The organism is Streptomyces sp. NPDC056835 (assembly GCF_042789485.1).
Lineage (GTDB): Bacteria > Actinomycetota > Actinomycetes > Streptomycetales > Streptomycetaceae > Streptomyces.
The window spans coordinates 113,215-168,552 of sequence record NZ_JBHUBB010000007.1 but is presented as its reverse complement, the minus strand read 5'-3'; the positions used below and the strand labels follow the sequence as shown (position 1 = coordinate 168,552).

Below are 55,338 nucleotides of genomic sequence, written 5' to 3'. Positions count from 1 at the left end.
CTGCTGCTGGGGCAGCAGCAGCGCGAAGCCCCACTGGTCCGCCCACTTCGTCCAGCCGGTCTCCGAGTCGTACGCCGCCGCCGACTGCGTGCAGCCGTGCATCGCCACGACGAGGGGCCGGCCGGCGGGCAGGCCGTCCGGGACATAGCGGAACATCCGCAGATTGCCGGGGTTCGTACCGAATCCGGTCACTTCGGTGAGCGTCGCGGCGCGCGCCTCGGGGACGAACCCGGGGCCGCCCGCGCCGAGCAGGGCGACCAGCAGGGCGAGCAGCATTCCCGCCGTGGTCAGCCGTCGCGCCGGGCTTCGTTTCGCCTTACCTCGTAGGGCGATTCGCTTCGTCCAGGTGCTGTCCCGCATCGCGGCTCCCCTCGTATCCGTCTCCCTTGACGGTGTACGGACACTAGGGGCGCGCTCCGGCCGCGCAGCACGGCCCGGACCGCCATCAATCCCGTGGAGACGTGGGCTCCGGCCACATGGACAACGTCTGAGCGGACCCCGCCGTCGCCCGTCCCGCCCCCGGCTCCGAACGCCCCGCCCCGAGCTCCGGACGCTCCCTGATCCCGAATTCGCGCCGCAGAGCCGAACGAGCCGCGAGATAGCCGGACATGCCGTGGACACTGGGCCCCGGCGGAGTCGACGCCGAGCAGAGATAGACCCCCGGCAGCGGGGTCCGGTAGGGGTCGAGCCTCGGAGTCGGGCGCAGCAGCGACTGCTTGAGGGTCATCGCCCCGCCGCCGATGTCCCCGCCCACGTAGTTCGGGTTGTACGCCTCGTACGCGGCGGCCGGGATCCCGCGCTGGGCGACGATGGTGTCGGTGAACCCCGGCGCGTACCGCTCGATGCGCGCGCGCACCATCTCCAGTGGATCGGTGTCGTCGCCGTTCGGTACATGCGCGTACGCCCATACCGGCCGCTTGCCGGGCCTGGCGCGTCCCGGGTCGGTGGCCGCCGGGTCGACCAGCAGGACGAAGGGTTCGGACGTGGCGACGCCCCTGGCCGTCAGGGTCTCCTGGCGGAACATCTCCGCCTGGGTGCCCGCGAGATGGACCGTTCCGGCCCTGCCGACCTCCGGGTTGGCCCACGGGATCGGTTCCGACACCAGGAAGTCGGCCTTCGCCGCCCCCGGCCCGTAGCGGAACGCGTCGAGGCGGCGCCGGTAGCGCGCGGGCAGCCGGTCGCCGGCGATCGCGGTGAACCCCTTGGGGCTGGTGTCCAGGAACACCGCCTTCACATCGCCGAGTTCCCGCAGATCTCCGATGGGGCGGCCGGTGTGGAACGTACCGCCGTGCGCGGTGATGTCGGCGGCCAGCGCCTCGGCGATACGGGCGCTCCCGCCGCGCGGCAGCGGCCAGCCGGTGCCGTGCGCGAGATGGCCGAGCAGCAGGGCGACCCCGGCCGAGGCGAGGGTGGGCAGTCTGCCGATGGAGTGCGCGGCGACACCCGCGAGCAGGGACTTCGCCCGCTCACCGGCGAACCGCCCCGCCGCGAGCCGGGTTCCGTGCGCCAGTGCCCTGCTGGGGAGGAGCAGCGGGGCCAGCGGATCACGCGGCAGCCCGCGCCCGCCGGAGAGGATGAGATCGACGATGCCCTCGCTGTGGTCGAGCAGCGGCGCCATGAGCCGGCGCCAGCGCCGTCCGTCGGGGCCCAGGTGCTCGCAGGTGGCGTCGAGATCGCGGTAGGCGAGCCCGGCGTCACCGGCGTCGAGGGGGTGCGCGTAGCTGATCTCGGGGTGGAGGAGTTCGACCCCGCGCGCGCCGAGGTCGAACTCGCGGAAGAAGCGCGAGGCCGCGGCCATCGGATGCACGGCGGAGCAGATGTCGTGGACGACGTCGCCGTCGAAAAGGGGCTCGGTACGCAGCCCTCCGCCGATGGTGTCCCTGGCCTCGTAGAGCTCGACGGTGAGACCGGCCCTCGCGAGCGTGACGGCGGCGGCCAGCCCGTTGGGCCCGGTCCCGACGACGGCGGCGTCCGCGGTCATACGGCGACCTCCAGGTCTCCTGTCACGCCGCGACCTCCTGGTGCCTGGCGAGCCGCTGATACAGATCGTCCGTCGTCGTCAGTTCCGTATGCGTGCCGGTCGCCCGGACACCGCCCCGGTCGAGCACGATGATCTGGTCCGCCTGCGTGATGGTCGAGATCCGGTGGGCGATCGCGATCACCGCACACGTTCCGGAGATGGCGGTGATGGTGTCACGCAGCGCGTCCTCCGCCTCGCTGTCCAGGTTGGCGGTGGCCTCGTCGAGCAGCACGATGTGCGGTCGTTGCAGCAGCGTACGCGCGATCGCCAGGCGCTGCTTCTGTCCGCCGGACAATCCGGCGCCGCGCTCGCCGAGTTCGGTCTCCAGGCCCTCGGGCAGAGCCCTGACCACCTCGCCCAGATGGGCCATGCGCAGCGCGTCCGCGATGTCCGTCTCGCTCGCGCCGGGCGTGGCGTAGGTGAGGTTTTCCCGGATGGTGCCCCGCATCAGGCTGTGGTCCTGCTCGACATAGCCGATCCGGCCGCGTATCTGCTCCAGCGGCATGGTCGCCGTATCCGTACCGCCCATCCTGACCGTGCCGGAGTCGGGCCCGTAGAAGCGTTCGATCAGCTGGAAGACGGTGGTCTTGCCCGCGCCCGAGGGGCCGACGATCGCGGTGAGGCCCTTGTCCGGGACGGTGAAGGACACCTTGTCGAGGACGGGCTCCTCGCTGCCGGGGTACGTGAACGAGACGCGGTCGAAGGCGATCGCGTGGCCCCGGGTGGCGACCGGAGCGGCGTCCGGGTCCCGTTCCTCCTGCTCGATGCCGGCCAGTTCGCCGATCCGGTCCAGGGCCGCGCGGCCCTGCTGGAACTGGGCGATCGACATGAACAGCATCACCAGCGGCGACACCAGATAGAAGAGATACATGATGAACGAGGTCAGGTCCGCGGGCGGCATCGCGCCGGTCGCCACCCGGGCCATCCCCCAGGCGATGACGGCCGTCAGGGCGACCTGCGTACCGACGTTCATGGCGGGTGTGAGCATCGCGGACAGCGCCGAGACCCGGACCCCGGAGCGGCGCGCCTGCCGCGCGAAGCCGGTGATGCGCTCGGTCTCGCGGTCCTCGGCGCGCGACGCCTTGACGGTGCTCATCGCGCCGAGCACCCGCATCAGCGCGGAGCCGAAGTCGCTGGTGTCCTCGCGGTTGATGACCGCCACCTTCCGCACCCGCCGGGCCAGCAGCAGCGACACGACGCTGGCGAGCCCGAGGCACAGCAGGGTCACGGCGAGGAGCAGCGGATCGATCCAGACCATCAGGGCGATGCCGCCCAGGACCATGAATCCGCTGGTGACGATCTGCGCGAGGGCCTGCGCCAGGCAGATGCGCGCCAGCGAGGTGTCGGTGACCATACGGGTGAAGACGTCGCCCTGTTCCCAGCGCGCGAACGCGGCGGTACGGGAGCGCAGCAGCCGCGCGGTCAGCACATGGCGGATGTCGAAGACGATGTTCTCGCCCGCCCGTCCGATCGCGTAGGCGTGGGCGGCGGCGAGTGCCGCGTCCGTCACGAACAGCGCCGCCGCCAGCAGGATCGGTACGGTCAGTGAGCGGTCGCCGCCCACGGCCTTGATCATCTCGCCGATGGCCAGCGGCTGCGCCAGCGTGGCGGCGGATCCCAGGAGTCCCAGGAGGGTGCCCGCCAGCAGGAGCACGCGGTGCCCGCGGGCTATCCCCCAGACGTTCACGCCGCGGCCTTGACGTAGACCGAGACGAACATCGGCGACTGCTCGCTGTAGGGCACCTCGTCCCAGCTCGCGAACCGCTGCTCGGGCTCAAGACCGGCGTCGCGCGCGTACGCGTCGACCTCGTCCGGGGTGGTGAGGCGGGATGCCTCGGAGCCGACGCGGGTGGTCCCGTCCGATTCGTACCAGATGTGGGAGCAGAGCCAGAGCGAGCCCTCGGGCAGCAGTGTGGAGTGGGTCTGGAGTCCGGTGCCCGGTTCTGGATATGGCGTGAAATAGGTGTCGCGGCCGCGCCCGTCGTGGAGCGCGAGAATGGCGGGCTTGTTGTGGGTCTCGATGACGAGCCGGCCGCCGGGCCGCAGCAGCTCCGCCGCCCGCTGTACGGCCAGTCGCTGGTCCTCGGGGGTGAGCAGCATGGAGAGCGTTCCGCAGACGCAGTACACGAGGCCGTACCGCTCGTCGGAGGTGTACGTACGGATGTCTCCGTGGACCGGCTCGACCTCGGCGGCGCCGGGCTCGGCGCGCAGGGTGGCCAGCATCTCCTCGGAGGAGTCCACCCCGGTCACCCGGCCGACATGCCCGGACAGCGGTACGGCGATACGGCCGGTGCCGACGCCGAACTCCAGGGTGCCGGTGGAGTGATCGGGGTGGAGGGTGGCTATCTTCTTGGCGACCCCGGCCGCGGCGCCGTCCTTCGGGAACAGCCGGTCGTACCAGCCGTCGAACTGGCGGCCGTACCCGATGTCAGCTATCGCGTTCACTGGTGACTCCTCTTCCTGTTCCTGTGCAGTTCCAGGCCGGCGGCGAGGACGAGAGCCGTGCCGATCCCGACGGCGAACGGATAGTTGATGACGTCGCCGATCGCCAGGAACACCAGCACGGCGATGGCGGCGAGGGCGCAGAGAATGACCGGGGTCTTGTTCATCAGGAACTCCTCAGGTACTGCTGGTGCCGCCCCTCGTGGGGGAGGGGCGGCAGTCGATGGCGGCCGGGCCCTGTCAGGCCCTACCTCTTGAGAACGCCGATCGCGATGGCCGCGGCGATCGCGGCGCCGATCGCAACGATGACGTACGCACCAACACTCATGCCTTGACCGCTTTCTTGACGTGTGATTTCACTGGCGTGTCCGTGTGGGGGTCCAACGGGGTGTACGGCGACACGAACACGACCTCGGGGTCGTGGCTCGCGTCGTAGCCGGTGGCACGGGCCAGCGCGAACTGGAATCCCGTGATCAGCCGGGCGTCCTCCTGCTCCTGGATCGTGGCCCGCAGATACTCGGTGAGCGTCCGGTAGGCGGAGGTCCGCACGATGACGGGGAACCCCTTGTCGATCACATGCAGGATCTCACTGCAGATGTCGAAGATCGCCTTTTCCGGCCGCCGCGTGGGGAACCAGACGATCTGCCGCATCTTGCGGCCGGCGATGACGTCGACGCCCTTCCAGGCGGAGGTCTCCCCGTCCGTGCCGCGCGTGCGGTAGAGGAAGTGGTAGTCGTGCATGGCCGGAGTCGGCGCGAAGAACCGCCAGTTGGGCAGCAACGAGAAGGTGTCCTTCAGCTGGAGCCGGTTGAACAGCTGGTTCGGGTGCTGGGTCGCGACCGTACTGACCAGCATCACGGCCCCGGCGATGCGCCAGCCGGCGCCGGGCCCGGTGAACAGGCTCTTGCCGATCTCCCGCGGTGATGTGCTCACGTGGCCGCCCCCTCGTGCTCGTCCGTGGTCGCGTCGCTCCGCGGTCCGGCGTCGCAGAACGCGACGATGCGCTCGGTCACCTGGTGGGCGAAGCGGCTCTGCGTCAGCACCGTGTCGTGGTCGGCGCCCTCGATCACCACGACCTCCGTCCGCCGGCCGTCGCCGCGGTGCGCCTCGGCCAGCTCGTTGTGCATCAGCAGCTGGTCGGGGTCCCGGTCGACGGTCTGCTGCGCGGAGACCACCAGCGCGTGCGTGTCCAGCGGCTCAAGCTCGCCCTCGAAGGCACGGAAGTCCGCCTCCACCGCCGCCCATTCGCGGCGCCCGGCGTTCCACATCCGTACGTCCGTGTATTGCGCGAACGCCTTCTTGCGGTACGCCTCGGGCAGCGCGTCCACCCAGATGGGACGGGACATCAGGATGCCGGTGCCGGCGCGCAGGAACCACACCATCTGGGTGAGGGATTCACTCAGCCGCTTCGCGGTGTCGCTCTGCTGCTTGGAGCGGTTCAGCTCGTCGGGGTGGGAGGAGTCGAGATAGACGATGCCGTGCACCCGGTCCCCGAGCTGGAGGGCGGCGCGGCGGGCGAGTTCACCGCCGAGCGAGTGGCCGACGAGTATGACCCGGCGCTCCGGCGAGACGGTCCCCACGAGGTCGGCCAGGTCATCGACGGACTCGGCGAGGGTGTAGGGCGCGCCGGACTCGCGGCGGCTGCCGGCGTATCCGGCACGGGCGTACGTCACGACGCCGTAGCCGGTCTCCTTGGCCAGCTTCTCCGTCACCCAGGAGAAGTGCTCGGAGGTGGCGACCATCCCGGCGGCGAACACCATCACGGGCTTGTCGGCGTCGCCCTGCGACATGACCTCGTACTGGAGCTCGTTACCGCTGCGGGTGGTGAGGGTCCGGGTGGTGTGCCAGCCCTCCAGCGTACGGAGGCGACGCTGTACGGCGACCACACCGCCCACCGCGGCGGCGCAGGCCAGCAGGCTCGCGGCCGTCAGCGGTGCGCGGTTGTCCCGGCCCTCGACGGCGGGGTGGCCGCGGTGGGTCGCGGTGTACGCCACCATCGGGTGCATGGCCACGAAGGAGGACACGAACCGCCCCAGGCCCATGAGGAACCCGTTGGTGACATGGAACGCGGCGGCGCTGGTGATCACCGGGCGGGCCGGCCGGCCACCGGCGAGATAGACGAGGGGGAACAGGCACTCCAGCGCCAGCACGCTGTGCGTGAGATAGCGCGAGAGCCGCGGATTGTCCTGTGTCCACCGGAACATCGGCTCGTGGCCGTAGGTCCTGGTCCGCATGATCCCGCCGAGCGCGGACGCGTCCCGCCAGGGCTCGCCGAGCAGCTTCACCCAGCCGGACACCGCGTACGACAGGCTGGACTGGAGCGCGACGTACCAGATCAGGGCGTCCTTGGCCTCCGGCGACCGCACCAGCCGGGCCGCGCCGGTGGCGGTCTGCACGAGGATGGCCACCTGGTCGGACCCGTCGGTGCCATAGCGGTGGCGCGGGTAGAGGAGCGCGGAGGTCGTACCGAGGAAGAGGCTTCCGGCGCCGCGCCAGCGCGAGGAGCCGGGAAGCAGCATGCCCGCGCTGACGGCGGCGCGGGCTACATGGAGGGCGGTCGTCGTCCGGCGTCCGCTGACGGCGTGCAGCGCCTTGCGTACGAGGGGCGTCGAGGCGGCCTGGACATCCTTGACGATGTCCCAGTCGTTGAGCCCGCCCTTGTGCAATTCCTTGCGCTGGGAGAGGTATTCGATCGACGAGGTCAGTGTGGTGACCGCGGCCAGCCGTTCCGACAGGGCCACCGCCCCGTCCCGGGACACCGGCACAGGACCGAAGACTGCCGAAGCGATCCTTCGTGCGAATCTCACAGGGTTCCTTTCAAAACCGCCCTGGGGACGGCTCCCGTAGAGTGGATGGGGTTCTGCCGGGCCAGAACGCATCTCTGGCCCGGCAGAATTGCATTCAGGTAGTGCCCGCGACTAGAGCTGCGTGGCCGGGGCCGAACCGCCGCCGCGACCGAGCTCAAAGGCGCCGATGACGGCGGAAGAGACCGCCACGCCGCCCAGGAACGCACCCGGGGTGGCAAGCACCGGGGTGGCGTCGGGGAATACCTTTCCCTCCGCCGGAATGTCCATCTCGTTCACTGCCTCGATGATGTTGTTCATGCTTTTCCTCCTACCAACAGTTCGATTTGGTGAATGAATGAGCGTTTCGGAACGTTTTCGGAGCGTTTTCGCGCGGGTGGTGTGAAACCACCGGCGAGATTGTTCAGCCGACAGCCTTGCCGAGGGCGTACGCGCCACCGACGAGGGTCGCGCCGCCGACGAACGCGCCGACGACCTTGGCGCCACCGATGGCGGCGAGGGCGGCGGCCGGGGTCGCCAGAACCGGGCCCTGCTCCGAGTTGGACTCGCCCTGGTCGATGGCGCCGAGGTCCAACTTCTCGTTGAAGTACGAGACGATCTCCACCATGAGGTGCTCCGCTTTCTGCTATGTGTTGGATGCACACGTTCCATGTGCCGACGCACGCACTGGATGCACGTGCGGAATACACACACTGAAATCCGGCCACAAATAAGGCCGATACCGGTCATTCTGTGGTTCTCGGTGCGTTATACGCGGGTAAACCTCCGCGACTGCGGCGGCGATCCCCCGTGCGGTGCGGTTGGATGAAAGCACCCGCGCCAACAAGGCCAGTATGACGTAGGTCACAGTGCCATTCGGAATGGGATCGTCCGTCTTCTGACATGTGTCACAAGTCGATATGACGTCCGTCATCAGAGGCCATGACAGTTCTCATCGGGGTGGGCGTCATTCATCGGGGACGATTTCGCCCATGGATGCCAATGGAGCAGAAAATGTGATCGAGGTCACAGACCTTTGGCGGCGATACGGGCCCGATGACAAGCGTGGCTTCGCCGCCGTTCGGGGCGTCAACTTCGCTGTTCCGAAGGGCGAAATCTTCGCGCTCCTCGGGACAAATGGAGCAGGAAAGACCTCTACGGTCGAACTGCTCGAAGGTCTCGCCCGCCCCACCGGTGGCAGTATTCGGCTGTTCGGCGCGCACGACCCCTTTTCCGACCGGAAGCACACCCGGCCGCGCACGGGCGTCATGCTCCAGCACGGCGGTTTCGCCACCGACCTCACCGTCGACGAGACGGTCCGAATGTGGGCGTCCGTCACCACCGACCCGCGCCCCGTCGCGGAGGCCACCGAGATGGTGGGGCTCGGGCACCGCGGCGACGTCACCGTCAAGAGCCTGTCGGGCGGCGAGAAGCGACGGCTCGATCTCGCCATGGCCACACTCGGCCGGCCCGATCTCCTCTTCCTGGACGAACCGACGACCGGAATGGACCCCGAGGGCCGTCACGACACCTGGCGGATCATCGAACAGCTCAACGACGACGGCGCCACCATCGTCCTGACCACGCACTACCTGGAAGAGGCCGAAGGACTCGCCGACCATCTGGCCATCATGCACCAGGGCGAGATCGCGGCATCCGGAACGGTGCCCGAGATCGTCGCGGCCCACCCCTCCACCCTCGCCTTCCGCCTCCCGCCGGGCCTCGGCACCGACGACCTCCCCTCCGCGGACGACCTGCGGGCCACCATCGCCGCCGGCAAGGACGGCCGGATGGAGCTGTCCACCGACGATCTCCAGCACACCACGACCGAAGTCCTGTTCTGGGCCCGCTACAAGGGCATCGACCTGAAGGAACTCGACGCCAGCTCCGCCTCCTTGGAGGAAGCGTTCCTGCGCGTCGCCCGTACCGCCACGAGGGGCACCGAATGAGTACCGCCGTCGCACACCTCACCGCGCTCAGCCGGGTCGAGCTGAGCCTCTTCGCCCGGAGCAAGACCAACCTGTTCAACGTGCTGGTCATCCCCGTACTGATCACCATGGGCACCACCACCTTCATGGACCAGTACGACCTGGCGGGCGCCGGTCTCGCCATGGGCCAGGTGATGATCTCCACCTCCGCGGGCATCGTCCTGGTCATGGCCCTGTACGCGCCCCTCACCGGCGTCTACGTGCTGCGCCGCGAGGACCATCTCCTCAAGCGGCTGCGCACCGGCGAGGTCAACGACACCGTCATCCTGGCCAGCCCGGCCGTCCCCATGATCGTCGTCGCCGTCCTCCAGTTCGCCCTGATCGCCGCGGCCGTCACGGTCATCGCCGGTCTCGGCGCGCCCGCCGCCCCGCATCTGGCGCTCCTCGGCATCGTGCTCGGCGCCCTCATGACCACCGCCGTGGCCGCGCTCACCACCGCCGTGGCCCGCACCGCGGAGAGCGCCCAGGGAGTCAGCACCATGGGCTTCCTCTTCCTCCTGCTGACCTCAGGAACCCTTATCCCCATGGGTGTTCTGCCGGACATTTTCGGAGACGTCCTCGGGTACTTCCCGCTCACCCCAGCCATCAGCCTGGTCCAGTCGGGCTGGACCGGAGAGGATGCGGGCCTGGGCTCCACACTCATCAAGGTCGTCACGATCGTCGCCTGGACCGCCCTGGCGACCTGGGGTGTACGGCGGTGGTTCCGTTGGGAGCCCAGAGACTGACCGCATGACCAACGGGGAAGAGGAAGCGAAATGGGGACCTCGCCGCACCAGACCAATGTGCACAAGGCCACGGTCTACACACGTTGGATGCTCTGTTCCATGCCCTGGCTCCTGCTCGCTTCCCTCCTCTGGCCGTTACTGGCCCAACTCCAGCGCGGCGGCGCGTCGACCTCGGCCGTCGGCCTGGCCGCGGCGCTGACGACCGTCCAGGGGATCGGCGCGACCACGGCCGTGGCCTACGGCATCGGACGACAGATCCTCCCGGTACCGCTGCTGCTGGGAATCGGAGTACTCACAGCGCTCCAACTCGCCCTGATGCCCTACCTGTACGACTCGGGATGGCTGACCGGAACGCAGTCGATCGCCACGCTGTCGGTCGTCCTGGCGCTGCCGCTCGCCTTCGCCCTGTCGCCCACGACCAATCTGCGGCTCTACGCGAGCACCGCGCTCGCCGAGACCGCCGCCGCCACGACCGTGAGTCTCTATCTCGACCCCCGGATGACCCTGCCCGTCCTCACCGTCACCGCGACGGGATGGGCGGTCATCGGCCTTCTCATGCACTCCTCCGTGTGGTTCCTGGCCGTCATGTGGCAGCTGGACGCGGCCCGGGAATCACAGGCCAGGCTGGTCGTGGCGGAGGAACGGCTCCGGTTCGCCCGCGATCTGCACGATGTGATCGGGCGGAACCTGTCCGTCATCGCGCTCAAGGGCGAACTGGCCGCCCGGCTCACCCAGCACCCCAAGGCGCAGGCGGAGATGGTCGAGGTGCAGCGCCTCGCGCGCGAACTGCACAAGGAGATCAGGGACGTCGTACGGAACTACCGCACCACCGACCTGGAAGCCGAACTCGACGGCGCCCGCGCGGTCCTGGAAGCGGCCGGCACGACCTGCGTCATCCACCACGCCCCGCCGGCGGGCGGCTTCGGGGAGAAGACCCAGATCGCGCTGGGATGGGTCGTCAGGGAGGCCGTCACCAACGTACTGCGGCACGCCCAGGCCACCCACTGCACCATCACCGTGGATCGCCGCGACGGCAAGGGAACCCAACTCCAGGTGACCAACGACGGTGCCACGTCCGACGACGATGCCGCGTCCGGCGACGGTCCATGCCAGGGGACCGGTCTGGACGGGCTGAGGCAGCGGCTCGCGCCACTCGGCGGCGACCTCTGCCACGGCTACGGGCCGAAGAACACCTATCGACTCACTGTGCGTATACCGAACGGGGAATCGTAATGATCCGGGTCCTCCTCGCCGATGACGAACACCTCATCCGCGGCGCGCTGGCCGCGCTGCTGACCTTCGAGCGCGACCTGGAGGTCGTCGCCGAAGCCTCGACCGGCCCCGAGGCCGTGGCCATGGCCCGCCACCACAAACCCGATGTCGCCGTTCTCGACCTCCAGATGCCGGGCAAGGACGGCATCACCGTCGCGGAAGATCTCAGCCGCAGCCTGCCCGGCTGTCAGACGCTTATCGTCACCAGCCACGGCCTGCCCGGTCATCTCAAGCGCGCGCTGGCCTCCGGAGTCCAGGGCTTCGTCTCGAAGACGGTGTCCGCGCAGGAACTCGCCTCGATCATCCGCAGCGTGCACGGCGGCAGCCGCTACATCGACTCCACCCTGGCCGCGGACGCCATCAGCGCCGGTGACTCGCCGCTGACCTCGCGGGAGGCCGATCTGCTCACGCTGGCCGCGGACGGCGCGCCGATAGAGGACATAGCGGAGCGGGCGGCGCTGGCACAGGGCACCGTACGCAACTACCTGTCGGCGGTGACCACCAAGCTGGGGGTGGAGAACCGGCACGCGGCGGCGTATCTGGCGCAGCGGCGGGGCTGGATCTGAGCGAGCGGTACGGGCCTTGCTGGACTTTGCCGGGTCCCACTTGGCCTTACTGGGCCTTGCTGAGCCTCGCTGGGCCTCGCTGACGGATCTACCCGCCTCCGTACGTCGGTTCGTACGGCGTACGGAGGCGGTCGCACATACGGGAGGCGGTCGCGCGCCGCTCGGGCACACGACCGCCGGGGAGTACCGGGCCGGGGCGCCTCAACTGGCGCCCATGACCACCCCGATCGTCGTCGTGGCGACCATCGCCGTCAGCGCGGTCTGCGCCGCGTCGATGATGCTCCGTACGGCGGGCGACGCCCACTGGCCCTGGGCGATCGCCGCCGTCCGCGACTCCACCGCGCGCGCGTCGCCGTCCGGGAACGCCAGCTTGTGCAGCTTCGCGCCGTGGAGCAGGGCCACCAGCCCAGCCGTACGGTCGTCGGGGGCCTCGCCCCGCAGCACCACCTCGTCAAGCCGCTCCCGTACCGACGCCTCGGCCGACCCGTCCGCCTCCGGATAGCGGCGCACGGGGAAGAGCCCAAGCACCTTCTTGGTCTCCTTGCGGACCAGGCCCTTCGCCACCAGACCGTCCGTCGCGCCGGACACCGCCGGCTTCTTCAGGTGATGCAGCCAGTCCTTGACCTTGCCCGGCTTGTCGTAACCGACGATGTCGGCGAGCGCGGCGTCGAGGCTGGGCACACCGAGCGGCGCGGGGTCACGGACGGAGACCACCTTCTCGGTCACCTCGATCCGCCCTGCCAGCGCGAGATCCACGAGGGACGCCGCCGCGATCGCCCAGGCGACCTTCTCCGGCTCCTTCTCGTAGCCCCATTTGTCGTCCAGCGAAAGCAGCAAGAGCTCTTCGCCCAGCGTCGTTTCCATATCTGTTGCCTCTCCGGGTGCCGTGGGGGGGTAAACACCATCAGCGTACGGTCCGGATCGCTCGTCGCTCCACCCCGGCCTGATCCGACAGCGATACACCGACCGTCGGGGTGTTGGACGCCTTCACGAGATAGTGCGGGCGCCGCTTCACCTCGTAATAGATGCGCCCGATGTATTCGCCGACGATCCCGATCATCGATATCTGCGCCCCGGCCAGTGCGGTGATGACCACCAGCAGCGTCGCGAATCCCGGGGTGTCGACGCCACGCGTCAGAACTCCGCCCACGATCCACACGGCGTACATGGCCGCGATCACCATCAGGGTGACACCGAGATGCACGGCGGCGCGCAGGGGCTTGTTGTTGAAGGAAAGCAGGCCGTCCAGACCGTAGTTGACGAGTTTGCCGAAGCTCCATTTACTGGTGCCTTCCTCGCGTACGGCGTTCTCGTAATTGAACGTCGTGCTGGGAAAGCCCACCCAAGCGAAGAGGCCCTTGGAGAATCGGTTGTACTCGGTAAGGGCCGTGACGGAGTCCGCCGCCCGGCGCGAGAGCAGCCGGAAATCCCCCACGCCGTCCACGATCTCCACGTCCATGAAGCGGTTGATGAGCCAGTAGTAGGCCCGCGCGGTGAGGGTCCTGCTGAACCGGTCCCCTTTCCGGGTGCGCCGGGCGATGACTTGGTCGTAGCCGTCGCGGTGCAGTTCCACCATGCGCGGAATGAGTTCCGGCGGATGCTGGAGGTCCGCGTCCATGATGACGATCGCGTCACCGGCGGCGTGTTCCAGACCGGCGAGCATCGCGGCTTCCTTGCCGAAGTTACGGCTGAAGGAGATATAGCGGACGCGCGGGTCCGTGTCGGCGAGTCGGCTGAGATGGAGCAGTGTTTTGTCGCTGCTGCCGTCGTCCACGAAGACGAATTCGAACGACGTGTCGAGGTCGGAGCCGTGGTCGAGCGCGGAGGTCTCTTCGGTGACGCGCTCGTGGAAACGGTCGATCACCGCTTCCTCGTTGAAGCATGGAACGACGATGGAAATCAGCATGGTTCCCCCTGATGGGTCTTTCGCCGCGAGGACCGTGTGTGCCGGGCCCGGTAGGCGATGAGGACGAGAAGGATGAGGAGAGAGGCACCTCCCACCCATGCGCCGATGCGCAGGCCCGGGGGCCGGAAGTCGCAGCGGACGGTGGTCGGGGCGGAGGAGCCTGCGAGCGGTACGGCGACGAGGCCGAGGTACGAGTCCGCGGGCCGCGGGGCGGAGTCGCCCGCGGCACATCGCCAGCCGGCGATACGCGGGACGGCGAGCACGGCGAACCCCTCCGCGTGCGCGGGGAGTTCGGCCGTCACGGTGTGGCCGGAGACGTGGACCTCAGTGGCTCCGGTGGTCTTGAGACGGTGCGTGGTCTCGCTCAGGCGGCCGGTGTCCAGGCAGCCGAGAGCGCCGTCCGGGACGGCGCCGCCCTTGTCGGGGCGGAGTTCGATCGTGACGCGCCCGGAGGGCGGGACGGTGCCGAGCGGCTGCATCGCGGCGATCTTGGTGACGCGGCGGTTGTCGGGGTGGGAGTCGGGTCGGGTGCCGGGTTGGGGGTCGGGTTGGGGGTCGGGCTGGAGATCGGCCAGGGGGTCGGCCTGGAACCGGCTCACGGTGGTGCGCGGCCCCCTGTCGGGAGCCGCGTCCGTCAGGCGCGCGGTGCCCGAGTAGTGCGGCGCCCACAGCTGCGCCTCACTGCCGGCCGGACAGGTCGCGCTGATGCGGGCGGCGGCACCGGGGCGCGTCGCGACGGGCCGGATCCGCGGCACCGTATAGACCCGGGCGCCGAGCAGCTTCTCCTGGTTGCGGAAGGCCGAGGCCCCGAACTCCGGTACGGGACCGGCGGGCCGGACGGTGACCAGCGGCGGCACCTCCCGCCGCGTGACCACCGGTGCGCCGCCCTCCCGCGGATTCCACTTCTGGTGCGGGTCGGGAGGAGAACTCACCCGGGCTCCCACGGAGAAGAGGACGTCCGTGACCGGGTTGTCCAGGCTCTGCACCGACCGTCCCCGCGAGGTCCAGCCGCCGCCGAGCGCCGTGAGCGTACGGCTGAGGACATCGGAGGTCAGGCTGCTGTAGTACTGGGCGCCCTGGCCGCCGACGAGCAACGGGTCGTTCGCGACGGTCTGTTCACGGCCCGGCTCGGTGCGGTGGCGCGGCCAGTCGTCCGCCCGCGCGATGGCATCGCTCTGGTCGCGCTGCCGCGCGCCCCAGGGCGCGTAGTCGTCCGCGTGCGCCAGCCTCAGCTTGTCGGCGAGGGCCGTGGTCGCTGCCGACTGGCCCAGTTGAACGGTGATCAGCAAGGCCGCGCAGAAGGCGACGACCGCCCGTGGACGGGACCGTCCGGCGGCCATGAGAGCGAGCACGACGGCCCCCGAGGCGGCGCCCACCAGCGCGATCGGGACCGACCACCGATTGACCAGGCCGCTGACACTCGCCCCGGCCACGACGAGCGCCAGCACTCCGCTCGCGGCCAGTAGCGGACGCGGGCCGGGAACCCCGTGGGCGAACGAGCACCACGCGGCGATCACCAGCAGCCCGCACAGGACGAACGCCTGCCGGTAGGCGCTCCCGTTGGGGGTGCTGAACGCGTTCCAGACCAGATGCGTGGGGCCCCACTGGAGCGACAGCGCCACCGCGACCACGAGCAGCGTCAGCACCAGGCGCACCCGTCGCGGCACCGCCGTGTTGAACGGCAGGGTGAGTGCGAGCAGCAGCGCCGCGGTGTTCACGTACAGGGACGGGCTCCCGAAGCTGTACGTGGCGGGCAGCAGCCGGGCGAGGACGTCGGTCCACGGGACCGCCGAGAACACGGTGTTCCGGCCCGGGTACGCGTGCAGCGTCCCGAAGTAGACGACGACGACCACCGGCGCGGCGAGCCCCATTCCCAGCGCGCTGGTCAGGGCGGCCCGCCGCAGCGCGACAAGACGCTCCCGGACGGAGTACGAGTCGGCCGACAACAGCCGGGCGAGGAGCAGGAGTCCGGCTCCGAGCGTGGCCATGTACGCGGTGTAGAAGTTGGCGGTCCAGACGACCGCGACCACCAGCACACCGAGCACGTGGCGACGGCCGGCCGTCGCCCACTCACCCACCAGGCAGAGCAGCGGGAAGGCGATCAGGCCGTCCAGCCACATCGTGTTGTACACGGCGTCCGCCAGGGCCCACCCGCACAGGGCGTACGAGCCGCCCAGCGCCCCCGCGACCCACCAGCGCCCGGGACGCAGCCGGAGCAGCAGCCAGGCCATCGCGGCACCGGCCGCGGCCAGTTTCGCGACGGTGATCACATAGACCGCGAGATCGATCTCGTCCCGTGGGAAGAGCGCGACCAGCGGGGCGAAGGGGCTGGTGAGGTACGTACCGAGGTCGGGCAGCAGGCTGGAGCCGAAGCCGGAGCGCCAGTTGACGAACAGATCGCCGTCGGCCCTGCCGTGCAGCAGGTCCCACAGATAGGCGTGGTACGGGACGTACTGGTTGCCCAGATCGTTCACGGCACGGGTCCGTGGCCCGAACGGAAAGACACGCGCGAGCGCGTCACCGGCGCACAGCGCCGTGGCGGTGATCAGGGCGGCGAGACACGCGGCGCGGCCGATAGGTTTCACACTGAGATCTGTCCCCGGAACCCGCCGCGTTGCGGTGATGTAGAGCACATTTAGGGCGCGTGGAGGGCACATTCGGACGTCAACACCGCGCCCGCGCGGCCACGCGTCCGGGAGTCCGCGGCCGATCCGCTGTCGGAATTCCCTGACGAGGGGTCATAATGGGACGCGTAGCCCTTCGCGCATCCCCCGTCGCGAAGGGCTACGCCTATTCGCCGCGGCCGGATTCACCTGCGCCGCAGCGGAATTGACCGCCCGTGACTCGCACGGGCAGGGGACTCCCCTCGTGGCCCCCTGCCCATGTTTTTTCGAGTTAACAGCGACGTAAAGTGGTTGTGCAAGCCAGTTCCGACCCTGGGGCGTCCTCATCGGGGCCGGTTACGGTACGAGCCCGTTGACCGAAATCGGGGGCCAGGATGGACAACGATGTCAACGCCGTCGGCGCCGAAGTCGGCGACGGCGACGGCGAGGAGCGCGCGCCGGAACTGCGGACGCTGCGTCAGAAGGTCGAGTACATGATGGAGAAGACCTTCCCAGGGCAGACGATCTCGGGGCGGGTCTTCGCGGACCTGGTCAAGGAGCGCGGCGGCTCCCTTTCCCACAGCTACTTCTCCAACATCCTCGCCGGGAAGGTCACCCAGCCGTCGGAGGAGATCCTGCGGGCCCTCGGGCTGGGTTTCGGTGTGGACTGGCGCTTCTTCAAGGAGAAGTCCCAGGTCATCGACGACGTCGTGGCCGGACTCCGGTTCCTCGCGAAGAGCCGTACGGGCGAGATCAGCGGAATCGCGGCGCGCGCTCCGGACTGCGACGGACTACCCCCGGAACTGCTGCAAGTCGCGTTGTCGCTGCTGGAGGACACCAATGGGGGACGGAGGGGGAATGGCAGGGGCACGGGTGACGGGAGTACGAACGCGAAACCGGACCCGAAAGCCGAGCCGGAACGGCAGTAAAGGCGTGCGCACCACCACCACCGCGGACCGCGCCGTCACCACGGCCCGCACCGTCACGGACATCTTCCAGCCCCGTAACGTCCTGCTGTTCGGCATGCTCGCCATCGGCCTCGCCGCCGCGGGGGATTGGACCGGTCTGCCCTGGGGCCTGCTCGCCGCCCTGTGCGCCGGACTGATACCCGCCGGCTATATCGAATGGGAACGCAAGCGGGGTACGTGGGACGACCGCCACGTTGTCGACCGTACGAAACGCGCGCCGATCTTCTTCGTCATCCTCGGCTCGATCGGCACCGGCTCCGTCATCATGGTGCTCGGCAGGGCCCCGACGGGCATCCTCATCACGATGCTCGCCCTCTGGGCGATGACGGTCCTGCTCCTGGCCGTGAACACCGTATGGAAGATCTCGGTCGACTCGGCGGTCGCCTCGGCCGTCGTGGCACTGCTCGCCGCGGCCCACTCCCCCTGGTGGCTGCTCGGGTACGCCATGACCACCGCGGTGTGCTGGTCCCGCGTAGCCCTGAAGTTCCACACCCTCGCCCAGACAATCGCCGGAGCGACCCTGGGCGCGGCGACGGCGACGGCGTTCTTGCTGGCGTGAGAACCGAGGCCCCCCCGCCCCGCCCCGCCCCGCCCAGTAGCATCTGAATCGGGGAGCGCTCCACGCTTTCCCTGGAAGGGTGGTCATGGGAGCCAGCGAGCGGAAACCGGCGGCGAAAGCGGCGCCGCTGCGGCGCGATGCTCAGCGCAATCGGGAGTTGCTGATCGCCTCCGCGCGGGATGTGTTCGCCGAGCAGGGGCTCGACGCGTCGCTGGACGAGATCGCTCGGCGTGCCGGCGTCGGTAACGCCACTCTGTACCGGCACTTCCCCGACCGGGCCGCACTCATCGAGGCCGTCTTCCACAAGTCCCTCGGTGAGACGCAGCGCGCCGGTGAGGAGGCGCGGCTGAGCGACGATGCCTGGGCCGGGCTCACGACGTATCTCTCGTCGATCTTCGCGGGGCTGGCCGCCGACCGCGGGGCCAATGACCTGATGACCACCGGCGTACGGGGCGTGCCCTCGCTGGAAGCCCTCCATGCCGAGAACCGGGAGACGGTCGGCCTCCTCCTGGCGCGCGCCCAGCGGCAAGGGGTGATGCGTCACGACATCACCACCGAGGACCTGCTCTTCAGTCTGGCCGCGCTCGGCCGCGCCGTGCCCGCCCTGACCACCACGGCCCCCGATGCCTGGCGGCGCTATCTCGCCCTTCTCCTCGACGGCCTGCGCGCGGGACCCGCCGTACCCGCCGTACCGCTTCCCGCACCGCCCCTCACCCTCGATGAACTCGGCAGTGTCCTCCACGACTTGGGTCCGCACCGCGCCCGCTAGGCCCTGTCCGGTCGGACAGGACCTAGGCCCTGTCTTCAAAGTCCCGCCTGCTCGGCGACGCCCGGCACGCACGCTCGCGGCGTTGTCGGGATCACCCCAGTACATCCAGTACTGGGGCGACCCTCCGCCTTGCGATCGCACGCACCGGCCGCCTCCGAGCCCGCCCTCCGGGCGGACGGCGCTACTTTGAAGACAGGACCTAGGCCGTGGCTCGGAAGTGGGATCACGCTAGGGTGCCTCGGTGACAGAGACCCAACGACGCCGCGACGTAGGCCCTCCCGGCACGGACTCCGGCGAGAAGTCGACCCTGCTCGCGTTCTTGAACTACGTCCGCGAGGCAGTGGCCGCCAAGGCGCGGGGTCTTGAGGACGGCCGGGGGCGAACGCCTGGAGTCCCCTCCGGCACCAGCGTCCGGTTCCGTCGGCAGGTGACGCGGTTCATCGTCCACTTCTGACGCTCGGCCTAGGACGGTACGGAAGGGACGGACGGGACGGAAGGGACGGGCGGGACGGAAGGGGCCGGGCTGTCCGTCGCGTACTGGGCCGCCTGGATCCGGTACAGGCCGCGGAAGACCTTCGGGCCCTCGACCTCGTCCGACAGCAGCTCCGAGAAGGTGCCGCTCTCCACGACCCGCCCCCGGTCCAGGACATGGATCAGATCCGCCGCCCGTACCGAGCCGAGCCGGTGCGTGATCAGGATGACCGTCTGGCCCGAGTCGGCGAGGCTGCGGATCTGCTCGAAGAGCTGCTGCTCGGCCTTGGCGTCGAGCGCCGAGGTCGGCTCGTCGACGATGAGGATCTGTCCGGCGCGGTAGTGGGCGCGGCCGAGACCGATCCGCTGCCACTGCCCGCCGGACAGCTGGTGGCCGCCCTTGTACCCACGGGCCAGCAGCGTCTTCCAGCCGCGCGGCAGCTCGGCTATCAGCTCCTCGGCGCCCGCGTACCGTACGGCCGCGTCCAGCCGCTCCCGGCTCACCGGCACCTCGGGCCGTCCGATGCTGACGTTCACCGTGGCGGTGAAGGGCCACCGGTAGAAGTCCTGGCCCACCACCGCGACCCGCGAGACCAGTTCCCGCCGGTCCGCCTCCGCCGCGTCGACCCCGTCCCACAGGATGCGGCCGGAGTCCGGTCGGTAGAGCCCGCACAACAGCTTGACCAGGGTGGACTTGCCGCTGCCGTTCTCCCCCACCAGCGCGACGATCCGGCCGGCGGGGATGGTGAGACTGGCGCCGTCGAGCGCGCGCTTGTTGTCCTTGCCCCGGTAGGTGAAGACGACGTCCTCGAAGGTGATCGTCTCCGGCTTCTCGGGCAGCGGAAGCCCGCCGACCGGTATCGCGCGCTCGACGGCCTCCTCGCACAGCCGGTGCAGATCCCCGACGAACAGGCTCTCCTCGTGCAGGTAGTTCACCTGGAGCACCAGATTCTCCAGGCTGGAGGAGCCGGTGCGGATGGCCAGTACGGCGGTGCCGCCGACGGAGAGCGCCATCGCTCCGGTCCACAGCAGCCCGCCGAGCGTGGCGTACGCGGCGCCCGCCGCCAGCCCGGTCCATCCGGCGGCGATCAGCCCCGTACGGGCTGCGAGCCGGGCGAGCCTGCGCTGCTCCGCCTCCTGCGACCGCGACATCTCGCGGAAGTGATGCAGCAGGAACGGTCCGACGTTGTGGACCCGAATCTCCGGCGCCGCGTCGGTGGAGATCAGCAGATGGCTGATCAGACTCCCGGCCCGTGAGTGCTGCACCCACACCTGGAACGAGACGTAACGGCGCCGAGCCATCGACAGGGCGGCCCAGGCGCTGGGCAGTGTCATCGCGATGAGCAGCGGGAGCAGTACGGGGTGCAGTACGGCGAGAACGCCGGCGGCGGCGATCAGCGACATCAGGGCGTTGAGGACGTTCTGGCAGTACTGCACCATCCGCCGGGCCGAACCGGCGCCGTACTGGGCGCTGTCGAGGAGCTTGTGGAATTCGTCGTCCTCGACCGCTTCCAGCTCGACATTGGCGGTATGTGACAAGTACCGCTCGGTGGCGACCCGTTCGACCTTCGGTTCCAACTGTCCCGTACCGGCGGTGGACAGGGCCCGCAGCACCGCGCCGGCCAGCGCGGTCCCGCCGGCGACAGCCAGCGCCGGGCCCGCGTGGGTGAGCCGCTCGGCGGTGGTGCCGTCGCTCAGGAGATGTCCGAGGACGCGGTTCACGGCGATCAGCCCGACCGCCTGGCTGATCCCCCGGCCGATCTCCGCGCAGGTCACCAGGCGCAGGGCGGCCCTGTCCGCCTCCCACGCCAAGCGGGCCGTCGTACCGACCAGTCGCGGCAGCCGCGTGATCATGGACCGTAGGTTGAGCTGGAGGAAGGCGTCGTCATGCTTGTTCCAGCCCATGTCGTACCGCAGCGGCCCGCCGAACAGCATCTCCTCGGACTCGGACGACTCCACGCGCTCCGTCTCGCTGGTGACCTCCTCCGTCTCGCTGGTGACCTCACTGGTGGTACGGGGTTTCCGTCGCGATGCCATGGCTGTTCGATGCCCAGGTCGAAGGGCGCTCACGGCAGCGAACCCGGCGTGAACGGAGCACACCCGGCGCACACTCCCGGGCCCGCGCGCCGGACACCGTTTCCGGGCCGGTGGCCGGTGGCCGGTGTCAGTCCTCGGTGATCTCGCCCCGCACCACGACCACCGGGCACTTCGCGTGCTGCGTGACATGCAGGCTCACCGACCCGAGCAGGGCCGCCTTGAAGCCGCTGTACCCACGGTCGCCCACCACAAGGAGGGAGGCCCCCTCCGAGCTGTCCAGCAGGACCTGCGCGGCGGGGCCGGCGACGACGCGGCGTTCGACCACGGCCGCGACGTCCGCCTCCAGCGTCTTGTCCACCGCCTCGTCCAGGATCTGCCAGGCCAGCTGCTCCGGTTCGAACTCCGGCGGCATTCCGGGCAGCATGCCCGCCCAGCCGGTGGCCGGGTACTCCCAGCCGATCACCGCGCCCACCTCGTCACCGGTCAGCTTCGCCTGCCGTACGGCCCAGCGCAGCGCCTTCAGTGAGGGCTCCGAGCCGTCGACGCCGACCACGATGGTGCCGCTCATGACGTTCCTCCCGCGGATTGATTTTTCGCTTTTGATCCGATTTCCCCCAGGGGGCAAACCTACTCAAGGCTCGCGAGAAGGTGCTCGAAGGGCACCACCTCGTCTACCTCGTCCCCCTCATCCAGATCGTCCCTCTCACCCACATCTCGGCCCTTCTGCCCCCTCGCGCCGGTCTCGGGCGTCAGCCCCCGCAACAGCCGGGCGAACTCGCCACCGGCGCGGTCGATCCGGGCCGGCAGCCCGCCCGCGTACGCGTCGGCGCCCGCGCCCCAGTCGTCGGTCGCCGCGAAGACGGCCGTCGGCAGGGTGAGCGCGTGCAGATACGAGAACAGCGGGCGCATCGCGTGCTCCACCACGAGCGAGTGGCGCGCGGTGCCGCCGGTGGCGGCGAGCAGTACGGGCGTTCCGGTGAGCGCGTCCGGCTCGATCAGGTCGAAGAACGACTTGAACAGTCCGCTGTACGAGCCCGCGAAGACCGGGCTCACGACGATGAGCCCGTCCGCCCCGGTCACCGCCTCCAGCGCCGCGCTCAGCGCGCCCGCCGGAAAGCCGGTGACCAGGTGGTTCGCTATCTCGACGGCCAGATCGCGCAGTTCGACGATCTCGACCTCGGCCTTCCGGTCCTCGGCGGCCAGTTCACGGCTGGTCGCCTCCGCCAGCCGGTCCGCCAGCAGCCGGGTGGAGGACGGCTTGCTCAGCCCGGCCGATACGGCGACGAGCCGCAATGGCTCCCTGCCGCTCGTCCGCGTCGCGGTGCTGGTCCGCGTCGCGGTGCTCGTACGCGTCGCGGTGCTCGTACGCGTCGCGGTGCTCGTACGCTCCATCGTCAGACCTCCTCCTTCACCTTCACCGACGTGGCGGCGGCCGGGTGGACAGGACCGTCCGGGACCCCGGCCGGTCGCAGGGCCGCGAACTCCTTGCGCAGTACGGGTACGACCTCCTCGCCCAGCAGGTCCAGCTGTTCGAGCACGGTCTTCAGCGGCAACCCCGCGTGGTCCATCAGGAACAGCTGGCGCTGGTAGTCGCCGAAGGCGTCACGGAAGGCCAGGGTCTTCTCGATGACCTCCTGCGGGCTGCCCACGACCAGCGGCGTCTGCTCCGTGAAGTCCTCCAGGGATGGCCCGTGCCCGTAGACCGGCGCGTTGTCGAAGTACGGGCGGAATTCCCGTACCGCGTCCTGCGAGTTCTTCCGTATGAACGCCTGGCCGCCCAGACCGACGATGGCCTGCTCCGGGGTGCCGTGCCCGTAGTGCGCGTACCGCTTCCGGTAGAGCCGGATCAGCTTCTGGAAGTGCTCCTTGGGCCAGAAGATGTTGTTCGCGAAGAAGCCGTCCCCGTAGTAGGCGGCCTGCTCGGCGATCTCGGGGGAACGGATCGAGCCGTGCCAGACGAACGGCGGGGTGCCGTCCAGCGGCCGGGGCGTCGAGGTGAAGCCCTGGAGCGGCGTACGGAACTTGCCTTCCCAGTCGACGACGTCCTCGCGCCACAACTTGTGGAGCAGGGCGTACTTCTCGATGGCGAGCGGGATGCCCTGACGGATGTCCTCACCGAACCACGGATAGACCGGCCCGGTGTTGCCGCGCCCCATCATCAGATCGACGCGCCCGTCGGCCAGGTGCTGGAGCATCGCGAAGTCCTCCGCGATCTTCACCGGGTCGTTGGTGGTGATCAGTGTGGTGGACGTCGACAGGATCAGCCGCTCGGTGGTGGCCGCGATGTAGCCGAGCATCGTGGTGGGCGACGAGGGTACGAAGGGCGGGTTGTGGTGCTCGCCGGTGGCGAAGACATCCAGCCCGACTTCCTCGGCCTTCCGCGCGATGGCGACCATCGCCTTGATCCGCTCGTGCTCGGTCGGCGTACGTCCGGTGGTCGGGTCGGGCGTGACATCGCCGACGGTGAAGATCCCGAACTGCATCGCGCTCACCTCTCGCCTTTCGAAGGATCGTATTAGTTGAAGCTTCAACTGAAGCCTACAGCGGCACACCCCCGATCCCTATTCCGCCCCCGCCCCCGCCCCCAGCGCGCTCGCGACCGCGATCAATGGCGACTGTCCGACAACGCCCCCACCAGTCGTCACTGTGAGTGCTTACATGCTGTTGGGAAGAAGAGAGCGTAGCCCCGTTCGGGTTCGCTGAGAGAGGCTGAGAGAGGCGGTAGTCGTGGGAGAACATCGCAAGCCGGATCCTGACCCAAGCCAGGGAAAGCCACCACCTGGCAACTCGGACGGGAAGGTGCCCGACCAGCCTCCGCCCAGCGGCACGCGCAGAAAGTAGCCCGTGGCAGAACTCATCGAACTCCGGCGCCGTCTCGCGTCCACCATGGCCGCGCGAGGCGACTGGCCTGCGGATTCTCCGTGGGTCCGGCAGGCCGTCGAGGATCTGCCGCGGCATCGCTTCGCTCCGGACCGGGTGTGGTCCTGGGACGGGTCACGCTATGTCCCGGCGGATCGCACCACCGACCCCGCGCGCTGGGCAGAACTCGTCTACCCGGGGCCGGACGAGCCGACGATCACGCACATCACGGACGGGCTCGCGACCTCCAGCCTGTCGTGCCAGTCGATCGTGGTGGACATGCTCGACTCACTCATGGTGGAACCGGGCCACCGGGTGCTGGAGCTGGGCACAGGGGCCGGCTGGAATGCCGCGCTTCTGGCGGCGCGGGCAGGGGCGGGTGCGGTGACCAGCGTGGAGGTCGATGCTCAGCTCGCGGCTGTGGCGCGCGGGCGCCTCGACTCGGTGGGCGCTGGGGTCACCGTGGAGGTCGGCGACGGTGGCCACGGTCGGCCCGGAGGCGCGCCGTACGACCGCCTCATGGCGACATACGCGGTCGATGAGGTGCCCTGGGCATGGGTGGAGCAGACACGGCCGGGCGGCCGCATCGTCACCCCCTGGGGCAGGCTGGGCCATGTGGCACTCACCGTGGCCGCCGACGGTCGCTCGGCCACCGGCTGGGTGCAGGGCCTGGCCATGTTTATGCCGAGTCGTGGCATTGACCAGGGCCTGCCCTGGCATGAGGTCCGCGGTGATACCGCGTTGAAGACGGAAGGACCCTTCCCCCGGGACTTGCCGCCCTTGCGTGCCTACTCGGGTCTCCTGTTCGCTCTTCGCGTCATGCTTCCCGATGTGCGGATCACCACGGAGAACGACCAGGGCGTGACCGCATGGCTGCACGACGGCCGTTCTTCCTGGGCCACGCTCGTCGCGACGACAGAAGGCCACGCCGTGGCGTATCAGGGCGGCCCCCGCCGCCTGGCCGACGAGGTCGACCGGGCGTGGCAGACCTGGCAGAGCGCCGGGGCACCGGATCTGTACGACTTCGGCATGACCCGCACCCCGGATCAGCAGTACATCTGGAGCGGCGACAAGGACACCGGGCCGCGCTGGGAAACCGCCCTCCGATGAGTCTGTCTTCGCGACGCACGCCCTGGCCGGGTTCATCCGGCTGCTTTTCTACGTCGGCGAGCACGCCCCGAAATGAGCCTGCTCAGCCGGTGAAGGCCGTGGCTGCTCCCGCCTGTGCCGCCAGTGCCGTCGGTGTCGCCAGCGCCGTCGGTGTCGCCAGCGCCGTCGGTGTCGCCAGCGCCGTCGGTGTCGGCGGTGTCGCCTGTGCCGTCGATGTCGGCGGCTCGGGTGGGTTCGGTGGATTCGGTCCGGGGCGCGTTCGGGGGCTCCCACAGGGAGCGGCCGAAGCTGTAGGTGGCGATGCGATTCCTGTGCTGGCCGTTCACCAGGTGGATCACCATGACGCCCACGACGATCAGGCCCAGGATCACGACGACACTGATCCAGTTGCTCATCTTGCCCTCGCCTCCTCCCGGCATGAGCGGGATTCGCGGCTTTCCCAGCGTACTCCGGAAGATGTGCGGAACCTCGGACTCGGTATTCCCGTGGTGGTCCTCCCCCTGCGACGATGAACACCGGTGTACCGGCCGGGGGGAGTACAGATGGCAGAAGTGTTCATTCGGCGCCTGAGCCGGTGGCAGGCCGAACAGCAGCGGGAAGCCGTCGCCGATGTGCACGTCGAGGCGTACCCCCGTGTCCATGGCGAGGAGTTCCCCGACCGCCAGGAGTTTCTGGCCACCTTCGCCGAGGATGTGCAGCGGCCCGGGTTCGACATGGTGGTGGCCAGTGGGGGGAACAAGCCGGCGGCGTACGCGTACGGGTTCGTCCTGGACCGGGCCGGGGAGTGGTGGCGCGCGCTGAGCGGCGAGGTGCCGTGGGACTGCGACATCGAGGAACTGACCGTTTCCGGTCAGGTCTTCGCCCTCGCCGGGCTGATGGTCCTGCCGGCGAACCGGCGGGAAGGTGTGGCCACGCGGCTGGTCGAGCAGCTGCTGATCCGGACGGACGCGGCGCTGGTGGCCGCGCGGGTCGACCCCGCGAACGAGGCCGCGGTGGGGGCGCTCCGGTCCTGGGGCTGGACGAGGCTGGGCGCGGTCGCGCCGCCGGTCTCCATGTCGGATGCCTCGTCGGACGGTAGGGCGGCGACCGTACCGTTCACCGCCGTGTCCGTGCCCGTGGTCGGATCCGGCACGGATACGGACATCTGGAGCCGCGCACTGACGTCGTAATCGAGTCAAATATTCATAAAGGTTTAATGCGAGACATATGTTCGACACATCAAGGCTTTCTAGCCTCACGCCATGTCCCGCCACCGACTCGCCCGCAACCCCCGCGGCTCCATAGCCCGCGGTTCTGTACGGAGCTCTGTACGGAGCCGGGCCGCGTTCCCCATCCTCGCGGCCGTAGCCACCGTCGTACTCCTGGCTGTCTGGGTGGCCATGGACTTCCCTCCGTTCTCCAGCGGGGACTCGGACGCCAAGTCGCGGGCGGGTTATCCGGGGTGGTCGGCGACACCGGCCACCCCGGCCGATCCGTCTCCCTCTTCGTCTCCCCCGGCCTCCCCTTCTCCCACCCCCTCCCCCTCGTCCTCCGTCGATCCGGATCAGGTGCTCTCCAAGCAGCTCGCCCCGATCCTGAACGCCACGACGGCCTCCCTCTCCGTGGCCGTCCTCGACGTGGAGGGCGGGGACGGCGCGGACTACGGCGTACAGGCCGGGAAGACGTACGACACGGCCAGCATCGTGAAGGTCGACATCCTGGCGGCCCTGCTGCTGGAGGCACAGGACCAGGGCCGGGTGCTCACCGCGCAGGAGAAGGAGTACGCGACCTCGATGATCCAGGTGAGCGACAACGCTTCGGCGGACGCCCTGTGGCAGGAGATCGGCGGGGCGGACGGTCTGGACGCGGCGAACAAGCGGCTCGGCCTGGACGCGACGACCGGCGGCAGCGGGCCCCTGTGGGGCCTTACGCAGTCGACGGCGTCGGACCAGCTCGCGCTCCTCTCCGCCGTGTTCGGCGACGACTCCGATTCCCCGCTGGGCTCGGGCTCGCGGACGTACATCCAGGGCCTGATGGGCGGGACGGCGGCGGACCAGGACTGGGGGGTGTCGGCCGCCGGGACGGTGACGGGGCTGAAGAACGGGTGGCTGGCGCGGAGCGCGACGGGGCTGTGGGACATCAACAGCATCGGCCGGATCGTGGCTGACGGGCACGGTTATCTGGTGGCCGTGCTGTCGAGCGGCAGCGTCAGCAAGGAGGCCGGGATCTCGCTGGTGGAGAAGGCGGCGAAGACGGCGGTGGCGGTGGCGGCCTCCAGCGACTCCGCGTAGGAGGCCGCCGGACAGGTCTTGAGGGCGATTTTCACGGCTCGTCCGGGGTGTCAGAGCCCCCTTGCACACCCACAGGAATATATTAGGTTAGGCTTGCCTAAGCGTTTGCCCCGATCTGTCATAGTTCCCGACAGTTCAGCCCGTTCCGGGGGGACCATGCCGTCAGCGAACACCGTCACGCCCACAGCCGACCCGGCGCGCGTCGACGCGGCGACCGCCCACTCGGCGACCGTCGACGCGGCGCCGAAGTGGGGCGAGCGGTGTCCGCGCCCCACGGCCGAGAACACCCGCGTCACCGTCGTCGGTGAACCGCGCTCCCCCGAGGACACACTTCCGCGCGATGTCCTGATCGACCGGGTACGCGCGAGCGACTTGATCGTTTTCCCTTACGCGGGCTCCTGCGGATGGGAGTTCGCCACGCACTCCCTTCTCGGCCTCGGCCACCCCGTCGCCGAGCGCCGTCTGCTCTGAGCCCGCCGTCTCTCCGTGTCTGTCTTTCTCCTACCCCGGAGCCGTGTCATGACCGTGCGCCCCATCACCCTGCCCGCGAGCGGGCGGCCGGCCCCCGCCGCCGCACCGGCCGCGGACGATCCCGCGGCCCCTCACGCGGACCCCGCGTACCACGGCATGACCGCGGGCGCGCTGTCGGCGACCGGCGGTGTCGCGGTCAGGGAGCGGGGCGCGGGCGGCGCGGCCGAGGTGACCCGGCTGCCGTATCCGTCGGGGCAGGGGCAGAGGCAGGGGCAGCAGCGGGGGCAGGAGCAGCAGCGGGGGCGGCGCTCATGAGGACGGACATGGGAACGGACATGGGAGCGGACATGGGAACGGACATGGGAACGGTGGCAGGCGTTGCCATGGGCGCGACAGTGGGTGACGCGGTGGGCGGCGCGGGCCTCGTGACTCAGGCGCCACCGATGCCGTCACCGACGCCGACGCCGGACCCGTCCCCGGACCCGACACCCGAGCCGTCACCGGACCCGAGGCCGGACCCGTCCCCGGACCCGGCTTCCGTGCCGCGACCGGACAGCGCCCGCGGCACCGCGCTGTCCGGCGGGACCGGCGGCGCCGACGCCCTCGCGCCGCTCGTGGACACGGTGATGGACGCCCTCGCCCGGGGCGCCCGGCTGCGCGGCGGCCCCATCGCGCCGGGCCGGCCCGGGGATGTCGCCGCCACGGTCGGCGAGGTGTTCGGCGGTCCCGCCGCCGTCACCGGCGCCAAGGCGCTCGACCGGCTCACCGAACTCCTCGCCCACGGCAGCGCCGACCCGGCGGACGCCTCCTGCGCCGCCCATCTGCACTGCCCGCCCCTCGCCATCGCCGTCGCCGCCGACCTGGCGGTCTCGGCCCTCAACCCGTCCCAGGACTCCTGGGACCAGGCCCCCGCCGCCACCGCTCTGGAGACCCTGCTGCTCCAGGAGCTGGCCGCCCTGGTCGGGTACGAGCCCGAGCAGGCAGCTGGGGTGCTCACCTCCGGCGGTACGGAGTCCAATCTGATGGGCCTGATGCTGGCCAGGGACCGGGTCCTCGGCGCGGCGTCCGGCCGGCAGATCGAGCTGACGGGGGTGCCCGGCGCCGGAACGGACCGGGCGCCCCGTCCCCGTATCCTCGCCTCCGCCGCCGCGCACTTCTCCGTACAGCGCGCCGCCGCCCTGCTCGGGCTCGGGGAGGACGCGGTGCTGCCCGTCCCGGTCGACCGTCAACTCCGTATGGATATGGAGGCGTTGGCGGCCGCACTGGACGGCTGCGCCGAGCGCGGGGAGCTGCCGGTCGCGATCGTCGCCACCGCCGGTACGACCGACACGGGCTCCATCGACCCGCTGCGCGCGTGCGCGGCGCTCGCCGCCGAGCACGGCGCCTGGCTGCATGTGGACGCCGCGTACGGGGGCGGTGCCCTGCTCTCCGACCGGCTCGCACCGCTCCTGGACGGTCTCGGACTCGCCGATTCCGTCTCGCTCGACTGGCACAAGCTGGGCTGGCAGCCGGCCGCGGCGGGGGTCTTCCTGGTGCGGCGGTCGGAGACGTACGCCTCGCTCGCGCGCCGGGCCGTCTATCTCAATCCGGCCGACGACGAGGAGGCCGGTTACCCGAGCCTGCTCGGACTCTCGCTGCGTACGACACGCCGGGCGGACGCCTTCAAGATCGCGGTCACTCTGCGGACGCTGGGCAGGGAGGGGCTGGGCCGGCTCGTTGACGCCTGCCGTGATCTGGCCGTATCGGGAGCGCGGGCGGTCGCGGACCATCCACGGCTGGAGCTGCACTCCGAACCGGTGCTGACGGCCTTCCTGTTCCGCTATCTGCCGGAGCGTCCGGCAGAGCGTCCGGCGGATGGGGCGGGCGCTCCGGCGGATGGCGTGGGCGCTCCGGCGGAGTACGGCGCACGCTGCGACGCGGTGAACGCCGCCCTGCGGCGCAGGCTGCTGCGCGAGGGCAGCGCCGTCGTCGGCCGTACGGAACTCCCGGGCGAGGGGCCGGGGCGCGTACGGCTCAAGCTCACGCTGCTCAACCCGCACACCACCGCCGCCGAGGTGGAGCGGCTGCTCGGCGCCGTCGTGGCGGCGGGGCGCGCGGAGGAAGAGGAGGAGGAAGCCCGGTGACCGTACGGAAGACATCAGCCTTACCGGCCGCCGCACCGCGCCGCGAGGGCAAGTATCTGACCTGTGTGGACGGACCCGACGGACCCGACATGCCCGGCGAACTCGTCGGACTCGTCGGCGACGTCCACACCCAGTCCGGCTACATCGACCTTCCCCATCCCCTCGCGGAGGCCAAGCGGTGACGACCGAACACACGCATGCGCACCGGCACGAGCACGAGCACGGCCCGGAGTACGGCTCGGAGTACGGCCCCGAGCACGAGAGATATGACCTGGTCGGCGTCGGCATCGGGCCGTTCAATCTCTCGCTGGCCGCCCTCTCCGACGGCGCTCCTGGGCTCCGTACGCTCTTCCTCGACGCCAAGCCCGCCTTCTCCTGGCACCCCGGGCTGCTGATGGAAGGATCGGTTCTCCAAGTACCCTTCCTGGCCGACCTGGTGACCATGGCGGATCCGACCAGCCCCTGGTCGTACCTCAACTACTTGCGGGAACACGACCGGATGTTCCCGTTCTTCTTCTCCGAGCGCTTCCACATACCGCGCCGCGAGTACGACCACTACTGCCGCTGGGTCGCCGAGAACCTGCCGTCCTGCCGCTTCGACGCACGCGTCACGGAAGTGGAATGGGACGAACGCGACGAGGTGTTCGCCGTCACCCACCGCACGGCCGACGGCGCGGTCTCGCGCGTACAGGCCCGGCAGATCGTGCTGGGCGTCGGTACGAACCCGGTCGTCCCCGAGCCGCTGCGCCCGCTGCTCACCCCCGCGCACGCGGGGCGCGTGCTGCACAGCGCCGACTACCGCACCCACCGGGCGCGGCTGGCCGGTCTCGCCGATGTCACGGTCCTCGGGGCGGGCCAGTCGGGCGCCGAGGTCGCCCTCGATCTCCTGCGCCACCAGGACGGTTCCGGCGCGGGCGGCCCGTACGTCCGCTGGCTGGCCCGTACCCCCGCCTTCGCGCCGATGGAGTACTCCAAGATCGGTCTTGAGCACTTCACACCCGACTACATCCGGTACTTCCGCGCCCTGCCCGAGGAGCGGCGCGAACAGCTCGTACGCGCGCAGTGGCAGCTGTACAAGGGCGTCAGCGAGGAGACGCTGGGCGAGATCCACGACGAGCTGTACGAGCGGACCATCGGCGGTACGGAGCCACGCGCGGCGCTGCACCCCGGCGTCGAGCTCGTCGCGGCGGAGCCCGGACGTGACGGCGACGGCTATCTGCTGACCTGCCGGCATACGGAGCAGGACGCGCTGTTCGAGGTGCGTACGTCGGCGATCGTGGCGGCCACCGGATACGCGGCGGCGCGCCCGGCCTTCCTGGACACCATGGCGAAGCTGGTGGACTGGGACGAACAGGGCCGCTACCGGATCGACGGGGACTACCGGGTCGCGCTGGACGCGGGCGTGTCCGGCGCGCTGTACGTGCAGAACGCGGAGCTGCACACGCACGGCGTCGGGGCTCCCGATCTCACACTCGGCGCGTGGCGGGCGGCGACGATACTCAACGCGGTCGCGGGGCGGAAGGTGCTGCGGGTGCCGGAGCGCGCCGCCTGGACGACGTTCGGGGTGCCGGGGGCCGGGCGGGATGTGCCGGACAGGACCTGGCCGGGCCCTGTCCGGCCGGACACGCTCTAACGCGCGGCGGCGGCGAAGCTCTTCTCCATCGCGTCGAGCACCTGGCCCGCGCCGGTGTAGCCGATGCCGAGCATCCAGAGGTTGTCGTCCACCTTGAAGGCCATGTCCTTCTTCACCGCGTCCAGGTTCTTCCACAGGGGGCCGCCGACGGTGTCGGTCTCCTTCGCCTTCTTCGCGTCGCCGTAGGTGGAGTAGAAGATGACGTCGGCGTTGGCCTTGTCGATCTGCTCCGGGCTGACGTCGAGCGAGAAGCCGGTGGTGTCCTGGTTGGCGGGCCGGCCGACCTGGAGGTCCTTGAGGACGGAGCCGACGAAGGTGTCGTTCAGGTAGAGCCGGGTGTCCGCGCCCTCCACGAAACGTACGAAGCCGACCTTCGTCCGCTTCGCCTTCGCGGCCCCGCCCAGCGCGTCGGTCAGCCGCTTGATGTGCGCGTCGTAGTCGGAGACGACCCGCTTCGCCTCGTTCTTCCTGCCGAGGGCGTCCGCGTGCAGGTCGAAGTTCTCGCGCCAGGTCGGCCCGGTGGTGTCGGAGAAGACGGTCGGGGCGATCGCCGAGAGGGATGTGTAGTTCTTCTCGTCGCGGACCTTGCTGCTCAGGATCAGGTCCGGCTTGAGCGCGGCGATGGCTTCGAGGTTCGGCTCGGCGATCAGGCCGACGGGCCGGACGCCCTTGAGCTTGTCCTCGGGGAGGTACGTGGAGAAGGGGGCCTTGTCGACAACGGTGGTGGCGCCGACCGGCGTGACGCCGAGGGTGACGGCCGAGTCGAGTGCGTCCGTGTCCAGCACGACGACCCGCTTCGGCGCGTCACTGACCTTCACCTCGCCCATGACCGTCTTGACGGTGTGCGTACCGGCACCGCCGTCGGCGGCCTTGCCGCCCTTGTCCGCGGCCTTGTCGTCGCTGCCGCACCCGGCGAGCGTGACGGCGAGCGCGGTGGCGGCGGCGGCCACGGTGATACGGCGGCGGGTGAGCGTTCTGGACACGGTGGGAGGCCTCCCTGGCAACAGGCCGGACTCTTCCGGACCGAGTAAGGCAAACCTAATCTTCGTGGCGTCCGGGCAACAAGTCTCCGGGCGACACGTCAGGTCGGATCAGGCGACAAGTCAGGTCGGATCAAAGGTGCGGCACGCCACGAAAAGAGCGACGGTTAGAAGCGACCGTGGGAGTGGCACGCGGGTTCGAACGGAGGACGCGATGAGCGGCACCGGCACGACCCATGACTATGACGTGATCGTCCTCGGCGGCGGCGCCCCGGGCGAGCACGCCGCCGGTGCGCTCGCCGAGGGCGGCCTGCGCGTAGCCGTCGTGGAGCGCGACCTGGCCGGCGGCGAGTGCACGTACTGGGCGTGCGTGCCGTCGAAGACGCTGCTGCGCCCCGGCGAGGCGGTACAGGGCGCGCGGGAGGCGGCGGGGAGCGCCGAGGTCGACGTCAAGGCGGCCCTGGCCTGGCGTGACTACATGGTCTCCGACTACTCCGACGCCGGAGCCGCGCGCTGGCTGGCGGACCACGGGATCGCCCTGCTGCGCGGCCGCGGGCGCCTGGCGGGCACCGGGGTGGTGGAGGTCGACGGGGTGCGGTACACCGCCGGGCACATCGTGCTGGCGAACGGCGCCGACCCCGTCGTACCGCCGGTTACCGGCCTGCGGGAACTCGACGGCGTATGGGGCACGCGGGAGGCGACCGGTATGAAGGCGGTGCCCGCACGGCTGATCGTGCTCGGCGGCGGGCCGGCCGGGATTGAGCTGGCGCAGGTGGTACGCCGCTTCGGCGGCGAGGTCGTCCTCGTGGAGGGCGCCGAACACTTGCTCGCACGCGAGCCGGCGCCGCTGGGCGAGGCGCTCGGCAAAGCGCTGCGCCGCGACGGAATCGAGCTGGTCCTCGGCACGCACGCGACCGAGGCGCACCGCGACGGCGAGGACTACGTTCTGGGGCTGGACGACGGACGCGAGCTGCGCGGCGACCGCCTGCTCGTCGCGACCGGCCGCCGCCCGCGCGTCGAGGGGATCGGTCTTGAGACCGTCGGCGTCACCGCGGACCGCCGGGGAATCCCGGTCGACGCGCGCATGCGGGCGGGCGAGCGGTTGTGGGCGATCGGCGATGTCACGGGCATCTGGCCGCTGACCCACGTCGGCGAGTACCAGGGCGAGGTCGTCGCCGCGAACATCCTCGGCGAGCCCCGTGAGGCCCATTACGAGGCGGTTCCGCGCGTCACGTACACCGATCCGCAGGCGGCGTCGGTGGGCGCGGCCGAGGCCCGGTTCAGCGCGACCGCGCCACTGGCGGAGATCGCCAAGACGGCCACCTACACGCACGCCTACGCCGAATCGGACGGCTTTCTGACGCTTCTCAGCGACGGCGACGTACTGACCGGCGCCTACGGGCTCGGTCCCGAGGCCGGGGAGTGGATGCAGCAGGCCACGCTGGCGATCCGCGCCCGCGTCCCGCTCGATGTGCTGCGCGACACGATCCAGCCGTTCCCCAGCTTCTCGGAGATCCACGCCGCCGCGCTGAAGGCGCTCAGCCGCGAGATCACGGGGACGCGGCAGCCGGTCGAGGCGTGATCACCCACGAACACGTCGAACGTCGGGGAGGAACGCGGCGGACCGGCCGACGGGTGGACCGGCGGACCGGGAGAGCCGGACCAGCCGATGGGAGAGTCGGCGGACCGGGAGGACCGGACCGGCGGATCGGGAGGACCGGACCGGCGGATCGGAGGAGGAATGATGAGTACCGCGGCATCTGTCTCTCTCAGCCACCGCGAACCGGCCCTGCTCGGGCAGACCGTCGTCGTCATCGGCGGGAGCGCGGGCATCGGGCTCGCGACAGCCAGGCACGCGCACGCCGAAGGCGCCGAGGTGATTCTGACCGGCCGGGACCCCGACCGGCTACGGAGCGCGGCGACGGAGGTCGGCGCGCTCGGCGCCGTCGCCTTCGACGCGAACGACCCCGCGCGGCTGAAGCGGTTCTTCCAGGAACTGCCGGAACGGATCGACCATGTGATGGTCACGGCCGGACACCCGTCCTACGGGCGGCTCCTCGACATGGACTGGGATGAGGCGCGCCGGGCGATGAGCGAACACATGCTGCTGCCGCTCGAAGTCGCACGCCACGCGGTGGGGAGGGTACGGCCCGGGGGCTCGCTGCTGCACATGGGCGGCACCGGCGCCCGGCGGATCGGTCCCGGCCTCGGGATCGCGCCGGCGGTCACCGCCGCGATGCCCGCGCTCACGGCAAGCCTCGCGCTGGAGCTCGCGCCTGTCCGCGTCAACCTCATCGCGGCCGGTTTCGTCGACACGCCGCTGTCGGCGGGGCTCCTGGGCGAAGGACTCGACGCCCGTCGCGAGGAGCTGCGGACCACTCTCCCGATCGGCCGCGTGGTCGGACCGGCCGACGTCGCGGCGCTCGCCGTCCACATCATGACCAACACGGCGCTCACAGGCGGGACATACGACATCGATGGTGGGCAGCAGTTCGTTGGGTAAGACTGGCTGAACTCGGCCGGGAGAAGAAGCCGAAGCCTGACCGTCGACGCCAGTGAGGTGGAGCCCGTAATGACCACACCCCGGGACTTGATGATCACCGCCTTGGACGTCGCGCCCAGTCCACCTCCTGTGGCGGGCGAGCTGTCGCTCGCGCTGGCGGGAGCCGAGCTGATCGACCTCCTCGCGGCCGAGGCCATCAGGCTGGAGGGCGACCGGATCGTGCCCGGCCACCGGCCGGCCATCGCCGATCGGCTGCTGGAACAGGCCGCGGACTCGCTGGCCCGGGAAGCACCGTACGAGCAGGTCGCCGACTGGCTGTGGCGCAGAGGCCGGGGCCTGGCCGCGGCCTATCTGGCCGCTCTTGAGACGGAGGGGCAACTCACCCGGCAGCGGCGGCGCGGGCTGCCTTTCCGTACGGGCCGGACGGTGCTGGTCGATTCGCCCGATCGCCGGCTGGCGGGGGACCGCTGGACATCGAACGAGCCGGTCCTCGCCGCCCTCGCGACGGCCGTCGGGATCCGCGACCAGGGGACGGGGGAAGCCGCGAGCACTCCCGACGACGCGGTCGAGACCGTACTCGTCGCGGTCAATGAGGCGTTGCTTGAGCTGGAGGCCGTACGACAGCGGCGGTCCATCGAGCAGGCGGCTTTCGACAACATCTGGCGGGGCTACTGACCGCCTGTTCGCCCCGGAGCGGGACGACGGGGAGAACTCCCCGGTCGCACCCTGTCGGTAGCACCGGCGGGAACTCACGAGAGGCGGGGGCGCCAATGGCTCCCGTGATAGCCTCTAACTATATCTTTAGGATATAGTCGCGCGGGGCGTGGAGGGTGGCAGGCCATGGTGGAAGAAGGCACGAGGACGCCGCGCGAGCGCTACCGCGGTCAGGTGCGCGCGGAGATCAAGGAACGCGCGTGGGAACAGATCGCCACGGCAGGCGCGTCCGCGCTCTCCCTCAACGCGATCGCCAAGCGGATGGGCATGAGCGGACCCGCGCTCTACCGGTACTTCGCCGGCCGCGACGAGCTGATCACCGAGCTCATCAGGGACGCGTACCGAAGCCTCGCCGACACCTTCCGCGCGGCCCACGAGTCCGGCGCCGATGTGGCCGGGCTGGCGCACGCCCTGCGCGCATGGGCGCTGGCCGACCCCCAGCGGTACTTCCTCATCTACGGCACACCCGTCCCGGGCTACCACGCGCCCGACGACATCACCGCCATCTCCGTCGAGATCATGACGACCTTGCTCGACGCCTGCACGGCGCTGCCCTCGGACCGCCCCACGACACCGTTCGCCACACACCTCGAAGACCACCGGCAGTGGGCGGGCGACCACCCCGCCTCAGCCACGACCCTCCACCGGGCCCTGACCTTCTGGACCCGGCTGCACGGCACCCTGTCCCTCGAACTCGCGGGCCACTTCACCGGGATGGGATTCGACCCCGCGCTGCTCTTCGCGGCCGAACTGGACGACCTGACCGCCCCGTCGACGCACTGACAGGAGATACGCGCGATAGCGCCCGGGGCGCTACCGCGCGTATCTCCTCCAAAGCCCCTCAAGGGGGCTGTTGTTGGGGAGGACCCCGCTTGCGAATACACAGAGTGACGGCATTCAGGGAGGCTCGGTCCCGTAGTTTCCCAACAGCTCGGCCTGCCCGTCAGGGCCTGTCCGCGGGATCATGTTGGCAAAGTGATCCCCGTCAGTTACAGCACTTACATTCAGAGATTCGCGCGTGGCGATGCTGCGCCCCTGAACGATGAGCTGGGACAAGCGCTCTTCGAGCCGCATGTCGTACTCGGGAAACCTGAGTTGGGGATCGTGTGGACACTGTCCGCGGTCGGGCGTCGGTGTCGGCGAAGCGCAGGTACCTGAACACCGCCTAGACCTAACCGCCCAGGAGGACGAGCATCTTGCGGGCCTGGGCCTGGTCGTTGGGGTCGCCGACCTCGGCCGCGAGCTGGTAGGCGGCGCGCTCGCCTACGGTGTCCATCCGCCTGCTCACCAGCTGCGCGAGGTTCAACGCAGCCTTGCCGCTGAACATCGGCTGACGCAATTCGGCCGCGTCCCGGTACGCCTGCTCGGCCCCAGTCCGGTCCCCATTCTCCTCCAGAAGCGTCGCCAGGTTGAACAGCCCACCCGCGGCGATCACCGGGACCTGGTCCTGGGCCGCCGTGCGCAGTGCGGTGATGCCGCCGTCCACGTCGCCGAGGTATCGCGCGAGCATGACCCCGAGGTTCACCGCCGCCATCGTCCCGGCCAGGTCACCGTCCCGCGCCTGGCGGAGCAGGAGGGAAGCATGGTCACGCTCGCCGCGGTCGACCACGATCATGGCCAGGTCGACCGCCGCCATCGCGCCGAATCTGCGGTGCCCGGACGCCACGGCCCGGTTGAGGACCTCCACGGCCGCGTCCTGGTCGCCGCCCATCATCAGCGCCGAGCCCAGAAGGGTCAGCCCCTCGGCGGCGACGTCGGCAACCGGTGACCCGGCCGCGAAATCGAACGCCTCGATAGCTCCCTGCAGATCGTTCGCCGCCGCCCATATCCTGCCCCGCCCGAGCGCCGCACGCCCGACGACTTCCTCCAGCGTGGCAGGTGCCGGCCGGGCAACGATGCCGTGGTCGGCCATCACCTGGAGGTTACGTGCCGCCACCTCCGCCACCTGGCCGGCGCCGTGCTCGGCTGCGTAACGCAACGCCGCCTGGGCGGCCTCGTTGTCGTCGCCCATCAGCGCCACGCCGATCTGCAGTGCCGCCTGCGGGCCGAGTTCCGGCTCACCGCCCTCGACAATCCGCGAGTACCAGTCGACGGCCTCCGCAGTGTTGCCCACTGCGAGCATCTCGTCGGCGTACTGGGCGATGGTCTCGGTATTTTCTGGGGTCCCGGGCTTCCCGGCCGCGAGGGTGAGCGTGAGCAGAAAGAGCCCACTGTCCACACTGGGCATCGGAATCCTGCTGACCTTCCGTGGCACCACTTGTTCCCGGCCTTTCAGTCCTTGATCGTGATTTCTCTAGCAGACATCGTGTGGCGAAACAGGAGAGGACGCCGATGATGTGCCTCGACTACCTCCGGCCCGGCGACACCCTGGTGGTGCCCTCCCTCGACCGGCTGGGCCCGCTCTATCCAAGACCTGCCCCTGTCTCTGCGCGTGCTTCCTCGATGGTGGCCTGGAGTGTCGGGTTGTAGTCGGGTGGGGGTATGTGGAGTTGGTTGGTGGTGTAGCCGCCGAAGCGGAGTACGTTCTCGCGCCGGTAGGGGCTGAGGACCGCCAGGTCACTCGCGTTCAGGGGCCGGCCCTCGCGGGCCATCTGCCGCAGGGAGATACGCCGCCAACGCATCGATCTCCGCGAGCTGGACATCGAAGCCGCCACCCGCCTCCACCACCTCGCGGATACGCTTCACCGCCAACGCATCGCCCAGGCTGCCCTGACCGCTGTGACCGCTGTGACCGGCGTGCTCGTCGACGATGTGCTCCTTGAGCACCGTGAGCACGTCTTTGCAGGCGACCAACAGCTGCTCGGTCGACGCCTTGTGACGCTGTTCCAGATCCGCCGGCTCCTCCTCGGCCCGTTTGGCATGCCGGGCCATCCGCTTGGACAGCATCACCACGAACTCATCGCGCACCCGCGCCCTGGCCTTGGCCACCGCGCAGGCGAGCAGCGCGGTCCGCCGCGGCTCGGAGATATCCAGCATATCGCCGACCGACAGCACCCGGGCCTGTTCCGCGAACGCGGTCCAACGTCGAGAAACCCGGCAGCTCCAGGCCCGCGCGGACGAGCTCCTCCAGCGCGACATTCACCAGGTCCACCACCGAGGCCCGGACAGGGGCCGCCTCCTCCATCGCGGCAGCGGCAATCCCACGCGCCCGCACCGGGTCGTACGCCAAGCCCAAGTACTCACGGTCCAGGAGCGGTAACGCTCCGCGGACCGCTCCGAATGGAAAGCTACGGGAGTATCCGGTGAGACGGAGATCGTTCCGCGGACCCGGTCAACGACAGGCCCCGGGACCTGCTCCAGGTCGGGAAAGCAGCCCAGCCGAGCGCAGCGCTTCAGCAGTACCAGCAGTGTGAGCATGCGCTCCGGGCGGTCATGGGTTCGCTTCCCGGCCCAGGCGACCTCCACCGCGCACGGGGTGAAGAACTGCGCCGGCTCCCGCCCGGAGATGATCCGCTTGAATCGCGGATACGCCGTCCGCTCCACCGACGCCACAACCACACCGCCAATCACATGATCGGCAGCACAATACCCTCAGGCTGAGACCTACGATCATCACAGGCGGTCACAACACGGCTGCCACTTCCCGTAGTCACTAATTGTGGAGAGTGACTAAATGGCGGGTCTCGTCCGTATCTCCTCCGACGCCCCACGTACCCTGCGTCATCATGATGCGCGCTTGGATCCTGCCGATACTGCTTGTGCTCTGCGGCTCGTTCGTCGCGACTGGGCTGATCTCCAAGGGGAACCCCGGCTCGGCCGCAGCGCTCCTGCTGGTGTTCGTACTGCTCGCGGGCGTGAACTCGCCTTTGGTCTTCCCGAGGTCGATCAGCGCGCCGGAGGCACAACGCCGCAGCGCGATCGACGGCCGGCCGATCGTCTTCTGGCGGCCGGGCTGCGCGTACTGCCTGCGACTCCGCGTCCGACTGGGCCGTCGCGCCCGCCAGTTGCACTGGGTCGACATCTGGCGTGACCCGGCCGGAGCGGCAGCGGTGAGGGCGGCCAACGACGGCAATGAGACCGTGCCGACCGTCGTCGTGGCGGGCCGGCCGCACACCAACCCCGATCCTGAATGGGTCCGCGGACTTTGAGTGCCGGCCGGCCCGAGCGACCGCCGGCCCAGGACCAGCCGTTCCCGGACGCGTCGGAGTTCGCCCGGTTCATCACCTGGTGAAACGCGTGGCGGACCGACCTACTGAGCTGCCTACCCCGCCCCTCTCCGCCGGATCCGCGTGGGGTTCGTGCCGAGGGGTAACCGGGGTGACCCGGAGTCGGTCATGGCGGGTGGGGGCCGCCCCTGAGGTTTGAGTTTCGCGGTTCCGGGTCGGGTGTCAAGGGCGCTCCTGCGTCGCGTCGGCTGCGCCGATGACCTGCGGTCACCCTGGACTCCCAACCCTCCACCGCAAGTGCAGCTTTGAGGGGGGCGGCCCGGAGTAGGTCGAACACCCTGGGACCTACTCGGGTGCGGACCGTTTCCGCAGGTCACAAGGGGTACACGCCATGGCCAAGGCCACCCTGTCTCGCTCCGACAGGAACCCTGCGCTCTCCCGTAAGCATTGGGAGACGAATCAAGGTGTCCACAGAACACCTTCGCTCCCTACGGGGGGAGTGAAGACGGCACAACACGGAGTGTGCGGCTGCCACGGTCGCCCGCAGGTAGACCTTCTGCTCAGGAAGTCCAAAGTTGTCCGCGAGGGCGAACGCGCGTTGTCGATCCGTGACCAGGAGCAGCGGGGCCGCGCGTGGGCCGAGGAACACGGCTACTGCGTTCGTCAGGTCTGGAAAGAGAACCTGTCCGCCTGGTCGGACGTGAAGCGCCCCAAGTACGACGCTGCCATGGACGCCGTACTGCATGGCGAAGTGCCCGCGCTCTGGTGCTACGCGCTCGACCGGTTCAGCCGCAAGGGCGCCGAAGCAGTCGTGCCGATCCTCGGCAAAGCCCGTGTGATCTTTGATTACGAGCGGCTCGACTCGATGGATGAGCGAGACCGCCGGTGGATCATCGACCGCGCCGAGAATGCCCGCGAATACTCGACACGCCTTTCATACAACGTCCGCCAGACCAAGAACACGCAGCGGAACGAGGGACGTTGGCTCGCCCGCGCCCCGTTCGGTCTCGTCGCCGATCCGGATACGCGCCGCCTGAGCCCGAACCTCGTCCCGTATCTGTGCAGTATCGAGGAGCGCACGGAGATCTCCCCTTGGGATGTGGTCGTGAGAATCTTCCGCGAGATAGGTAACGGTGTGAGTTCACGCGCCTTGAGCCGGAAACTCAATAGTCAGGGAATCGCATCCGCCACCGGTAAGAACTGGACCGGCGCCACGATCCGGGCCATCATCGTCCACCCGGTATATGAGGGTTGGCTGACAGTCACGCAGGGGAAGATCCCAAGCCCCTACTTCAACAAGGCAGGCGAACGTGTCCGCTGCGTGGAGGAAAAGCATCTGCCGCAGATGATTTCCGCCGACAGTGCGGCGCGTGCCCGCCGATTGCTCAGCGGGCATCAGATCATCACGAACACACCCCGCCCCGGGCGCAGCGTCCACCCGCTTACGGGGATACTCCGCTGCGGGGGTTGCGGTTATGCCGTGCAACTGGAAGGCAAGTCGTACGGGTGCCAGTTTTACTCAGGTGGCGGGGCGTGCCCAGCGCCTGCTTCGGCTACGCGTGCCGCGCTTGAGAGGTACGTGGTCGAGTCGTGGGCCGAGCGAATTGGGAGTATGGACGATGCCGATCAAGAACTGATGATCGCGGTGGCCGAGCGGTTCCACCAACTGACGCGCCCCACGGAGACCGCCGAATTGCAGGAAGCGAGAGCGGTGCTCAAGGCTGCTCAAGCAGGGCTCGACAAGTTCCACGCCGACGACAACGCGGGTTTCTACACGGGGCGTTCCGCCAAGTACAGGATGCCCAAGAAACAAGAAGCGGAACGGCGTCTCGATGCCGCCGAGGAACGCGTCAAGGAACTGTCCGGCGGTTCCCGGGTCGACATCACGTTCCTGATGAACGGCAAGGCACTCGATGCGTGGCAGGCCGCGGACGCTGCGATGCGCCGAGACCTGCTGACACTGGGCATCGACAGTGTCACGGTGTCCAAGGCACTCAAGCAGGGTGGACGCTTCATCGGGGACGACCGTGTGTCGATCACGTGGGCGACCCCGGAGACGGACGCAGACGACTACGCGGAAGCGGCCTAGCTGCCTCCTGTAGGACCGAGACAGCCCCGGACGGTCAATACGGACCACCGGGGCTTTCCCGTGCCCGCACACGGGCGCCCGGGGCCGTCGCCGGTCGGCGAGGGCGGTGAACAGCGGAGAGACGAAACGGTGTTGAGGTGTCGAACTTCGACTGTTTTTGGGGAAGCCAAGAAAAACCTAGAAAGAAGAGAGATCGGGGTCTCCGTCGTCACCCTCAACACCTCTCGCCGCCTCCCGTCCGCCGAGAGGGCCGCACAGACCGGATCGCCAGCCCGGAAACATGATCCACATCACATTGGCTACTTAATTGGTTCACCTTTGGTTCTTTCGTCCTTTTTATCGAGAACCCTTCGGCCTCCACTACTGGGCACCCGGAAGCGATCCACTCCCGGATGCGGGCGCCACCGCGAGTGCGATGCGACGTCCGCTCTCCCGTAACCATCGAGAGGGCCCGTCTCGGCCCCTGAGCCCACCTGAGAGGAACGATGGACACCGCACGACACATAGAGGTCTGCGCGCTGCTGCGACGCGCAGAGAGCGCCGCACAGGAAGCCGTGAACGGCGACCAGGCCGCCGCGCGTACGACCCTCGCTCTCGTCACCGATGCACGGCAGCGCGCCGAGGACGAGAGTTCCAAAATCTGCGTACACCCGAACTGTTCCAACGAACTGACCTACGTGGGGCGGGGACGTAGGCCGCTCTACTGCTCGGCCAATTGCCGAACGGACGTTTACCACGCAACGCAGATTGCTGCGCGTGCGCTGTTCAAGGCGCCACGGGCCAACGCCGCGTAGGGCCGCGTATCCGACAAAGCCTGAACCCTATTCCTCCCCTGTCGTGCCGTACGCAGGGGATTTTTCATTTCCGAACACAGCGGAGGAAACACCATGAACGAGCATCTCAACCGCGCCGAATGGCTGGACCGAAAGCGCGACACGGGCCGGCTTCGTGCTGACGCATTCCAGCGAGATGAGCAGATGGAGAATCTTGCCAAGCTCCGGGATTCGCGTCCCGAGGCTTTCGAAAGGCTCGGCACGATTGTCCGACTGAGCCTTGGCTACTACGAGAACGACAAGAAGATAGCGGCCGAGTACGGCCGCGACGTGACGAAGGGCGCCAACTGACATGACCACCAACGAAATCCAGAAGGCTTCCGAGCGCGTTGCCAAGCTCAAGGCGCAGGCAGAAAAGCTTTCCTCTCCACTCGCCGAAGCGCAGGCAGAATTGGAAGCTGCACAGGAAGCCGAGGCAGCCCGCCGGGCGGAACGCGGAAAGATCTACGACAGCGAGTTTTCCCGCACGTGGTCGGACCACGCGAGGGAGGCCGGAAGCTCCGGGGACGGTGCCCGGGAACGCTTCTATGAGCTGCTGGCCGAAGAGCCCTGGTTTGCCGCCTACGTTGAATACCGGGGGGCTCGTCACAAGCGCAGGCACGTCATGGACGAAGCGCAGCGCGCGCAGCGGTCATTGCAGGAAGTCGTGACCGTTCCAGACCAGCGTTATTATCCCGTGGCCATTCTCGATGACATTGAGAATCACGCCGAAAAGATGGCTTCGGAGAAGGCTTCCGAGTTCGCCGAGGAACTTCGGAAGGCTCGTGATGAGTTCCTGGACAGCAAGGAATGATGATGGCAGTTGACGCACTCGACCCAGGACCGAACGGCGATTACCCGTACTTCCCCCGTGATGAGGACGGGCGGCCCGCGTGGGCCGATACAGCAACAGACGCGGAGACCGCAATGCCGAGGGGAGTTCAGCTAGTGCGGCATGCTGGCCGGCTCACGGTTATTGACCTCACACCCCGCCACCCGGACGGGACTCCGATAAACCCCCCGGTTATCCCGCCGAATGGCCCCCATGCCGCGTAAGCCCCGTACCCCCTGCCCGATACCCGGATGCCCCGAGTTGACGGCAGGGGGCCGCTGCAAGGAACACCAGCGACAGGCGAACAAGCAGCGCATAACGCCCGGGACAAGCGCATACGGTCCTGTCTGGCCGCGCATTCGCCGCGCCTACCTGTACGCGAACCCCTGGTGTGTGCTGTGCGGTCGGGCCGCGAATGTCGCAGACCACCATCCTAAGAGCAGAAAAGAACTCATCGCGCGGGGCGAAAAGAATCCGGATGCCTCAAGGCATCTGCGTCCGCTGTGTGCGAAATGCCATAACGGAGAGACTGCGCGTAATCAGCCCGGCGGATTCGCTGCGGAATTCCGTTCGCGTCGTGATTCGGGTGAACGCCCGCCCTTCTGACCAGGCGGGTACTCCCTTCTCCCCTCACAGCCGCACGGCAGGGAGGCAAAAAACTCTCGCCGCAGCTGCGGGCATTTTTGGGGGCGCGAACTACCCCTCGAAAGGAGAATGTGTGGCCGACAGATACCGGCCGACGTCTGCTGTCAAGCGGATACGTGAAGGGAATCCTTCAAAGAAGCCGATCAAAGAAGGCGTAGTAGTCCCACGCGCTATCCTTGCGGAACCCAACTGGGTTGAGGTCTTTAAGTTCTCGCCCGATCGCGCTGTCGAGTCAGCGAACGTGCGATGCCGCGATGTCGCGTCGGAAGAATGGCGGCGGGTAGTTCCCGTGCTGGAAGTCGCAGCGGGTATCGGCGAGGTTGACCACGCCACCGTTAAAGATCTCTGCGTGTGTGTGGCTCGCATCGACCAGGCCGAGCGAGACCTTTCCGAGCGAGGGCTATTGGTGTCCGCCGAGCGGGGCACTGTGAAGAACGGCGCAGCCACCATTGCCGCCCAGTACCGGACTCAGCTTTCTCGGTACATTCGTGAATTGGGACTCTCGCCGAGCGCACGCACCGCCATTACTGCGCCAGACATCGAGGACGACGACCCCGATATCTGGGACTGACATAGCGCATTGCAGACGCCCCCGTACCCCGTTCCCTTTAGTTAGGGTAAACGGGGTACGGGGGCTTTTTAGCTGACGGGATCATTCGTCGACCCGCTTTGCGATGGCCTTCAATCCTTGATAGGCATCACGAAGATCCGATGCTTCCGGTAGTTGACGGACCTCGACTGCTTGGACCACTTCCAAAGCGCGCCAGTGATTCGAAGGAACAATGCGCCCCGAAAGTATCGCTTGTTGCGCCGCATTGCATGCTTCATCCAGTCGATCGCTGCGAAGCAGAATCAGAGCCAAATCAATATTGGCCGACGCCACTCTGCGCGGCCATTTCTGAATATCCGCAGCGGGCTCCATCCTGGCGATCACTTCCCGTGCAACACCTTCGGCGGCGGGGTCTCCGACCCATGCCAAGGTCGTTGCGGCATAGGCCAAAGATTTTCCTGAATCGTACTGGTAGTGATGCCTAATGTCTTTCCTCTGCGCCAGAGTGTCGGACATTCTTTGCACCCGGTCTATGGCGTTGTAGGTTTCCGTTGTCTCGCCGAGCCGTGCCCTTGCTCTACCCTCTTGCGCTATTGCCTGGATTGCAACCGAGCTTCCCCGGGGGGCAAGTAGCTGTGCGACCCTGGAAAGTTCAACCGCCCGCGCGAAATCACCGTCTGTAAGGACTCGCCAAGCATCCGTCTCGTAGCACCATGCTTGAATCTCGGAATTCTCCGCGTGCTGGGCGAGAGTCATAGCAGTTTGAAGGCGGGATGTTGCGGCGCTTTCTTGGTCTAGATCGATATGCAGAGTTGCCCCCAAGAGTTGGAACCAACCCCCGATAACGAAGAGGCGCCGCTGTTCACCTAGGGTCATTCGGGAATCAATTAGCCTTGAGACGTAAGCAGAGTGCCTTCGCACTCGCTGCAAAAGCTCCCGCGGCGGCGATATCGGGTACTTTACTGCCAGTTCATCGAAAGCATTTTCAAGCCGAAGTAGAGTTTCTGATCCGACGTCACTAGCCGATACTCTGCGTGCCAGTTCAAGAGCATCAAATTCATCGTCCGTAGACGATTCGGCAGCTGCGACCCAATCAGTTGGAGAACCGCCGGACGCAGAAAGCTCGGCACTCAATAGTGCGTCTAGTTCTTTCGCCGTCAGCTGCAGGATTTTCGCGATTTTTGGCCTTTGCCACGGATGAGGGTCGTTCTTCCCGCTTTCCCAACGCTGGACAGTGGAACGATCAACTCCCACCGCTTCCGCGAATCCCTCTTGGTTGTATCCGCGCGTCTTCCGGAGTTCTGCGAATCTCCGTCGTTTGGGTGCCATGCCGGCCCGTCCCCTCTCGCCGGGTGCGTCTGGTCTAGGCAGGGTAGCCAATGCGAGCCCGTCTACGCAGGTCAGAGGGGACAGTGAGGCCAAAAGTCCGCTGGAGTGCAGCTTTTCTGCTGTGGCCCTCTTCCGTACCCACTGGTTCCCTGATCACCCCTGCCCGGTAGACCCACCACAAGGCGGTTGAACGGTGAGTGACTCAGCTCCGATCCTCTACGTGCCACAGTTACAGCCCGTGCCCGTAGAGGGGTGCACCATCTGCGTGGTAGCGGCGCGACAGCGCGAATCTGTACGGTCGTTGGGAAGTGTTGTCAGCATTCGATCCGCCGACGACACGATCCGTCAGCATCCGCACCGCCGCGCCACCGACGACCGTTCGTACAGTCCGATCATGCAGCGCATCCGGCCCCTGGTGACGCAGGAGAATCGGCGACAGGGGCGGGGCTGGTACTGATGCAGCGTTCGGGAACCCAAGCAGCGGTTGTGGCGGGCACGGTTGGCGAGGACGTGTTGACAGTGCACAAACTGCGAGTGATTCCGGAGGAGGGAAACGCTAAGCGCTTCACGTTGGAGCCTGTTTGCTCCATAGCGAACATCAATCCCACTCAGTGGCTGCGGACGGTGAACTGTCCGGCATGTCTCGCCACTGAATAGACCCCCGTTCCCGCCGGACGGAAGTGAACAGATATCCCCCCGGTTCTGTTCGTGATCCCGGCGGGAACGGGTCCCACTTGGCTGCAAACGTATCTGCCACACAGATTTCCATCCCCGGCTGACAACGCCAGTGCCAGCCCTCGGACAGAGCAGCACCGCCGGGGATGGAGCAGACCCCCGCCCGGCTGCGTAACTGGACAGCGGCAGCCGGGTGGGGCACCAGCGACGGAGGACCCTTATGCATCAGGTGATTGCAAGCCCGCAGGGAGACAAGTTCGTCATTGCGTGCCCCGGTGCGCGTAAGGGAATGCAGATCCCCCGCGCCATGCACCAGGAGCTTTCCGGCGCAGTATCCGACGGGCACAAGGTGCCGGGGTGGCTGGCCGAAGCTGCCCGGCAGGCGTGGGGGCTCGAACTCTCCGGGCGACCCGCAAAGGGCAACGTACTGGTTCGCCCCCTCACTCCGCTGAACTACAGCCGCGCCACGTGGGAGATCAATAAGGGGTGCAACTTCAATTGCGAACACTGCTATTTGGCAGAGCGTAAATTTGAAGGGCTGCCGCGTGAGGAGAAGGACCGCCTTCTGTTGATGCTCCGAGATGCGGGGGTGCTGTGGATGCAATTCACTGGCGGAGAGCCCACTATTGACCGGGACTTCGTGCACTCTTACCGCTATGCGTACGGCCTCGGAATGCTCATCGAGATTCTGACGAACGGATCTCGCCTGCACCGGCCGGACGTAATCGAACTGTTCTCATCCATGAGGCCCCACAAAGTAACGGTGTCTCTCTATGGCGCGACCGCCGAGAGCTTCGATTCCCTCACGCGTAAGCCGGGCGCTTACAAACTGCTCATGAAGGGGCTAAAGGCTGCCAAGGAATCGGGCATCCCCCTTGAGCTTGTGCTGATCATCACCAAGCACAATTCCCACGAGATAGCGGCCATGCGGGAAATCGCGGAGGAGTACGCGCAGGCGTACACGGAGTACTCGAATATCTCCCCGACCTACAACGGCACCGCCGAACCGCTCGCCGCTCAAGCGCCCGGACTTCTGGACAAGTCCACGATCTTCCAGGGATGCCCGGCAGGGCACACCTTTTTCCATGTTGACCCTCACGGGTTCGCCACCATGTGCAAAATCGGACGGGAAAACCCCATCAGCCTTATGGCTGAGGGGCTGGACGGTCTTTTGCGTCTGCCGGCAATCGCAGATGCCCAAATGCTTCGCTCCGGTGGCTGCAGCGGCTGCGAGCTCTCGGCTTCTTGCCGGGTGTGTCGGCCGCTCGCTAAGGCATACCAGGAAGCGAAGGCACCACTGAACACCTACTGCCAACACGGAAATGGAGATGATGCAGCGTGAGCGCTGTAGCCGTCGAAATCGCGTCCCGTCCCTTCGCCGCCCTGGGGCTGGTTCCGGTCCCGGCCGTTCCGCCGAAGGCCCCGGAACCGGCAGGGCTGGTCATCGTGGACGACCTGGAGTCGCTGACCGAAGGCACCACGCCGGGGTGCAACGACGACAACCCCTACCAGTAGGACGCGGGGCACGTCTGATCAAATCCGTGCGGGTCTCGCTGCGTTCGCGCGCTGCGGGGCCCGTACGGGCTTCGTATGAGAGTCTGAGGACCGTGGCAACTGAGCGAATGTCATTCGATGATCTACCGCCTGCCGTGTTGGCGGGCGTCGAGTCTCGCGCCGGAGAGATCGTGAAGGCTGAGACGGTAAGTCAGGGGTTCAACAGCGAAATTGCAGCGCGCGTGTTCACCAGTAGCGGGCCACTTTTCGTGAAGGGTCTGAGATCCGATCACAAGCGCGTATGGACGCAGCGCCGAGAAGCTGAGGTCAGCCCGTACCTTCACGGCATCGCGCCCGCCCTTCGCTGGCAGATGGAAGAAGCCGGATGGGTGCTCTTGGGATTCGAAGCGCTGGACGGCCACCACGCGGACTACTCGCCCGCATCCCCGGATCTTCCGAAGGTGGCTGACCTCCTCTGCCGACTGGGGGAAGTCGTCTGCCCCGATATCGAGTTGCGGCACATGGAACAGCGCCTTGCGTCCTACGTGGCCAAGCCATCCGACGTGGCGCATTTCGCGGGCAACTCCCTCGTTCACTCGGACCTGAACAACGAGAACGTCATGGTGGATCACTCCGCCTATCTCGTTGACTGGGCATGGGCTTCACGCGGTGCGGCATGGCTGGACGCTGCCTATTGGGTCGTGTGGCTCATGGCGGCAGGCAAGCACGACCCCCAGTCGGCGGAGAGGTGGGCCGCGCGAACTCCGGCATGGCAGGCAGCAGGGCCGGAAGCCGTCACAGCTTTCGCGCTGGCGACTGCGAACATGTGGGAGGAAATCGCGGGCGCTGCCCCGGATCCGTGGACAACCGGAATCCTCAGCGCGGCGCAGCGCTGGGCGGAACACCGACGGCGCGCCTAGCGTCCCGTCATGGCCCCTGTCGGCCTGATACCCCCGTGGCAGGCCGACAGGGGTGCTAGCGTTTACCCCACAACAAAAAATTCGGCCCCGGCAGAGTGCTGGTAACACTCCGACTACCCGGGGCCTAGACGACATCACCTTGGGAGCTCTGTCGCCGTGCGCCACTCTATCGCGCGCGCCCTTGAGGCGTGCCTCCGATCCATCCTTGCCGCCGTGCTGCCCGCGAAGGGCAAGCGCCGGACCCCTCCGGGCCCCGGTCGGCACCGCGCCCCCCGGATAACCACCGCCGTTGAGACATCCACAACGCCCGTAGCGGGGCCACTGCCCCGCAGCCCGTACGCGGAGTACAACGCGGACCCCACACCGCTGTTGGGCGAAGACACCCCACTCATTCGGCCGTTCGTCGTGGCCTATGAGAGGGCGCTCGAAGCTCAGCGAGTACGGCTCGCGGAACAAGAGGCCCAACGGCAGCGACGCTTGGAGGTTGCTGCGGCCCTAGACGGCTTCGACATCGGTCCCGATGTGATCCACGGGGTACGGGTGCCGATCTCCAGCTAGGCGCCCTTCCAAGCCTCACCGAGCCCCGTCCGGCCACCAACCGGGCGGGGCTTCTGTATGCCCTGACCTGGTGTTTTCTGAACTCCCAGGGTGTAGGGTCTACCGGGGGAGGGGTCCCCGGGGAGGCTCGCTTGCACCTGGGGCCGGTTCCCGGCCTGCTGGTTGGTGGGCCCTGCGGGGCTGCGCGGGAGTGGAGTGGGGCGGCCCGGCCCGGCAAAGCGACTGACGGTCGGGAAGCGGCCGGGACTCATGCCCCGCTGGTGAGGGTGTGTGGGTGATGGGACAGGTGTGACTGGTGAGGCGCCGAGTGGGCCGGTCAGGGGCGGTGATGTGTCGTGGGGACGACTTAACCGACCTCAGGACGCATCACCGGCCGGAGGACTCCCCAAAGCCCCTTCCAAACTGGGACATAGGGGGCAGGTGGCGGGCCCGTCCGCCCCAGCCAACAGGTGCAGCCGACAACGGACCCCGGCGGCGGGGCATGAGTCTCAACCACCCACCCACGCCTGCCCGCTGAGCCGGTGCCGGGCCGCCCCACTCCACTCCCGCGCCCCCACCCACCGACCCGAGGTCGGCAACGGACCGCCCCCATGCACGGATCCCCTCCGGGGCCCCCTCCCCCGGGCCGCCCCCCCCCTCAAAGCAGCACTTGCGGTGGAGGGGCGGGGGTCAAGGGTGACCGCAGGTCATCGGCGCAGCCGACGCGACGCAGGAGCGCCCTTGACGCCCGACCCGGAACCGCGAAACTGAAACCTAGGGGCGGCCCCCACCCGACACCAAACCCACCGGCCCACCCCGACTACCCCTCGGTCCTGGCCTGACGCCGACCACCAGGGGCACGCCCCACCAAGTGCGCCTGCGGCGCACGGATGGTGACCCGAACCGGGTCGGGGCAGCAATAGCAGGTGTACGTGAACCCCTCCTCCGCGTCGAGCGGCACCGGCGGAAGAGCACCCTCCGGGCTCGGCATCACCGCGTAGAGCACCCCCACCGCCAGCACGATCGCACTCAACGCGATCGACACAACACCCCACAGAGCAGGGTCCGTTACGGGTTCCATCGACCGACCACCTCATCCTTGACCTCGGACAACGTGAACCAGACGGTCTTGTGACTGGGTGAGCATCCCCCGTAGACAGTCGACCCCCACGCGAGAGCCAGACTCTCCACGAGGACGAGTCCACGCCCCGAATCCTGTTCGCCCGCTGCGTCGAGAGCAGCGGGCCCGGTGCGTGCGGAGGGTGTGGGCAGCACCCATGGTTTGTCGTCGGCGACGGAGACGGTGACCTGTTTGCGGTTGACCGTCACATGGACGCGGATCAGGGGCGTACGGGTGTGCCGGTGCGCGTTGGTAACCACCTCGGTCACACAGAGGCGCGCGTCATCGACAAGGTTGCCGTGGCGGCTGAGCCCGAGGAGCGACGTGACGAAGTCACGCGCGATCCTCGGCGCGGTCGCCGTACTGGGCAGGGCCAGCCGGTAGGTCTCGGCGCCCTGGGGCGGCGGGGGTACGGGGGTTGCGGTGGCGGTCACCGTGGTCATGTCGTCATCTCCCAACGCGGAACGTGGCAGCGCTGCTTGGGCGACAGCCCGTGTCCTTGACCGCTCGCGCCCGCTCAACGGGCATGCAAGTGACTGCACTTCGGGCCAGATGGCACGCTGCGTCGCACCATGGACCGTAGGGCGCAACATAGATACGGCGCAACAGTGGGACGGTTGTCGCACTCATATGGGTGGACCCATGGCACTGTGGGACGGCACACTCGTTGTGACCAGAGAGGGAGAGGTTCATGCCGCCAAGGGCTTACCCGACCGCCCGACAGAAGCGACTGGGCGCTGAGTTGAGAAAGCTGCGGGAGCGAGCCGGCATGTCCGGGAGCACGGTTGCAGCTTTCCTGGGTGGCGAACGGGCCCAGGTCAGCCACCTGGAGTCGGGACGGTACGGAGTGAGCGCGGAGCGAGTCCGCCGAATCGCCACCCACTGCTCGGCTACGGACAAGCACCTCATCGACGCGCTCGCAAGCATGGCGGAGGAGCGCGGAAAAGGATGGTGGGAGGATTACCGAGGAATTCTTCCGCCAGGCTTCCTGGACCAGTCGGAGCTGGAACACCATGCGACCTACATGCGTGCCGTTCAAATGCTCTATGTGCCAGGAATTTTCCAGACGGCCGAATACGCTCGCGAGCTGATCACAAGCGGTGTGACCAGCTTCCAGTCCTCCGAGGTCAATGCACGCGTAGAGCATCGCATGAGGCGTCGCGAGATCTTCGATCGCCCGAACCCGCCGAAGTTCGAGGCGCTCATCCACGAGGCAGCACTTCGCATGAGGTACTGCTCCGCCGAAGTCATGCGGGCCCAGATGGAGTTCCTGCATGAGGTTTCGCTCTGGCCGAGCGTGACGATCCGCATCATCCCCTTCGATGCACGGATCACTTGCTCGGTCCACTCGATGCTCTACGCGGGCGCCGTGATACCGCAACTGGACACCGTTCAGATTGACAGCGCGTTCGACGCCCACTATCTGGACGCCGAGGCTCAACTCGTCAAGTACCGGGCGCTTATCGAGGCGGTCGAGGCGATCTCACTCAGCGCCGCCGAGTCGAGCAAATTCATCCAACGCATCGCACAAGAAATGTGAGTGAGCGGCATGACCAACCACATTGAATGGCAGAAATCCTCCTTCTCAGGGGGTGACAACAATCCGAACTGCGTCGAACTGGCCAGCGTCGACGGGCAGATCAAGATGCGCGAAAGCGAAACCCCCGACACCGTCGTCACGACAAGCCCCGAGAAACTGCGCGCCTTCCTCCTTGGCGTCAAGGCCGGAGAGTTCGATCACCTGATCTGACGAACGTCCGCACCCAGACGCCCCTCACCTCTCGCCGGTGAGGGGCGTCTGGCATATATGGGCGCAACTCTGGGACGGAACACTGTTGCGCCTCACCCATCTGTGACGCTACGGTCGCTGTGCGTCGCCGATTCAGGGTCGTCCCCTCGGCAGGACATCGCCCTGACCGGCGCAACTCTCCCCGTCCCGCGTCCCATTGGGGAGAGTTCCGAAGGGTTGTCCCCCTCCCGCCGCTCGTCATGCCGGCGCGTGGGCGGGGGACAACTCTGCCCCCGCATCGCGCGCTGAGGAGAAGGGCACCGAGACCATGGCCCCACCCCCACCCCCACCCCCACCCCCGTCACCCCCACCAAAACCACCCAGCCGTACGACGGGCAGTGATGCGCGGCAGCGGCTGTCCATGTTGATCGACCTGTTCGGCGTGAGCGGGACACTGCTCGTTCCCACGGCCGACGCGCGTCCGGACGCATCCCCGGCCATTCCCGACGAAGCCGAGCTGTTCCGAAGGATCTTCGGGGACCCGCCACCGCAGTGACCGCCCCAGCCCAGTGCCCTCCCTGACCGAGAGGATCCGAACCCAATGCCGCCCCCGCCCACTCCGCCCCAACCCCACACCCTCGCCGACGCGTTGATCCACGTACCCCGGCACGAGTTCATCCCGCCCCGGGCCTGGGCCGTGCCCCAAGGCGTGGGCACCCCTCCCGCCGCCGCCTCCGGGTACTGGATCGATCAGCACCGTGACCCGGATCGCTGGTGGCGGGCCGTGTACTCCGACTCCGTGATCGTCACTCAGCTCGACGGCGGCCGGACCGAGCTCACCCCGGCCGACGCGGCGGCTCCGTCGACCGCGCCGACCTGTGCCGCCTCCAGTCCCCTCCTCGTCACCGCCGGGTTACGGCACCTCGCGCCCCGGCCCGGTGATCGGGTGCTCGACATCGGGACCGGTACGGGCTGGACCTCCGGCCTGTGCGCGTACCTCACCGGGGACGACGCCCTCGTCACCACCGTCGAGATCGACCCCGGCCTGGCGCGGACCGCCACCGAGAACCTGGCCCGCTCGGGCCTGCACCCGAATGTCGTCACCGGGAACGCGGCCGCCGAACTGCCCGGTCCGGACCCCGGCTCGGACGGTGGCCTGTTCGACCACGTGCATGTCGCCTGCGGCGTCACGCACATCCCGTACGCATGGGTGGAGCGCACCCGTCCCGGCGGGCGCATCGTCCTCCCGTACAACCCGCCCGTCGGCAGACTCCTGCGCCTCACCGTCCACGACGACGGCTCCGCCGTCGGCCGGTTCGGGGAGGAGTGCTCGTACATGCCGCTCCGTTCACACGAAGGCACTGCGGCGAGCGGGCAGGAAACCGGACGGGAAACAGAGAACGCCGACACCCGCCCCCGCGTCCGCACCCTGGACTCGCGCCCCGGCTCCGGCCCCGGCTCCGACACCGACATCGAGTCCCTTCTCCACCCCGCCCCCGGCCTTCAGGTCCTGCTCGCCTCCCTCGTCGGCGACGAGCCCTGGGCGGGCGCTTCCGGCAGCGTGCTGCTGACGGACGGGGTCTCCCGTGCCACCGTCGAGGACGGCGGCCGGTTGACGCAGACCGGGCCGCGCGATCTCTGGGACGAGGCCGAGTCCGTCCACCGCGCCTGGACCCGGCAGGGCCGCCCGGGGCTGGACCGTATCGGCTTCACCGTCACCCCCCAGCGGCAGTACGTGTGGGTGGACGACCCGGCCGTACCCGCCGTTCACACCCTCGACAAAACATCGGGCACGACACCGGCGGTGGGAGCTTCCCTTGGCTGACTGCGGCACCTGTCACGGCAAGGGATGGGTCTACGAGCACCAGGACGGCGCGCGCAAGAAGGTGAGCTGCCCCGTCTGCAAGTAGACGGGATGTGCGCGCGGCGGCGTCTGTCCAGGTTGATCGACTTCGCCTCATGGCACTCACAACCGAGACGACACAGGACGCGGCGAGTCCACCGCCCTATCCGTGGTCCGGCCCCGGTCGGACGGTGTCGTTCGAGGTCGTTCCGGGCTTGGTGTGGAGGACTTCGCGGGCCTGTTCGGCGGCGCGGGTGATGCTCTCGCTGATGAAGTCGAGAAAGCGCGCGATGTTCTCCAGGCGGGCGGCGGCCTGGGTGTGGGGGCCGAGGATGGCGACGCCTTGGCGTGCGATTCCGACGAGCTGGTCGTTGGACCGGGCGCTGGCGATCGTCGCCTGGTAGAAGAGCTCGTTGTCGACGACATAGCGGTCGCGTCGGCGTTCGTCGCGTTCGCGGCGGACGAGGCTCTGGCTCTCCAGGAAGGCGATCGCCTTGGAGATGGACGCCGGGCTGACCTGGAGGCGCCGGGCGAGTTCGGACGCGGTGAGGCTGCCCGCGTCGGTGGTGAACAGGCAGGTCAGCACCCGGGCCGACATCTTGTTCAGGCCCGAGGCCATGAGAACGGTGGTGAACGTCTCCTCGTACTCGGCCATGACCTCGGCGTCGCGTCCATGCGGCTGGGGGGCCGACTCCGGCCCTCGGGAGGAGGCCGGCCTGCGCCGGTGGGCGCGGCGTTCGGTGGCGCGGTGGGCGAGGTCGGCGCGGTAGGCGGTGGGGCCGCCGTTGCGCATCACCTCACGCGTGACCGTCGAGGTCGGACGGTCGAGGCGTCGGGCGATCTCGGCGTAGGAGAGGCTGTCGGCCAGCCCCAGCGCGATCTGCC

58 protein-coding genes (2 of these 58 cut by a window edge) are annotated in these 55,338 nt (G+C 68.5%); 33 read left to right on the top strand and 25 right to left on the bottom strand.

Going from position 1 to position 55,338, the window contains the following annotated elements; all coding sequences use genetic code 11:
• The 9 genes from ACFRMN_RS10325 to ACFRMN_RS10285 form a co-directional block, all read right to left on the bottom strand.
• On the bottom strand, positions 1-360 hold the 5' portion of the coding sequence (locus tag ACFRMN_RS10325) for an alpha/beta hydrolase family esterase (protein WP_383016248.1). It extends 1,230 nt beyond the left edge of the window; only the first 360 of its 1,590 coding nucleotides appear in the window; its start codon is at positions 358-360; its stop codon lies beyond the left edge, outside the window.
• A gap of 85 nt (positions 361-445) precedes the next feature.
• Positions 446-1,981, bottom strand: a complete 1,536-nt coding sequence (locus tag ACFRMN_RS10320; RefSeq protein WP_383016246.1) for a phytoene desaturase family protein — start codon at positions 1,979-1,981, stop codon at positions 446-448.
• A 22-nt stretch (positions 1,982-2,003) separates the two neighbouring features.
• Positions 2,004-3,707 carry an ABC transporter ATP-binding protein gene (locus ACFRMN_RS10315; protein WP_383016243.1) on the bottom strand — a complete coding sequence of 568 codons (1,704 nt, stop codon included), beginning with the start codon at positions 3,705-3,707 and terminating at the stop codon, positions 2,004-2,006.
• On the bottom strand, positions 3,704-4,465 hold the full coding sequence (locus tag ACFRMN_RS10310; protein WP_383016240.1) for a class I SAM-dependent methyltransferase: 762 nt from the start codon (positions 4,463-4,465) through the stop codon (positions 3,704-3,706). Before ACFRMN_RS10310 ends, ACFRMN_RS10315 begins: the two co-directional genes overlap by 4 nt.
• Positions 4,462-4,629, bottom strand: a complete 168-nt coding sequence (locus ACFRMN_RS10305) for a hypothetical protein (protein WP_383016237.1) — start codon at positions 4,627-4,629, stop codon at positions 4,462-4,464. Before ACFRMN_RS10305 ends, ACFRMN_RS10310 begins: the two co-directional genes overlap by 4 nt.
• A 157-nt stretch (positions 4,630-4,786) precedes the next feature.
• Positions 4,787-5,395 (bottom strand): hypothetical protein, encoded by a 609-nt coding sequence (locus ACFRMN_RS10300; RefSeq protein WP_383016234.1) that lies wholly within the window; start codon positions 5,393-5,395, stop codon positions 4,787-4,789.
• Complete coding sequence (locus tag ACFRMN_RS10295; protein ID WP_383016231.1) at positions 5,392-7,269, bottom strand: alpha/beta fold hydrolase; 1,878 nt, start codon at positions 7,267-7,269, stop codon at positions 5,392-5,394. The genes ACFRMN_RS10300 and ACFRMN_RS10295 overlap by 4 nt, the downstream gene beginning before the upstream one ends.
• 111 nt (positions 7,270-7,380) lie before the next feature.
• Positions 7,381-7,566, bottom strand: coding sequence for a hypothetical protein (locus tag ACFRMN_RS10290; protein ID WP_030350807.1), 186 nt, complete (start codon positions 7,564-7,566; stop codon positions 7,381-7,383).
• Between the two features lie 103 nt (positions 7,567-7,669).
• Positions 7,670-7,873: a hypothetical protein gene (locus tag ACFRMN_RS10285; protein WP_351394280.1), complete on the bottom strand. Its 204-nt coding sequence runs from the start codon at positions 7,871-7,873 to the stop codon at positions 7,670-7,672.
• Positions 7,874-8,237: 364 nt separating this feature from the next.
• Here ACFRMN_RS10285 and ACFRMN_RS10280 point away from each other — a divergent pair, with 364 nt between their 5' ends.
• The 4 genes from ACFRMN_RS10280 to ACFRMN_RS10265 are packed head-to-tail and all read left to right on the top strand — an operon-like array spanning position 8,238 to position 11,796.
• Positions 8,238-9,194 (top strand): ABC transporter ATP-binding protein, encoded by a 957-nt coding sequence (locus ACFRMN_RS10280; RefSeq protein WP_383016228.1) that lies wholly within the window; start codon positions 8,238-8,240, stop codon positions 9,192-9,194.
• A complete protein-coding gene (locus ACFRMN_RS10275; protein WP_383016225.1) occupies positions 9,191-9,958 on the top strand; it encodes an ABC transporter permease in 768 nt (255 codons plus the stop codon). Before ACFRMN_RS10280 ends, ACFRMN_RS10275 begins: the two co-directional genes overlap by 4 nt.
• A gap of 30 nt (positions 9,959-9,988) precedes the next feature.
• Positions 9,989-11,191, top strand: coding sequence for a sensor histidine kinase (locus tag ACFRMN_RS10270; protein ID WP_383016222.1), 1,203 nt, complete (start codon positions 9,989-9,991; stop codon positions 11,189-11,191).
• On the top strand, positions 11,191-11,796 hold the full coding sequence (locus ACFRMN_RS10265) for a response regulator (protein ID WP_383016219.1): 606 nt from the start codon (positions 11,191-11,193) through the stop codon (positions 11,794-11,796). Before ACFRMN_RS10270 ends, ACFRMN_RS10265 begins: the two co-directional genes overlap by 1 nt.
• Before the next feature lie 201 nt (positions 11,797-11,997).
• Here the strand turns inward: ACFRMN_RS10265 and ACFRMN_RS10260 are convergent, their stop codons facing one another.
• From ACFRMN_RS10260 to ACFRMN_RS10250, 3 genes are read right to left on the bottom strand one after another with little or no spacing between them, the layout of a single operon-like run.
• Entirely contained in the window at positions 11,998-12,660 is a 663-nt protein-coding gene (locus ACFRMN_RS10260) for a GPP34 family phosphoprotein (protein ID WP_383016217.1), read from the bottom strand.
• A gap of 40 nt (positions 12,661-12,700) precedes the next feature.
• Positions 12,701-13,702 carry a glycosyltransferase family 2 protein gene (locus ACFRMN_RS10255; protein ID WP_383016214.1) on the bottom strand — a complete coding sequence of 334 codons (1,002 nt, stop codon included), beginning with the start codon at positions 13,700-13,702 and terminating at the stop codon, positions 12,701-12,703.
• The gene (locus ACFRMN_RS10250; RefSeq protein ID WP_383016211.1) at positions 13,696-16,287 is read right to left on the bottom strand and encodes a YfhO family protein; all 2,592 of its coding nucleotides are present in this window, start codon (positions 16,285-16,287) and stop codon (positions 13,696-13,698) included. Before ACFRMN_RS10250 ends, ACFRMN_RS10255 begins: the two co-directional genes overlap by 7 nt.
• Before the next feature lie 413 nt (positions 16,288-16,700).
• Here ACFRMN_RS10250 and ACFRMN_RS10245 point away from each other — a divergent pair, with 413 nt between their 5' ends.
• From ACFRMN_RS10245 to ACFRMN_RS10230, 4 genes are all read left to right on the top strand, one after another.
• Entirely contained in the window at positions 16,701-17,234 is a 534-nt protein-coding gene (locus ACFRMN_RS10245; protein WP_383016208.1) for a hypothetical protein, read from the top strand.
• Between the two features lie 4 nt (positions 17,235-17,238).
• Positions 17,239-17,832, top strand: a complete 594-nt coding sequence (locus ACFRMN_RS10240; protein ID WP_383016206.1) for a hypothetical protein — start codon at positions 17,239-17,241, stop codon at positions 17,830-17,832.
• Positions 17,833-17,917: 85 nt separating this feature from the next.
• Positions 17,918-18,601, top strand: a complete 684-nt coding sequence (locus ACFRMN_RS10235; RefSeq protein ID WP_383016203.1) for a TetR/AcrR family transcriptional regulator — start codon at positions 17,918-17,920, stop codon at positions 18,599-18,601.
• A gap of 241 nt (positions 18,602-18,842) precedes the next feature.
• Positions 18,843-19,055 carry a hypothetical protein gene (locus tag ACFRMN_RS10230; RefSeq protein WP_383016200.1) on the top strand — a complete coding sequence of 71 codons (213 nt, stop codon included), beginning with the start codon at positions 18,843-18,845 and terminating at the stop codon, positions 19,053-19,055.
• A gap of 8 nt (positions 19,056-19,063) precedes the next feature.
• On the opposite strand, the gene ACFRMN_RS10225 is transcribed toward ACFRMN_RS10230, so the two are convergent.
• The 4 genes from ACFRMN_RS10225 to ACFRMN_RS10210 form a co-directional block, all read right to left on the bottom strand.
• Positions 19,064-21,007, bottom strand: a complete 1,944-nt coding sequence (locus tag ACFRMN_RS10225) for an ABC transporter ATP-binding protein (protein WP_383016560.1) — start codon at positions 21,005-21,007, stop codon at positions 19,064-19,066.
• A 229-nt stretch (positions 21,008-21,236) separates the two neighbouring features.
• Positions 21,237-21,677, bottom strand: coding sequence for a universal stress protein (locus ACFRMN_RS10220; protein ID WP_383016197.1), 441 nt, complete (start codon positions 21,675-21,677; stop codon positions 21,237-21,239).
• A gap of 59 nt (positions 21,678-21,736) precedes the next feature.
• Positions 21,737-22,501 (bottom strand): FMN reductase, encoded by a 765-nt coding sequence (locus tag ACFRMN_RS10215; protein ID WP_383016194.1) that lies wholly within the window; start codon positions 22,499-22,501, stop codon positions 21,737-21,739.
• Between the two features lie 2 nt (positions 22,502-22,503).
• Positions 22,504-23,592: an LLM class flavin-dependent oxidoreductase gene (locus ACFRMN_RS10210; protein WP_383016191.1), complete on the bottom strand. Its 1,089-nt coding sequence runs from the start codon at positions 23,590-23,592 to the stop codon at positions 22,504-22,506.
• A gap of 361 nt (positions 23,593-23,953) precedes the next feature.
• Between ACFRMN_RS10210 and ACFRMN_RS10205 the strand changes: the two genes are divergently transcribed.
• A complete protein-coding gene (locus ACFRMN_RS10205) occupies positions 23,954-25,078 on the top strand; it encodes a methyltransferase domain-containing protein (protein WP_383016189.1) in 1,125 nt (374 codons plus the stop codon).
• Positions 25,014-25,154 carry a DUF6126 family protein gene (locus ACFRMN_RS10200; RefSeq protein ID WP_383016557.1) on the top strand — a complete coding sequence of 47 codons (141 nt, stop codon included), beginning with the start codon at positions 25,014-25,016 and terminating at the stop codon, positions 25,152-25,154. The genes ACFRMN_RS10205 and ACFRMN_RS10200 overlap by 65 nt, the downstream gene beginning before the upstream one ends.
• On the opposite strand, the gene ACFRMN_RS10195 is transcribed toward ACFRMN_RS10200, so the two are convergent.
• Positions 25,111-25,473 carry a hypothetical protein gene (locus ACFRMN_RS10195; protein WP_383016186.1) on the bottom strand — a complete coding sequence of 121 codons (363 nt, stop codon included), beginning with the start codon at positions 25,471-25,473 and terminating at the stop codon, positions 25,111-25,113. The two genes, ACFRMN_RS10200 and ACFRMN_RS10195, sit on opposite strands and share 44 nt — an antisense overlap.
• 147 nt (positions 25,474-25,620) lie before the next feature.
• Between ACFRMN_RS10195 and ACFRMN_RS10190 the strand changes: the two genes are divergently transcribed.
• The 7 genes from ACFRMN_RS10190 (at position 25,621) to ACFRMN_RS10160 (ending at position 31,575) form a co-directional block, all read left to right on the top strand.
• A complete protein-coding gene (locus tag ACFRMN_RS10190) occupies positions 25,621-26,247 on the top strand; it encodes a GNAT family N-acetyltransferase (RefSeq protein ID WP_383016183.1) in 627 nt (208 codons plus the stop codon).
• Between the two features lie 72 nt (positions 26,248-26,319).
• Positions 26,320-27,348: a hypothetical protein gene (locus ACFRMN_RS10185; protein ID WP_383016180.1), complete on the top strand. Its 1,029-nt coding sequence runs from the start codon at positions 26,320-26,322 to the stop codon at positions 27,346-27,348.
• Positions 27,349-27,504: 156 nt separating this feature from the next.
• Entirely contained in the window at positions 27,505-27,819 is a 315-nt protein-coding gene (locus tag ACFRMN_RS10180; protein ID WP_383016177.1) for a hypothetical protein, read from the top strand.
• Positions 27,820-27,867: 48 nt separating this feature from the next.
• The gene (locus ACFRMN_RS10175; RefSeq protein WP_383016174.1) at positions 27,868-28,134 is read left to right on the top strand and encodes a hypothetical protein; all 267 of its coding nucleotides are present in this window, start codon (positions 27,868-27,870) and stop codon (positions 28,132-28,134) included.
• Positions 28,135-28,166: 32 nt separating this feature from the next.
• Positions 28,167-29,942 carry a pyridoxal phosphate-dependent decarboxylase family protein gene (locus tag ACFRMN_RS10170; RefSeq protein ID WP_383016171.1) on the top strand — a complete coding sequence of 592 codons (1,776 nt, stop codon included), beginning with the start codon at positions 28,167-28,169 and terminating at the stop codon, positions 29,940-29,942.
• Positions 29,939-30,124: a hypothetical protein gene (locus ACFRMN_RS10165; protein ID WP_383016168.1), complete on the top strand. Its 186-nt coding sequence runs from the start codon at positions 29,939-29,941 to the stop codon at positions 30,122-30,124. The genes ACFRMN_RS10170 and ACFRMN_RS10165 overlap by 4 nt, the downstream gene beginning before the upstream one ends.
• Positions 30,121-31,575: a lysine N(6)-hydroxylase/L-ornithine N(5)-oxygenase family protein gene (locus ACFRMN_RS10160; RefSeq protein ID WP_383016165.1), complete on the top strand. Its 1,455-nt coding sequence runs from the start codon at positions 30,121-30,123 to the stop codon at positions 31,573-31,575. Before ACFRMN_RS10165 ends, ACFRMN_RS10160 begins: the two co-directional genes overlap by 4 nt.
• On the opposite strand, the gene ACFRMN_RS10155 is transcribed toward ACFRMN_RS10160, so the two are convergent.
• The gene (locus tag ACFRMN_RS10155) at positions 31,572-32,558 is read right to left on the bottom strand and encodes an ABC transporter substrate-binding protein (RefSeq protein WP_383016162.1); all 987 of its coding nucleotides are present in this window, start codon (positions 32,556-32,558) and stop codon (positions 31,572-31,574) included. The two genes, ACFRMN_RS10160 and ACFRMN_RS10155, sit on opposite strands and share 4 nt — an antisense overlap.
• A 211-nt stretch (positions 32,559-32,769) precedes the next feature.
• Between ACFRMN_RS10155 and ACFRMN_RS10150 the strand changes: the two genes are divergently transcribed.
• The 4 genes from ACFRMN_RS10150 to ACFRMN_RS10135 all read left to right on the top strand — a co-directional run bounded on the left by ACFRMN_RS10150 (position 32,770) and on the right by ACFRMN_RS10135 (position 36,555).
• Complete coding sequence (locus ACFRMN_RS10150) at positions 32,770-34,137, top strand: dihydrolipoyl dehydrogenase family protein (protein WP_383016159.1); 1,368 nt, start codon at positions 32,770-32,772, stop codon at positions 34,135-34,137.
• Between the two features lie 162 nt (positions 34,138-34,299).
• A complete protein-coding gene (locus tag ACFRMN_RS10145) occupies positions 34,300-35,058 on the top strand; it encodes an SDR family oxidoreductase (protein WP_383016156.1) in 759 nt (252 codons plus the stop codon).
• Between the two features lie 69 nt (positions 35,059-35,127).
• Positions 35,128-35,733, top strand: coding sequence for a GPP34 family phosphoprotein (locus tag ACFRMN_RS10140; protein WP_383016153.1), 606 nt, complete (start codon positions 35,128-35,130; stop codon positions 35,731-35,733).
• A 165-nt stretch (positions 35,734-35,898) separates the two neighbouring features.
• Positions 35,899-36,555: a TetR/AcrR family transcriptional regulator gene (locus ACFRMN_RS10135; RefSeq protein WP_383016150.1), complete on the top strand. Its 657-nt coding sequence runs from the start codon at positions 35,899-35,901 to the stop codon at positions 36,553-36,555.
• Positions 36,556-36,943: 388 nt separating this feature from the next.
• On the opposite strand, the gene ACFRMN_RS10130 is transcribed toward ACFRMN_RS10135, so the two are convergent.
• The 3 genes from ACFRMN_RS10130 to ACFRMN_RS10120 form a co-directional block, all read right to left on the bottom strand.
• A complete protein-coding gene (locus ACFRMN_RS10130) occupies positions 36,944-37,999 on the bottom strand; it encodes a hypothetical protein (protein ID WP_383016147.1) in 1,056 nt (351 codons plus the stop codon).
• Positions 38,000-38,328: 329 nt separating this feature from the next.
• A complete protein-coding gene (locus tag ACFRMN_RS10125) occupies positions 38,329-38,766 on the bottom strand; it encodes a hypothetical protein (RefSeq protein ID WP_383016144.1) in 438 nt (145 codons plus the stop codon).
• A gap of 84 nt (positions 38,767-38,850) precedes the next feature.
• On the bottom strand, positions 38,851-39,255 hold the full coding sequence (locus ACFRMN_RS10120) for a DUF4158 domain-containing protein (RefSeq protein WP_383016554.1): 405 nt from the start codon (positions 39,253-39,255) through the stop codon (positions 38,851-38,853).
• A gap of 182 nt (positions 39,256-39,437) precedes the next feature.
• On the opposite strand from ACFRMN_RS10120, the gene ACFRMN_RS10115 reads away from it, so the two are divergent.
• The 6 genes from ACFRMN_RS10115 (at position 39,438) to ACFRMN_RS10090 (ending at position 44,827) form a co-directional block, all read left to right on the top strand.
• On the top strand, positions 39,438-39,860 hold the full coding sequence (locus tag ACFRMN_RS10115; protein ID WP_383016141.1) for a glutaredoxin domain-containing protein: 423 nt from the start codon (positions 39,438-39,440) through the stop codon (positions 39,858-39,860).
• Positions 39,861-40,269: 409 nt separating this feature from the next.
• Positions 40,270-41,967: a recombinase family protein gene (locus ACFRMN_RS10110; RefSeq protein WP_383016138.1), complete on the top strand. Its 1,698-nt coding sequence runs from the start codon at positions 40,270-40,272 to the stop codon at positions 41,965-41,967.
• A 485-nt stretch (positions 41,968-42,452) separates the two neighbouring features.
• The gene (locus tag ACFRMN_RS10105; RefSeq protein WP_383016135.1) at positions 42,453-42,761 is read left to right on the top strand and encodes a hypothetical protein; all 309 of its coding nucleotides are present in this window, start codon (positions 42,453-42,455) and stop codon (positions 42,759-42,761) included.
• A gap of 93 nt (positions 42,762-42,854) precedes the next feature.
• Complete coding sequence (locus ACFRMN_RS10100) at positions 42,855-43,091, top strand: hypothetical protein (RefSeq protein ID WP_383016132.1); 237 nt, start codon at positions 42,855-42,857, stop codon at positions 43,089-43,091.
• Position 43,092: 1 nt separating this feature from the next.
• Complete coding sequence (locus tag ACFRMN_RS10095) at positions 43,093-43,593, top strand: hypothetical protein (RefSeq protein WP_383016129.1); 501 nt, start codon at positions 43,093-43,095, stop codon at positions 43,591-43,593.
• A 736-nt stretch (positions 43,594-44,329) separates the two neighbouring features.
• Complete coding sequence (locus ACFRMN_RS10090) at positions 44,330-44,827, top strand: phage terminase small subunit P27 family (protein WP_383016126.1); 498 nt, start codon at positions 44,330-44,332, stop codon at positions 44,825-44,827.
• A gap of 81 nt (positions 44,828-44,908) precedes the next feature.
• On the opposite strand, the gene ACFRMN_RS10085 is transcribed toward ACFRMN_RS10090, so the two are convergent.
• Positions 44,909-46,135 carry a helix-turn-helix transcriptional regulator gene (locus tag ACFRMN_RS10085; RefSeq protein ID WP_383016123.1) on the bottom strand — a complete coding sequence of 409 codons (1,227 nt, stop codon included), beginning with the start codon at positions 46,133-46,135 and terminating at the stop codon, positions 44,909-44,911.
• A gap of 895 nt (positions 46,136-47,030) precedes the next feature.
• Between ACFRMN_RS10085 and ACFRMN_RS10080 the strand changes: the two genes are divergently transcribed.
• From ACFRMN_RS10080 to ACFRMN_RS10070, 3 genes are all read left to right on the top strand, one after another.
• On the top strand, positions 47,031-48,152 hold the full coding sequence (locus tag ACFRMN_RS10080) for a radical SAM protein (protein ID WP_383016120.1): 1,122 nt from the start codon (positions 47,031-47,033) through the stop codon (positions 48,150-48,152).
• On the top strand, positions 48,149-48,325 hold the full coding sequence (locus ACFRMN_RS10075) for a hypothetical protein (protein ID WP_383016117.1): 177 nt from the start codon (positions 48,149-48,151) through the stop codon (positions 48,323-48,325). The genes ACFRMN_RS10080 and ACFRMN_RS10075 overlap by 4 nt, the downstream gene beginning before the upstream one ends.
• Positions 48,326-48,417: 92 nt before the next feature.
• On the top strand, positions 48,418-49,224 hold the full coding sequence (locus ACFRMN_RS10070) for an aminoglycoside phosphotransferase (RefSeq protein WP_383016114.1): 807 nt from the start codon (positions 48,418-48,420) through the stop codon (positions 49,222-49,224).
• Between the two features lie 1,357 nt (positions 49,225-50,581).
• On the opposite strand, the gene ACFRMN_RS10065 is transcribed toward ACFRMN_RS10070, so the two are convergent.
• Both ACFRMN_RS10065 and ACFRMN_RS10060 read right to left on the bottom strand, forming a co-directional pair.
• Complete coding sequence (locus ACFRMN_RS10065; RefSeq protein ID WP_383016111.1) at positions 50,582-50,842, bottom strand: hypothetical protein; 261 nt, start codon at positions 50,840-50,842, stop codon at positions 50,582-50,584.
• The gene (locus ACFRMN_RS10060; RefSeq protein WP_383016109.1) at positions 50,830-51,324 is read right to left on the bottom strand and encodes an ATP-binding protein; all 495 of its coding nucleotides are present in this window, start codon (positions 51,322-51,324) and stop codon (positions 50,830-50,832) included. The genes ACFRMN_RS10065 and ACFRMN_RS10060 overlap by 13 nt, the downstream gene beginning before the upstream one ends.
• Before the next feature lie 248 nt (positions 51,325-51,572).
• On the opposite strand from ACFRMN_RS10060, the gene ACFRMN_RS10055 reads away from it, so the two are divergent.
• From ACFRMN_RS10055 to ACFRMN_RS10045, 3 genes are all read left to right on the top strand, one after another.
• Positions 51,573-52,421, top strand: a complete 849-nt coding sequence (locus ACFRMN_RS10055) for a helix-turn-helix domain-containing protein (RefSeq protein WP_383016106.1) — start codon at positions 51,573-51,575, stop codon at positions 52,419-52,421.
• A gap of 9 nt (positions 52,422-52,430) precedes the next feature.
• Positions 52,431-52,631 carry a DUF397 domain-containing protein gene (locus ACFRMN_RS10050; protein ID WP_356518161.1) on the top strand — a complete coding sequence of 67 codons (201 nt, stop codon included), beginning with the start codon at positions 52,431-52,433 and terminating at the stop codon, positions 52,629-52,631.
• Between the two features lie 580 nt (positions 52,632-53,211).
• Positions 53,212-54,435, top strand: a complete 1,224-nt coding sequence (locus ACFRMN_RS10045) for a methyltransferase domain-containing protein (RefSeq protein ID WP_383016104.1) — start codon at positions 53,212-53,214, stop codon at positions 54,433-54,435.
• 181 nt (positions 54,436-54,616) lie between these two features.
• Here the strand turns inward: ACFRMN_RS10045 and ACFRMN_RS10040 are convergent, their stop codons facing one another.
• On the bottom strand, positions 54,617-55,338 hold the 3' portion of the coding sequence (locus ACFRMN_RS10040; RefSeq protein WP_383016101.1) for a helix-turn-helix domain-containing protein. 34 nt of this gene lie beyond the right edge of the window; only the last 722 of its 756 coding nucleotides appear in the window; the start codon falls outside the window, past its right edge; its stop codon occupies positions 54,617-54,619.

What these genes read in the sequence shown, in the direction of transcription:
- ACFRMN_RS10215 (WP_383016194.1), bottom strand. Translation starts at nt 22,501, where the DNA reads ATGGAGCGTACGAGCACCGCGACGCGTACGAGCACCGCGACGCGTACG.
- ACFRMN_RS10045 (WP_383016104.1), top strand. Translation starts at nt 53,212, where the DNA reads ATGCCGCCCCCGCCCACTCCGCCCCAACCCCACACCCTCGCCGACGCG.
- ACFRMN_RS10115 (WP_383016141.1), top strand. Translation starts at nt 39,438, where the DNA reads ATGATGCGCGCTTGGATCCTGCCGATACTGCTTGTGCTCTGCGGCTCG.
- ACFRMN_RS10220 (WP_383016197.1), bottom strand. Translation starts at nt 21,677, where the DNA reads ATGAGCGGCACCATCGTGGTCGGCGTCGACGGCTCGGAGCCCTCACTG.
- ACFRMN_RS10180 (WP_383016177.1), top strand. Translation starts at nt 27,505, where the DNA reads ATGCCGTCAGCGAACACCGTCACGCCCACAGCCGACCCGGCGCGCGTC.
- ACFRMN_RS10185 (WP_383016180.1), top strand. Translation starts at nt 26,320, where the DNA reads ATGTCCCGCCACCGACTCGCCCGCAACCCCCGCGGCTCCATAGCCCGC.
- ACFRMN_RS10210 (WP_383016191.1), bottom strand. Translation starts at nt 23,592, where the DNA reads ATGCAGTTCGGGATCTTCACCGTCGGCGATGTCACGCCCGACCCGACC.
- ACFRMN_RS10245 (WP_383016208.1), top strand. Translation starts at nt 16,701, where the DNA reads ATGGACAACGATGTCAACGCCGTCGGCGCCGAAGTCGGCGACGGCGAC.
- ACFRMN_RS10280 (WP_383016228.1), top strand. Translation starts at nt 8,238, where the DNA reads ATGGATGCCAATGGAGCAGAAAATGTGATCGAGGTCACAGACCTTTGG.
- ACFRMN_RS10270 (WP_383016222.1), top strand. Translation starts at nt 9,989, where the DNA reads ATGGGGACCTCGCCGCACCAGACCAATGTGCACAAGGCCACGGTCTAC.
- ACFRMN_RS10305 (WP_383016237.1), bottom strand. Translation starts at nt 4,629, where the DNA reads ATGAACAAGACCCCGGTCATTCTCTGCGCCCTCGCCGCCATCGCCGTG.
- ACFRMN_RS10055 (WP_383016106.1), top strand. Translation starts at nt 51,573, where the DNA reads ATGCCGCCAAGGGCTTACCCGACCGCCCGACAGAAGCGACTGGGCGCT.
- ACFRMN_RS10320 (WP_383016246.1), bottom strand. Translation starts at nt 1,981, where the DNA reads ATGACCGCGGACGCCGCCGTCGTCGGGACCGGGCCCAACGGGCTGGCC.
- ACFRMN_RS10095 (WP_383016129.1), top strand. Translation starts at nt 43,093, where the DNA reads ATGACCACCAACGAAATCCAGAAGGCTTCCGAGCGCGTTGCCAAGCTC.
- ACFRMN_RS10145 (WP_383016156.1), top strand. Translation starts at nt 34,300, where the DNA reads ATGAGTACCGCGGCATCTGTCTCTCTCAGCCACCGCGAACCGGCCCTG.
- ACFRMN_RS10135 (WP_383016150.1), top strand. Translation starts at nt 35,899, where the DNA reads ATGGTGGAAGAAGGCACGAGGACGCCGCGCGAGCGCTACCGCGGTCAG.
- ACFRMN_RS10140 (WP_383016153.1), top strand. Translation starts at nt 35,128, where the DNA reads ATGACCACACCCCGGGACTTGATGATCACCGCCTTGGACGTCGCGCCC.
- ACFRMN_RS10225 (WP_383016560.1), bottom strand. Translation starts at nt 21,007, where the DNA reads ATGCTGTTCGGCGGGCCGCTGCGGTACGACATGGGCTGGAACAAGCAT.
- ACFRMN_RS10110 (WP_383016138.1), top strand. Translation starts at nt 40,270, where the DNA reads ATGGCCAAGGCCACCCTGTCTCGCTCCGACAGGAACCCTGCGCTCTCC.
- ACFRMN_RS10105 (WP_383016135.1), top strand. Translation starts at nt 42,453, where the DNA reads ATGGACACCGCACGACACATAGAGGTCTGCGCGCTGCTGCGACGCGCA.
- ACFRMN_RS10290 (WP_030350807.1), bottom strand. Translation starts at nt 7,566, where the DNA reads ATGAACAACATCATCGAGGCAGTGAACGAGATGGACATTCCGGCGGAG.
- ACFRMN_RS10260 (WP_383016217.1), bottom strand. Translation starts at nt 12,660, where the DNA reads ATGGAAACGACGCTGGGCGAAGAGCTCTTGCTGCTTTCGCTGGACGAC.
- ACFRMN_RS10235 (WP_383016203.1), top strand. Translation starts at nt 17,918, where the DNA reads ATGGGAGCCAGCGAGCGGAAACCGGCGGCGAAAGCGGCGCCGCTGCGG.
- ACFRMN_RS10100 (WP_383016132.1), top strand. Translation starts at nt 42,855, where the DNA reads ATGAACGAGCATCTCAACCGCGCCGAATGGCTGGACCGAAAGCGCGAC.
- ACFRMN_RS10265 (WP_383016219.1), top strand. Translation starts at nt 11,191, where the DNA reads ATGATCCGGGTCCTCCTCGCCGATGACGAACACCTCATCCGCGGCGCG.
- ACFRMN_RS10150 (WP_383016159.1), top strand. Translation starts at nt 32,770, where the DNA reads ATGAGCGGCACCGGCACGACCCATGACTATGACGTGATCGTCCTCGGC.
- ACFRMN_RS10130 (WP_383016147.1), bottom strand. Translation starts at nt 37,999, where the DNA reads ATGCCCAGTGTGGACAGTGGGCTCTTTCTGCTCACGCTCACCCTCGCG.
- ACFRMN_RS10195 (WP_383016186.1), bottom strand. Translation starts at nt 25,473, where the DNA reads ATGAGCAACTGGATCAGTGTCGTCGTGATCCTGGGCCTGATCGTCGTG.
- ACFRMN_RS10190 (WP_383016183.1), top strand. Translation starts at nt 25,621, where the DNA reads ATGGCAGAAGTGTTCATTCGGCGCCTGAGCCGGTGGCAGGCCGAACAG.
- ACFRMN_RS10175 (WP_383016174.1), top strand. Translation starts at nt 27,868, where the DNA reads ATGACCGTGCGCCCCATCACCCTGCCCGCGAGCGGGCGGCCGGCCCCC.
- ACFRMN_RS10275 (WP_383016225.1), top strand. Translation starts at nt 9,191, where the DNA reads ATGAGTACCGCCGTCGCACACCTCACCGCGCTCAGCCGGGTCGAGCTG.
- ACFRMN_RS10060 (WP_383016109.1), bottom strand. Translation starts at nt 51,324, where the DNA reads ATGACCACGGTGACCGCCACCGCAACCCCCGTACCCCCGCCGCCCCAG.
- ACFRMN_RS10085 (WP_383016123.1), bottom strand. Translation starts at nt 46,135, where the DNA reads ATGGCACCCAAACGACGGAGATTCGCAGAACTCCGGAAGACGCGCGGA.
- ACFRMN_RS10170 (WP_383016171.1), top strand. Translation starts at nt 28,167, where the DNA reads ATGGGAACGGACATGGGAACGGTGGCAGGCGTTGCCATGGGCGCGACA.
- ACFRMN_RS10255 (WP_383016214.1), bottom strand. Translation starts at nt 13,702, where the DNA reads ATGCTGATTTCCATCGTCGTTCCATGCTTCAACGAGGAAGCGGTGATC.
- ACFRMN_RS10050 (WP_356518161.1), top strand. Translation starts at nt 52,431, where the DNA reads ATGACCAACCACATTGAATGGCAGAAATCCTCCTTCTCAGGGGGTGAC.
- ACFRMN_RS10080 (WP_383016120.1), top strand. Translation starts at nt 47,031, where the DNA reads ATGCATCAGGTGATTGCAAGCCCGCAGGGAGACAAGTTCGTCATTGCG.
- ACFRMN_RS10285 (WP_351394280.1), bottom strand. Translation starts at nt 7,873, where the DNA reads ATGGTGGAGATCGTCTCGTACTTCAACGAGAAGTTGGACCTCGGCGCC.
- ACFRMN_RS10065 (WP_383016111.1), bottom strand. Translation starts at nt 50,842, where the DNA reads ATGGAACCCGTAACGGACCCTGCTCTGTGGGGTGTTGTGTCGATCGCG.